At 40.8% G+C, this 57,064-nt stretch carries 61 protein-coding genes, 6 tRNA genes and 1 riboswitch (1 of these 68 cut by a window edge); of the genes, 48 read left to right on the top strand and 19 right to left on the bottom strand.

The features are described 5' to 3' along the window. The 11 genes from KJ593_00335 to pyrR all read right to left on the bottom strand — a co-directional run. On the bottom strand, positions 1-803 hold the 5' portion of the coding sequence (locus KJ593_00335) for a glycosyltransferase (protein ID MBU2540329.1). Its footprint begins 349 nt before the window's first position; the window shows 803 of its 1,152 coding nt (coding positions 1-803); the start codon lies at positions 801-803; the stop codon falls past the left edge of the window. A 39-nt stretch (positions 804-842) separates the two neighbouring features. Beyond that, entirely contained in the window at positions 843-1,109 is a 267-nt protein-coding gene (locus KJ593_00330; protein MBU2540328.1) for a hypothetical protein, read from the bottom strand. 184 nt (positions 1,110-1,293) lie between these two features. Next, complete coding sequence (locus KJ593_00325; GenBank protein MBU2540327.1) at positions 1,294-2,121, bottom strand: dihydroorotate dehydrogenase electron transfer subunit; 828 nt, start codon at positions 2,119-2,121, stop codon at positions 1,294-1,296. Further along, complete coding sequence (gene mutM, locus KJ593_00320; GenBank protein MBU2540326.1) at positions 2,118-2,930, bottom strand: bifunctional DNA-formamidopyrimidine glycosylase/DNA-(apurinic or apyrimidinic site) lyase; 813 nt, start codon at positions 2,928-2,930, stop codon at positions 2,118-2,120. The genes KJ593_00325 and mutM overlap by 4 nt, the downstream gene beginning before the upstream one ends. Positions 2,931-2,935: 5 nt before the next feature. Next, on the bottom strand, positions 2,936-3,397 hold the full coding sequence (locus tag KJ593_00315) for a TIGR00725 family protein (protein MBU2540325.1): 462 nt from the start codon (positions 3,395-3,397) through the stop codon (positions 2,936-2,938). Between the two features lie 32 nt (positions 3,398-3,429). Continuing rightward, positions 3,430-3,501: transfer RNA gene (locus KJ593_00310), tRNA-Arg, on the bottom strand. A 9-nt stretch (positions 3,502-3,510) separates the two neighbouring features. Beyond that, positions 3,511-5,985, bottom strand: coding sequence for a hypothetical protein (locus KJ593_00305; GenBank protein ID MBU2540324.1), 2,475 nt, complete (start codon positions 5,983-5,985; stop codon positions 3,511-3,513). After that, a complete protein-coding gene (locus tag KJ593_00300) occupies positions 5,969-6,463 on the bottom strand; it encodes a Mut7-C RNAse domain-containing protein (GenBank protein MBU2540323.1) in 495 nt (164 codons plus the stop codon). The genes KJ593_00305 and KJ593_00300 overlap by 17 nt, the downstream gene beginning before the upstream one ends. Continuing rightward, positions 6,435-7,712, bottom strand: coding sequence for a dihydroorotase (locus tag KJ593_00295; GenBank protein MBU2540322.1), 1,278 nt, complete (start codon positions 7,710-7,712; stop codon positions 6,435-6,437). The genes KJ593_00300 and KJ593_00295 overlap by 29 nt, the downstream gene beginning before the upstream one ends. Before the next feature lie 135 nt (positions 7,713-7,847). Next, on the bottom strand, positions 7,848-8,780 hold the full coding sequence (locus KJ593_00290; protein MBU2540321.1) for an aspartate carbamoyltransferase catalytic subunit: 933 nt from the start codon (positions 8,778-8,780) through the stop codon (positions 7,848-7,850). A gap of 3 nt (positions 8,781-8,783) precedes the next feature. Beyond that, entirely contained in the window at positions 8,784-9,341 is a 558-nt protein-coding gene (pyrR, locus tag KJ593_00285; GenBank protein MBU2540320.1) for a bifunctional pyr operon transcriptional regulator/uracil phosphoribosyltransferase PyrR, read from the bottom strand. A gap of 243 nt (positions 9,342-9,584) precedes the next feature. Here pyrR and KJ593_00280 point away from each other — a divergent pair, with 243 nt between their 5' ends. Both KJ593_00280 and KJ593_00275 read left to right on the top strand, forming a co-directional pair. Then, positions 9,585-11,027, top strand: a complete 1,443-nt coding sequence (locus tag KJ593_00280; protein ID MBU2540319.1) for an alginate export family protein — start codon at positions 9,585-9,587, stop codon at positions 11,025-11,027. A gap of 115 nt (positions 11,028-11,142) precedes the next feature. Further along, positions 11,143-11,224, top strand: a riboswitch (cyclic di-GMP riboswitch). 61 nt (positions 11,225-11,285) lie between these two features. Then, positions 11,286-11,873 carry a hypothetical protein gene (locus KJ593_00275; protein MBU2540318.1) on the top strand — a complete coding sequence of 196 codons (588 nt, stop codon included), beginning with the start codon at positions 11,286-11,288 and terminating at the stop codon, positions 11,871-11,873. A gap of 65 nt (positions 11,874-11,938) precedes the next feature. Here the strand turns inward: KJ593_00275 and rsmI are convergent, their stop codons facing one another. The 8 genes from rsmI to dnaA form a co-directional block, all read right to left on the bottom strand. After that, positions 11,939-12,604, bottom strand: a complete 666-nt coding sequence (gene rsmI / locus KJ593_00270; protein MBU2540317.1) for a 16S rRNA (cytidine(1402)-2'-O)-methyltransferase — start codon at positions 12,602-12,604, stop codon at positions 11,939-11,941. A 2-nt stretch (positions 12,605-12,606) separates the two neighbouring features. After that, positions 12,607-14,442 carry a glutamine--fructose-6-phosphate transaminase (isomerizing) gene (gene glmS / locus KJ593_00265; protein ID MBU2540316.1) on the bottom strand — a complete coding sequence of 612 codons (1,836 nt, stop codon included), beginning with the start codon at positions 14,440-14,442 and terminating at the stop codon, positions 12,607-12,609. A gap of 115 nt (positions 14,443-14,557) precedes the next feature. Next, a tRNA-Glu gene (locus tag KJ593_00260) sits at positions 14,558-14,631 on the bottom strand. Between the two features lie 32 nt (positions 14,632-14,663). Continuing rightward, on the bottom strand, positions 14,664-18,419 hold the full coding sequence (gyrA, locus tag KJ593_00255) for a DNA gyrase subunit A (GenBank protein MBU2540315.1): 3,756 nt from the start codon (positions 18,417-18,419) through the stop codon (positions 14,664-14,666). Between the two features lie 11 nt (positions 18,420-18,430). Continuing rightward, positions 18,431-21,256: a DNA topoisomerase (ATP-hydrolyzing) subunit B gene (gyrB, locus tag KJ593_00250; GenBank protein ID MBU2540314.1), complete on the bottom strand. Its 2,826-nt coding sequence runs from the start codon at positions 21,254-21,256 to the stop codon at positions 18,431-18,433. Positions 21,257-21,279: 23 nt separating this feature from the next. Continuing rightward, positions 21,280-21,567 carry a DUF721 domain-containing protein gene (locus KJ593_00245; GenBank protein ID MBU2540313.1) on the bottom strand — a complete coding sequence of 96 codons (288 nt, stop codon included), beginning with the start codon at positions 21,565-21,567 and terminating at the stop codon, positions 21,280-21,282. Between the two features lie 10 nt (positions 21,568-21,577). Then, positions 21,578-22,672, bottom strand: coding sequence for a DNA polymerase III subunit beta (gene dnaN, locus KJ593_00240; protein MBU2540312.1), 1,095 nt, complete (start codon positions 22,670-22,672; stop codon positions 21,578-21,580). A gap of 160 nt (positions 22,673-22,832) precedes the next feature. Next, positions 22,833-24,167, bottom strand: coding sequence for a chromosomal replication initiator protein DnaA (gene dnaA / locus KJ593_00235; GenBank protein MBU2540311.1), 1,335 nt, complete (start codon positions 24,165-24,167; stop codon positions 22,833-22,835). Between the two features lie 230 nt (positions 24,168-24,397). Between dnaA and rpmH the strand changes: the two genes are divergently transcribed. The 46 genes from rpmH (at position 24,398) to KJ593_00005 (ending at position 56,927) form a co-directional block, all read left to right on the top strand. Next, the gene (gene rpmH, locus KJ593_00230) at positions 24,398-24,535 is read left to right on the top strand and encodes a 50S ribosomal protein L34 (GenBank protein ID MBU2540310.1); all 138 of its coding nucleotides are present in this window, start codon (positions 24,398-24,400) and stop codon (positions 24,533-24,535) included. Positions 24,536-24,537: 2 nt separating this feature from the next. After that, the gene (gene yidD, locus KJ593_00225) at positions 24,538-24,750 is read left to right on the top strand and encodes a membrane protein insertion efficiency factor YidD (protein MBU2540309.1); all 213 of its coding nucleotides are present in this window, start codon (positions 24,538-24,540) and stop codon (positions 24,748-24,750) included. Positions 24,751-24,757: 7 nt separating this feature from the next. After that, positions 24,758-26,314: a membrane protein insertase YidC gene (yidC, locus tag KJ593_00220; protein ID MBU2540308.1), complete on the top strand. Its 1,557-nt coding sequence runs from the start codon at positions 24,758-24,760 to the stop codon at positions 26,312-26,314. After that, entirely contained in the window at positions 26,296-26,475 is a 180-nt protein-coding gene (locus tag KJ593_00215) for a Jag N-terminal domain-containing protein (protein MBU2540307.1), read from the top strand. The genes yidC and KJ593_00215 overlap by 19 nt, the downstream gene beginning before the upstream one ends. Before the next feature lie 130 nt (positions 26,476-26,605). Then, entirely contained in the window at positions 26,606-27,046 is a 441-nt protein-coding gene (locus KJ593_00210; protein ID MBU2540306.1) for an LAGLIDADG family homing endonuclease, read from the top strand. 4 nt (positions 27,047-27,050) lie between these two features. Beyond that, complete coding sequence (locus KJ593_00205) at positions 27,051-27,818, top strand: AAA family ATPase (GenBank protein MBU2540305.1); 768 nt, start codon at positions 27,051-27,053, stop codon at positions 27,816-27,818. 82 nt (positions 27,819-27,900) lie between these two features. After that, positions 27,901-28,752: a ParB/RepB/Spo0J family partition protein gene (locus KJ593_00200; GenBank protein ID MBU2540304.1), complete on the top strand. Its 852-nt coding sequence runs from the start codon at positions 27,901-27,903 to the stop codon at positions 28,750-28,752. Next, a complete protein-coding gene (locus tag KJ593_00195; GenBank protein ID MBU2540303.1) occupies positions 28,749-29,240 on the top strand; it encodes a nucleoside-diphosphate kinase in 492 nt (163 codons plus the stop codon). Before KJ593_00200 ends, KJ593_00195 begins: the two co-directional genes overlap by 4 nt. Before the next feature lie 25 nt (positions 29,241-29,265). After that, positions 29,266-30,096, top strand: a complete 831-nt coding sequence (locus tag KJ593_00190; protein ID MBU2540302.1) for a DUF1732 domain-containing protein — start codon at positions 29,266-29,268, stop codon at positions 30,094-30,096. 73 nt (positions 30,097-30,169) lie between these two features. Then, a complete protein-coding gene (gene gmk, locus KJ593_00185) occupies positions 30,170-30,793 on the top strand; it encodes a guanylate kinase (GenBank protein MBU2540301.1) in 624 nt (207 codons plus the stop codon). Continuing rightward, the gene (gene rpoZ / locus KJ593_00180; protein MBU2540300.1) at positions 30,759-30,971 is read left to right on the top strand and encodes a DNA-directed RNA polymerase subunit omega; all 213 of its coding nucleotides are present in this window, start codon (positions 30,759-30,761) and stop codon (positions 30,969-30,971) included. Before gmk ends, rpoZ begins: the two co-directional genes overlap by 35 nt. Position 30,972: 1 nt before the next feature. After that, on the top strand, positions 30,973-31,515 hold the full coding sequence (locus tag KJ593_00175; GenBank protein MBU2540299.1) for a hypothetical protein: 543 nt from the start codon (positions 30,973-30,975) through the stop codon (positions 31,513-31,515). A 10-nt stretch (positions 31,516-31,525) separates the two neighbouring features. After that, positions 31,526-31,600 (top strand) — tRNA-Cys (locus KJ593_00170). Positions 31,601-31,617: 17 nt separating this feature from the next. After that, positions 31,618-31,701 (top strand) — tRNA-Leu (locus KJ593_00165). Between the two features lie 41 nt (positions 31,702-31,742). After that, positions 31,743-31,817, top strand: a tRNA-Val gene (locus tag KJ593_00160). A gap of 99 nt (positions 31,818-31,916) precedes the next feature. Beyond that, the gene (locus KJ593_00155; GenBank protein ID MBU2540298.1) at positions 31,917-32,120 is read left to right on the top strand and encodes a hypothetical protein; all 204 of its coding nucleotides are present in this window, start codon (positions 31,917-31,919) and stop codon (positions 32,118-32,120) included. After that, positions 32,068-32,535 (top strand): nucleotidyltransferase, encoded by a 468-nt coding sequence (locus KJ593_00150; GenBank protein MBU2540297.1) that lies wholly within the window; start codon positions 32,068-32,070, stop codon positions 32,533-32,535. The genes KJ593_00155 and KJ593_00150 overlap by 53 nt, the downstream gene beginning before the upstream one ends. Before the next feature lies 1 nt (position 32,536). Next, positions 32,537-34,261 (top strand): threonine--tRNA ligase, encoded by a 1,725-nt coding sequence (gene thrS, locus KJ593_00145; protein ID MBU2540296.1) that lies wholly within the window; start codon positions 32,537-32,539, stop codon positions 34,259-34,261. A 14-nt stretch (positions 34,262-34,275) separates the two neighbouring features. Then, positions 34,276-34,773 (top strand): translation initiation factor IF-3, encoded by a 498-nt coding sequence (infC, locus tag KJ593_00140; GenBank protein MBU2540295.1) that lies wholly within the window; start codon positions 34,276-34,278, stop codon positions 34,771-34,773. 99 nt (positions 34,774-34,872) lie between these two features. After that, positions 34,873-35,070, top strand: a complete 198-nt coding sequence (gene rpmI, locus KJ593_00135) for a 50S ribosomal protein L35 (protein MBU2540294.1) — start codon at positions 34,873-34,875, stop codon at positions 35,068-35,070. A 113-nt stretch (positions 35,071-35,183) separates the two neighbouring features. Next, a complete protein-coding gene (gene rplT, locus KJ593_00130) occupies positions 35,184-35,531 on the top strand; it encodes a 50S ribosomal protein L20 (GenBank protein MBU2540293.1) in 348 nt (115 codons plus the stop codon). A gap of 74 nt (positions 35,532-35,605) precedes the next feature. Further along, positions 35,606-36,001 carry a TrkA family potassium uptake protein gene (locus tag KJ593_00125; protein MBU2540292.1) on the top strand — a complete coding sequence of 132 codons (396 nt, stop codon included), beginning with the start codon at positions 35,606-35,608 and terminating at the stop codon, positions 35,999-36,001. Between the two features lie 33 nt (positions 36,002-36,034). Next, entirely contained in the window at positions 36,035-36,697 is a 663-nt protein-coding gene (locus KJ593_00120) for an NAD-binding protein (protein ID MBU2540291.1), read from the top strand. A 171-nt stretch (positions 36,698-36,868) separates the two neighbouring features. Next, entirely contained in the window at positions 36,869-38,371 is a 1,503-nt protein-coding gene (locus KJ593_00115; GenBank protein MBU2540290.1) for a TrkH family potassium uptake protein, read from the top strand. Continuing rightward, entirely contained in the window at positions 38,372-38,866 is a 495-nt protein-coding gene (locus KJ593_00110) for a hypothetical protein (GenBank protein ID MBU2540289.1), read from the top strand. After that, positions 38,827-39,849 carry a phenylalanine--tRNA ligase subunit alpha gene (gene pheS / locus KJ593_00105; protein MBU2540288.1) on the top strand — a complete coding sequence of 341 codons (1,023 nt, stop codon included), beginning with the start codon at positions 38,827-38,829 and terminating at the stop codon, positions 39,847-39,849. The genes KJ593_00110 and pheS overlap by 40 nt, the downstream gene beginning before the upstream one ends. Before the next feature lie 6 nt (positions 39,850-39,855). Further along, positions 39,856-41,943 (top strand): phenylalanine--tRNA ligase subunit beta, encoded by a 2,088-nt coding sequence (pheT, locus tag KJ593_00100; GenBank protein ID MBU2540287.1) that lies wholly within the window; start codon positions 39,856-39,858, stop codon positions 41,941-41,943. A 274-nt stretch (positions 41,944-42,217) separates the two neighbouring features. After that, positions 42,218-43,555, top strand: coding sequence for a replication-associated recombination protein A (locus KJ593_00095; protein ID MBU2540286.1), 1,338 nt, complete (start codon positions 42,218-42,220; stop codon positions 43,553-43,555). Continuing rightward, positions 43,542-44,195 carry a methylenetetrahydrofolate reductase C-terminal domain-containing protein gene (locus tag KJ593_00090; GenBank protein MBU2540285.1) on the top strand — a complete coding sequence of 218 codons (654 nt, stop codon included), beginning with the start codon at positions 43,542-43,544 and terminating at the stop codon, positions 44,193-44,195. The genes KJ593_00095 and KJ593_00090 overlap by 14 nt, the downstream gene beginning before the upstream one ends. Further along, the gene (gene nifU / locus KJ593_00085) at positions 44,195-44,614 is read left to right on the top strand and encodes a Fe-S cluster assembly scaffold protein NifU (GenBank protein MBU2540284.1); all 420 of its coding nucleotides are present in this window, start codon (positions 44,195-44,197) and stop codon (positions 44,612-44,614) included. The genes KJ593_00090 and nifU overlap by 1 nt, the downstream gene beginning before the upstream one ends. Next, complete coding sequence (locus tag KJ593_00080; GenBank protein ID MBU2540283.1) at positions 44,571-45,122, top strand: 5-formyltetrahydrofolate cyclo-ligase; 552 nt, start codon at positions 44,571-44,573, stop codon at positions 45,120-45,122. The genes nifU and KJ593_00080 overlap by 44 nt, the downstream gene beginning before the upstream one ends. Before the next feature lie 124 nt (positions 45,123-45,246). Then, positions 45,247-46,818, top strand: coding sequence for a ribonuclease Y (gene rny, locus KJ593_00075; GenBank protein ID MBU2540282.1), 1,572 nt, complete (start codon positions 45,247-45,249; stop codon positions 46,816-46,818). A 59-nt stretch (positions 46,819-46,877) separates the two neighbouring features. Then, positions 46,878-47,657 carry a TIGR00282 family metallophosphoesterase gene (locus KJ593_00070; protein ID MBU2540281.1) on the top strand — a complete coding sequence of 260 codons (780 nt, stop codon included), beginning with the start codon at positions 46,878-46,880 and terminating at the stop codon, positions 47,655-47,657. A gap of 33 nt (positions 47,658-47,690) precedes the next feature. After that, positions 47,691-48,053 (top strand): PilZ domain-containing protein, encoded by a 363-nt coding sequence (locus KJ593_00065; GenBank protein ID MBU2540280.1) that lies wholly within the window; start codon positions 47,691-47,693, stop codon positions 48,051-48,053. Next, positions 48,035-49,189, top strand: a complete 1,155-nt coding sequence (xseA, locus tag KJ593_00060; protein ID MBU2540279.1) for an exodeoxyribonuclease VII large subunit — start codon at positions 48,035-48,037, stop codon at positions 49,187-49,189. Before KJ593_00065 ends, xseA begins: the two co-directional genes overlap by 19 nt. Before the next feature lie 7 nt (positions 49,190-49,196). After that, on the top strand, positions 49,197-49,421 hold the full coding sequence (xseB, locus tag KJ593_00055; GenBank protein ID MBU2540278.1) for an exodeoxyribonuclease VII small subunit: 225 nt from the start codon (positions 49,197-49,199) through the stop codon (positions 49,419-49,421). 6 nt (positions 49,422-49,427) lie between these two features. Further along, a complete protein-coding gene (gene dxs, locus KJ593_00050) occupies positions 49,428-51,293 on the top strand; it encodes a 1-deoxy-D-xylulose-5-phosphate synthase (protein MBU2540277.1) in 1,866 nt (621 codons plus the stop codon). A 180-nt stretch (positions 51,294-51,473) separates the two neighbouring features. Beyond that, positions 51,474-52,184 carry a nucleotidyl transferase AbiEii/AbiGii toxin family protein gene (locus KJ593_00045; protein MBU2540276.1) on the top strand — a complete coding sequence of 237 codons (711 nt, stop codon included), beginning with the start codon at positions 51,474-51,476 and terminating at the stop codon, positions 52,182-52,184. Next, on the top strand, positions 52,181-52,687 hold the full coding sequence (locus KJ593_00040; GenBank protein ID MBU2540275.1) for a helix-turn-helix domain-containing protein: 507 nt from the start codon (positions 52,181-52,183) through the stop codon (positions 52,685-52,687). The genes KJ593_00045 and KJ593_00040 overlap by 4 nt, the downstream gene beginning before the upstream one ends. Before the next feature lie 58 nt (positions 52,688-52,745). Further along, positions 52,746-52,955 carry a 4Fe-4S binding protein gene (locus KJ593_00035; GenBank protein MBU2540274.1) on the top strand — a complete coding sequence of 70 codons (210 nt, stop codon included), beginning with the start codon at positions 52,746-52,748 and terminating at the stop codon, positions 52,953-52,955. A 5-nt stretch (positions 52,956-52,960) separates the two neighbouring features. Next, entirely contained in the window at positions 52,961-54,034 is a 1,074-nt protein-coding gene (locus tag KJ593_00030) for a 3-methyl-2-oxobutanoate dehydrogenase subunit VorB (protein ID MBU2540273.1), read from the top strand. A gap of 7 nt (positions 54,035-54,041) precedes the next feature. Continuing rightward, positions 54,042-54,773: a 2-oxoglutarate oxidoreductase gene (locus tag KJ593_00025; GenBank protein MBU2540272.1), complete on the top strand. Its 732-nt coding sequence runs from the start codon at positions 54,042-54,044 to the stop codon at positions 54,771-54,773. 12 nt (positions 54,774-54,785) lie between these two features. Beyond that, complete coding sequence (locus KJ593_00020; protein MBU2540271.1) at positions 54,786-55,316, top strand: 2-oxoacid:acceptor oxidoreductase family protein; 531 nt, start codon at positions 54,786-54,788, stop codon at positions 55,314-55,316. Continuing rightward, positions 55,309-56,628 carry a glutamate--tRNA ligase gene (locus tag KJ593_00015; GenBank protein ID MBU2540270.1) on the top strand — a complete coding sequence of 440 codons (1,320 nt, stop codon included), beginning with the start codon at positions 55,309-55,311 and terminating at the stop codon, positions 56,626-56,628. Before KJ593_00020 ends, KJ593_00015 begins: the two co-directional genes overlap by 8 nt. A 12-nt stretch (positions 56,629-56,640) precedes the next feature. Further along, a complete protein-coding gene (locus KJ593_00010) occupies positions 56,641-56,838 on the top strand; it encodes a hypothetical protein (GenBank protein MBU2540269.1) in 198 nt (65 codons plus the stop codon). A gap of 17 nt (positions 56,839-56,855) precedes the next feature. Further along, a tRNA-Gln gene (locus KJ593_00005) sits at positions 56,856-56,927 on the top strand. Positions 56,928-57,064 lie beyond the last annotated feature (137 nt).

Raw genomic sequence — 57,064 nt, 5'->3', positions numbered from 1 at the left:
AAAATGATGTCTAATCTGTGTTTTCTAATATATTTCTCAATCAGGACAGGATGGGCCCTGCCATAAGATGCCCATACATTTAGTAGCTGCTTTAGGTTTGCCCTGTGCATATGTTTTACGTCTGCATCTGGTGCAAAATAAAATTTATACCCGTGTTTTCTTGTTCGCAAACTCAATTCCATATCTTCACCCGTAGGCCTTTCCCAGAAATACGCACCTGCTACATCGAGCGCTTCTTTTCGATAGGCAACGTTACAGGTGCCAAAAAAATATGCCCGATGTCCAGCCACATCTGCTGGGGTAGGGTCTTTGGGAAAATCAGGAAAATATCCTTCTTTAATAAAACCATAGCGAGGGCTCACCATATTAAAGCCAAAGTGCTCACACCATGCCTCAACAACATTATCCTTATCCACGCGCAATGTATGCACCTCTCCACCAACAGCAGCAATGTTCTCATCACGCGAAAAGACCTTCAATATCTTCCATATCCAGTCAGACGCAGGTGCGCAATCGCCATCAGTAAAAAAGATAAACTCTCCCTTAACTACCTTAAGCGCCTTATTCCTGGCAAAACCAGGGGAAGGACAATTGGGAATTTCAACAAGTTTTATAAAGGAGTAGTCCTTTTGCCAATGCCTGATTACGCTAACAGTATCGTCGCTGCTACCTCCATCGGCAATAATTATCTCCATCTTGTCTCTAGGATAATCAACGCGAAAGAGATAGTTAAAAGTGGTAGGTAGTGTCCGGGCAGCGTTGCGTACTGGGATGATTATTGAAATAAATGGGTTCTGGCTCAATTCAAGGGGGCTATATCGATCTATTTTATTATTTACCAACTAAACCTTTATGGCTATCGTCAATAAAATAAATGATAACAATAAAGTAATGACTCCGGCAAGGACTCTTGCCTGCATAATAATATTGGTAATATCGAATTCCTTTTCCAAAGCAAGCCTTAATTTATCTGTAGAAATCTGCCTGTTAAGTATATTGTTTAGTGTAAGCAGCTGCTTGGGAAAAAAGATTAACCCTACGGATAATAGAATGCCAACTATCCCCAGAACTGATCCTCCTATCCTCAATAGATCTGCTGTATAAAACATATTGACCTCCTTTAAATAAGACCACAGCTTATGGAGCACGAAGTGCGAACATAAGTTGTTTGGTCGAATTTATCCCGAAGCTTACGCAGAAAATTTCGTAGAAATTTTCAAGTGCATAAGCAAGGGATAATGGGTACAGACAATTTACGCGAGCCCGCCAATAAGTATGAAGAGCGAACTCATTCTACCACTTGATTGACTTTAAGTCAAATACTGGCCCTTCCTTGCATACGCGTTTATAACCGCCAGTTGTAGCAACCACGCAGCCGAAACAAGCACCCGTACCACAAGCCATGTATTCCTCTAAAAGACCAAAGCAGGAAAAAGCACGCCTAGCGCCGATCCTTGCTGTTTCTTTAAGCATAGGACGGGGACCACAAATATAGACCGTTGCTCTTTCTGATCCCAAGGTCTTCCTGAATAAATCTGTTACATTGCCCCTAAAGCCGCAGCTGCCATCATCTGTAGCCACCAAAACATTACAACCTAAATCTTTGAATTCTTTTTGGCAGAGAATATGGCTTTTGGTTTTAGCGCCGATCAATACGATTAATTTCTGGCAAGATGAGTTTTCCAATATTCTCTCAGCCAGAAACAAAAGAGGTGCAATACCAATGCCGCCAGCAACAAGAAATATCTCATCCTCTTTCAATCTATCAGCAGTAAAATCTAAGGAAAAGCCATTACCCAAAGGACCTAATATATCAATATATTCTCCGCTCTGCCTGTGAGAGAGGGCCTCTGTGCCCTCGCCTACTACCTTATATAAAATATCTAGTCCAGTCTTATTGCCTTTGTCTCTAATTCTATTGATTCCTAATGGCTTTCTTAAAAGCGGTTGATAGGTATCGTTAACTTTTATATTCAAAAACTGTCCTGGTAAAGCAGCCTTTGCAATCTTAGGTGCCCTGATACTAATTTTATAAAAATTATCGACAATCCTTTTGTTAAAGAGGATCTTGGCCTTGGTCTGAATGATATTCTGTTTGTGTTTGGTGTTTCTTTCTTTCATCTCTGGCACCTTGAACAAAAATAAGTCCCTCTGCCTGCAAGCGCTATTCTCTTTATAGGACTCCTGCAGACAAAGCAAGACTCTCCTTTTCTGTTGTATACCTTATGTTGACGCGCAAACATGCCTCTTTTTCCGTCTGAACGCACATACTGGTCTATGGATGAGCCTTTTCTTCTTATCGCCTCGGCTAATATAGAAGTAATGGATTTAAATAGCCTATTTTTTTCCTTTGAGGAAAGACTCTGCGCCTTTCTCTGGGGCGCTATCCTGGCCTTAAACAAGGCCTCGGCAGCATAGATATTGCCAATACCAGCAATGAAAGATTGGTCCATGAGCAATGGTTTAATCTTGGCCTTTCTGCCCTGGAGTGACCTTGAGAAATCACGCCATGATATATCAAATGGCTCGGGTCCCAGACGTTTAAAAAACGCTAGCTCTTGCCAGTCATCCAAAAGAAAAATCTCTCCTAAAAGCCGCTGGTCATTGAAATCAAGCATGCTGCCATCGGAGAATTTAAAACTTACTCGCGCCTTGTGCGCGTCTCCCGGATATATTAATTGGCCGCTCATACGTAGGTGAACTACTAAAAACCGTTGCCTCAAACCAGGGCCTGATAGTTCAAATATTAATGCCTTGCCGCGCCTTGAGATGGACTTAATACACGCATGCTTTATTTTATCGACAAACACTCTTTTTGATGGCATGCGGATAACTCGAGAACGCTTTATTAAGACCTTTGTAATTCTCTTGCCTAGGAGTTTTGGTTTTAACTCTCTTTTTATGGTTTCTATTTCAGGTAGTTCTGGCATTGATCTTATTTGATAACTCCCTCTATAATCTGTATTGCCTCTTCTGGTGAGCTAGCCTTAATCATGCCTGGAAGGCCCCAGTTCCCTAAGTCAATTACTGGTTTTTCTAATGTAAGGGCAAAGGCAATTTCAGATAAAGTGCCTTTTTCTCCTGCTAAGGCCACAACAGCATCTGCAGCAGAAACTACGATGGTATTCCTGACCATACCTAAACCAGTAGCAATCGCAACGTCAATATAAGGATTGGCAACGCATTTATCATTGCCTGGTAATATGCCAACTGTGGTAGCACCTGTCTGTTTGGCGCCCTTTGCTGCTGCTTCCATTACTCCACTTAGGCCTCCACATACTAAAATATAACCACTTTTACCTATATTTTTGCCTAAATTTATGGCTATTTCCTCCACTTCTTTAGAACATTTATGGCCACCAATTACGGAAACTATTGCCTTGCAATTAGTTAACATGTCCCATGCTCCTTTATTTAACTGCCTTGAAATGCGCCTGGCAGGAGTCGAACCTGCACACATGGCTCCGGAGGCCACTGCTCTATCCATTGAGCTACAGGCGCTAATCTAATTCAAAACAGGCTCAGCTGCTCCTCTCCTGTAGGTTTACCTTTTTCATTCTCATCAAAGATCTTAATCTTGCCGTATTCGCCGTCATGTCCAGGTAGAATGTCGACCCTGCCTTGTCTAACGCGCATAATCCCTTCTACAATTTTCTCAGGAAGACTTTTTGCCAGCTCTTCCCTGGTTGCCTTGACTAACACATCAAACTCTGTCTGGAATTTATGTATAATTGTATTGTACTCATTCGTGACTGTCTTGGAGGCCTTGCCTACACCTCGCACCTCAGAGATAATCTCATCCAGAGGGATAAGATTCTTAAATGGGATGTTGTTTTCCGGGACGAATCCCACAGGCCTATCTGCCAACTGTTCTACCCTGTTCATAACCCCTATAGTTAAAGCGCGACCGCATTTTGGACAACGGTTCTTATGTTTTCGGGATTCTTGCGGGCTAAAACAAATGCCACAATTTCTATGCCCATCAAAATGATATTTCCCTTCTTGTGGGAAAAATTCAATAGTATAGAGAAAACGCTTCTTATCCTTTGTCTTTAAAACCTCCATTATAGTCTTGTAATCTAAGCCGCAATCAAAGACATTGGCTTCGCGGCCAATACGGGAAGGAGAGTGACTGTCAGAGTTGCTGATTAAAGAAAACCTATCCAGTGCTGATAATCGCCAGTTCATAGCCGGATCGCTACTAAGGCCGGTTTCTAAGCAGAATATGTTTTTAGTCTGCTCTTCAAAGCAATACTCAATTTTATCAAATCCTGACATTGAACCAAAAAGACTGAACCAGGGGGTCCAACAATTATGGACAATTGCAAATTCACTAACATAAGAATTATCATCTTCAACTTCTAGATTGTAAACTTCTCCGTTATAATTACTCACTTCTATATCCTTAACCGGTATATAAATATATTTGTCGTCCATCCAACCATGTCTACGTTGTAATTTTGTCCTAAATTTTTCAAAACTAGGGTCATTTAATAAACTATGTTCATCTTCAAAGAAAGACAAATTAGAAAAGTAATAGTTGTCATATTTAGCTACTACATCTCTTTCTCCAATCTTGTGTTTACCACGTTTAAAATGATCTTGAATAGAATCAACCCGGATTGAAGGAATAATACCTAATCTTAACAATATAATCTTCATTTGATTCATAAGCGTTTGCGAAGATGTATAGCCTGTATCGCCACGCCACCAACCTTTTAGAATTTGCATCTGCTTAACAGCTGAAAGCTGCAACATCCAACCCGGTAGGCATTTATTATGAGTCTTTGCTGGATTACTAACGTAAAAAAACTTGCTAAATAGGTTGAGTAAAATCTTTGAACAAAAATTTAATTCTATGCTGTTGACGCCCTCCCTGATTCGATTGCTAGATAAGTTAATATCAAAAATTTTCTTCACCAAAAATTTAACATCATTAATATAGTCTAGCTCGCTATCTTTGAAACAAAAAGAAATCTGATCGCGATTATTAGTATAGCCTTCTGCTAAATAATAACCTACCAATCTACAAAAATCTTCATCTATTTTAATATTATTTGGCAACCAATGAACTCTACTTCCATTAGGAGCAATTTTATTATTCTTTAATGTAAAATCGGCTTCTATATAATCACTTAATTTTATCTCATTAATATCTCTCGAATTATTAATAAATCTGGGGAACAGAAGTACGTCACTATTTTCTATGTCTTTTGCTTGTACCCAGCCAGGCTTATAATCTTCATAAAATCTACGCTTACAACCTTTCTTGATATGACAACAATCCTTCTTGCAATATCCCTGAGTTGACGGACAATTTTTATATGTCTTAATGACATAAAATGGGTGTTCTGGCGTTGTCTTTAACCCTTCTCTGAAATAAAATGGTTTGATATGATAAATCTCCCCTTTATATTGTCTTTTAAAAGTCTTTGTAACTTTTTTAATATTTGACTTGTGCGTATAGACCAATTCTCCTTCTTGAATGTCTTTAATTTTTTTAATTCCAAGCTTGGTATGAATATGACTATCTGGTAGAAGACAATGGGCGGGAATAATCATACAATTTGGATCAATATCTAAGACTATTCTTACTAATTCCTTAGCATCCAAACCTAAAATCGGTCTTCCGTCAGAGGCGAGATTCCCTATCTCTGAAAGTCGGGCATTAATCTTATCCACTGTTTCAAAAGACGGCGCAAGTAAACAATTGTGTATACGATAGGTGCGTCCTTTTTTTGAATAGATACTGCTAATTTCAGCAGTCAAGATAAAGTTTATCCCGTTATAAACAAAGAGGCCGTTGTCTTTCGGCTCTAAATTTGCCTTTAGCTCCTCAAGCCAAAGATGGTGCGTAAAATCTCCTGTGCCTAAAAGAGAGATACCTTTTATCTTTGCCCATTTAGCAAGATGTTCTATATCCATCTCGCGGCTTGTGGCACGAGAATATTTAGAATGAATGTGAAAATCAGCTACGAATTGCATGCAGTGCTTCCTCTACTTTACCCCAATGTGTTCCTTGCCAATATACGCGTTTGCATTCAGGGCAGGCTACAAATGAGCTTTGCGTTTTATAAACATATTCAGGTACTTTTTTCTTAATTTTTTCTTTAGCAATGTGGCTTAATTCTTCGTTGCAAAGAATACAACGGCTAAACATCTTCTCTTTCTGCGGCTTGGATTTTAGCTCTCTAAAAACCTGATTAAGCTGCTCAGCCAAATTATTGCTTTTGATTGTAATAATCCGCACTCCAGAATGTACGCCGATTTTGGTGTTTCTGGTTAGGATAATCCTGTCTTCCTGAAATGCAATAATTAATACTGTACTAAAAGTGGCTTCCTTAAAGTAAATAGTGTCAAACCCAAAAATCCGCAACCACTTTGCCAGTTTTCCTAATTCCTTTGTCACTACAAACTTCATGATCTTTCGCAGATTAGCACCGATTATAAGCAATCTTACCATTTAAAATAGTAAGCTCAACAATGCCTTTTAGCCTGCGACCAATAAAAGGAGAATTCTTAGACCTGGAGAGGAAATCCTTGCTTTCTACAGTCCATTCTCTTTCAGTATCTACAATGATTATATCAGCGATAGCGCCTTTTCCTAATGTGCCTCTATCAATTCCTAAAATCTTTGCTGGATTAACTGTAAATTTCTGCACTAACTGCGTCCAATTCAAGATGCCTTGATCCACTAGCTCAGTAATGGAGGCAGCTAATTCTGTCTCTAGGCCAATTGCCCCAAATTCTGCACGTTCAAATTCTATTATCTTCTCATTGTCAGTATGAGGTGCGTGATCAGAGGCAATAACATCAATGACACCGCTTTTTAATCCTTGTTTTATCTCAACAACGTCTTCTTTGCTTCGTAGCGGCGGATTCACCTTCATGTTAGTATTATATCCTAGTAGGTCTTCTTCGCTAAAAGAAAAGTAATGCGGTGCAGTTTCTGCGCTTAGTCTGAGGCTCTTTTTTTTAGCCTTAGCAATAATCTCTACGGATTCTTTACAACTTACGTGTGCAATATGAATAGATGCCCCTAATTTTTCTGCCAATTGGATATCACGCCTGACCCTCCTATATTCTGACTCGCAAGATACCCCCCTCAAACCCAGACGTGTTGAAATAAACCCCAGATTAATTACGCCATCCTTAGATATTGATACATCTTCACAATGACAAATTACTAAAACTTTATGCTTCATAGCTTGTTTTAGCGCCTCTGACATTAACCTCTCATCATCTACTGATGCACCGTCATCTGTAATCGCGAGTATGCCTTCTTTTTTCAATTGGGAAATTTCAGTAAGCTCTTTACCTTGGCGTGCCTTGGTAATTGCTGCGGCAATTAATACATTTGCATGGCTGGTTTTTTTAATAATACTTTTTAGCAACTTCAGATTCTGGCTGCAATCAATAGGAATTTGAGTATTTGGCATAGCCAAGACAGAAGTGATTCCGCCTTTTAAGGCTGCCAGTGTGCCTGAAGCAATCGTCTCTTTATCTTCTCTGCCGGGTTCACGTAAATGTACATGCATATCTATAATTCCCGGCATAACTATTCTTTTAGTGGCATCTATTGTTTTATCAACACTTGCCTTGATATCTTTGCCAACCAGAGATATCTTATTAGCATCTATCAAGATATCTAGAATATCATCTATCTTATTTGCCGGATCAACTACATGGCCATTTTTGATTAATAGTTTCATCGTGATGCTTTTCTTTTCTCTTTGCCCTACAGAATTTGCACCCTGAAATTTCAAATAAATTTCGGGTACTTTAGTCCTTTGAAATTCTTTGAATTTCGAAGGAAAAAATTCTGCAGGACTAGTGCTATGAAATCGCTAGCGCGATTTCGTAGCGCCTTGTGATACCAAAAACAACACTGCCATCCTTACTGCAATACCATTGGTAACCTGCTCTAATATGACGGAATTAGGGCCATCTGCAACTTCACTAGATATCTCAGTGCCTCGATTTAATGGTCCTGGATGCATGAGGAGAATATTCTTTTTTGCCCGCTTTAGCCTTTCACTCGTTATGCCAAAATTCCTAAAATATTCTATTTGTTTAGGAAAGGCACCTTCTTCGTCACGTTCAAACTGCATACGCAAGACATTCACTGCATCTGCTTTTTTCAAGGCATCATCTATATCGTGGGTTACGCGCACTCCTATCTGTTCTATAGCAGGTGGAATAAGCATCCTGGGAGCGCAAACTGTTACCTTAGCGCCTAATTTGGTTAGACCCCAGATATTTGAACGTGCTACGCGCGAATGAGCAATATCTCCGACAATACTTACATTTAATCCTTCGATTCTGCCAAATTTTTCCTGCAAGGTATAAATGTCTAGCAGCGCCTGCGTCGGATGCTCATGCCGACCATCACCAGCATTAACCACGCTGATATCTACATGCTTCGCCAATAACATCGCTGCGCCTGAACAAGAATGTCTTATGATAATAATGTCTGCGTTTAAGGCCTGGATATTCTTTCCTGTGTCAATCAAGGTCTCGCCTTTTTTGATGCTAGAGGTCTCAATATCTATATTGATTACATCTGCAGATAACCTTTTGGCAGCTACTTCGAAAGACACCCTTGTCCTGGTAGAGGGCTCGTAAAACAAATTTACTACTGTCTTTCCCCGCAGTGCAGGCACCTTTTTAATAGCCCGGGTGGAAACCTCTTTAAACGACTCCACAGTAGTTAAAATAAATTTGATTTCTTCTGGGCTTAAATCTTCCAGGCCTAGTAAATCTTTTCTTGTCCAGGTCATTATCTAGCCTGCCTTTTTCTCTACAACCACTACTTCATCTTTAGCGTCAATCTCTTCCAGACGCACTTCCACTATTTCCTGCAAGGAGGTCGGGATATTCTTACCAACATAATCTGCCCGGATGGGCAATTCCCTGTGGCCACGGTCAATAAGCACAGCCAGTCCTATGACCTTGGGCCTGCCAAAGTCTATCAGCTCATCCATGGCTGCCCTTATGGTTCTGCCTGAAAACAAAACATCATCAACCAAAATGACCTTTTTATCTTCCAGGCCAAAATCGATTTGAGTCTTTCTGACAATCGGGCTAGGCCCAACTAGCGTCAAATCATCTCGATAAAGCGTAATATCCAATATCCCGAATGGCAATTTCACGCCAATAATCTTTTCAATTTCAGAGTTGATTCTTTCAGCCACATAAACACCCCGCGTACGTATGCCTATAAGACATAGATTATCCTTGCATTGGCTATTCTTCTCTATAATCTCGTGTGCCAGGCGCTTTAATATGCGCTGCATCGAATCCTTATCCAGTATCTTGGCCTTGACCTTAAGCTCACTCATCATAAAATCCTCTCCTTGGAAGGCATAAAAAATCCCTTGACCTTCCTGTGTCAGAACACGTTAGACACACAAAGACTGCCAAGGGTACATTTGTTCCTTTCTAGGTTCATTTTCCATCTTCCTTGCTGGCCTCTCTGGGCCAACTTAAAGGTTAAGTTTTCTTACTATATCACCCCCTTAGGCCATTGTCAAGCAAAAATGCATTGACGGATTGGCCAGACTATTATAAGATATTTTCTAGAAATGACTAAAAAATACATTTTTCTATCTACAATAATCTCCCTAATCCTATTACTTTGCAGTAGCCTGCATTGCTCGGCCCAGAGCGCTACCCCTGAAAGCACAGAAGAAGATAAACTTATAGAAGAAGAAACAACTCGCGAATTAAAAGAAGTAGTCATTAAGCCTCCGCCTATAGAAAAAATATGGTCAGCCAAACTAGGGGGCTGGTTTAACTCCATATTCAGAGATTACACTGATACTGATAATAATGCTGCTGACAAAGACCTTGTTTCCTGGAATTGGTATCAAGACCTGCGCCTCTGGTCAAGAATCAACTATCGTAAAGACTACTCTCTGTATCTGCGTCTAAAACACAGCTATACACGTCGGGATACAAGCGCGCGTTCAACCAGTTACTCCAGCGATTATGATGGGCCGCATCTGGATATGGCCTATATCAATATCTCGAAAAAAGACTGGAGCATTCCTTTAGACTTAACCCTTGGCCGGCAATATCTATTTGTTGGAAGGGGCATAGCATATAGCAACGTACATTATGGTATAAAATATAAAACCGACATCAAAAATATCTTGTATCTTAAAACATTCACATCTATCTCGGGTGAAAATGAATACAACATCGACCAAAGTGTGCCTAATTATAATAAGACCAACGATCGCATCTTCGCCGGCCTAGAGCTTGCCTATTCTGGTATTAAAAATAATATCGCCTATGGCTTCTTGCTCATCCAGAAAGACAAGAATGCACGCTTTCCGCCCGAAACACCCAGCCAAAGCTACAGGTACAACAGTGAATATTACGGCCTTGGCCTGCAGAGCAATAACCCCAAGAGTAAATTAGCTTACTGGCTAGAGGTAATCAAAGAAGAAGGTTCGAGCTACACAGATACTGCCTCTGTAGACCTAGAAGAAAAACGCATTGATGCCTGGCTGGCTAACTGCGGCCTTAATTACACATTAAAAATGCCTCTTAAGCCCCGCATTGAACTAGAATATGCTTATGCCTCAGGAGATAAAGATCGCTCAAGCGTAACCGATACACGCTCTGGCGGTAATCTTTATGGGAATGATACAAACTTCTCATATTTTGGCAGTTTCTTTTCTGGCTATGCCCTTGCGCCGCGCCTGTCAAATATGCATATATACAAACTAGACTGCACATTTGCGCCTTTCGAAAAGCTTAAGTTTGGCAAGGAGATTGTCTGCGGTCTAAAATACTTCAGATATCGCAAAGACAAAAAGGCAGGCGGCATATATGATACGGATGCTACAGTAAGCAATCTAGACATTGGGCAAGAAGCAGATTTCTACTTCTATTGGAAACTGAGAAAAAACATTTTCTGGTCAAACCGCTATGGGATCTTCTTTCCTGGCGATGCCTACCCTACCACAACAAATAACAACACTAAATACTTCTACAGCCGCTTCAGAATAACATTCTAATTATCCAATCTTTTTTATTTATATAACTTATTACAATATAACGCGTTACAATAGTAATAAAAATGGCACTCTGAGGCTTTCTATGGTATACTTTAATTGACAATTAAAGGTTAGCAGCACGAAACGGCAAACACTCCGTAAGGGGTAGGCGCAAAGCTGAGGGTCCTAAAAGACTTTAGGATAGTCTGGCTACCGAATGCATAATAGAAACCTATTCTCAAACGGAGAATAGGTTTTTTATTTAAAAGAGGTGCTAAGATGAAAAAATATATCCTTTATCTATTAATGGTCGGCGTTGGTTGTCTGTTTACAAGCGCAGCCTATGCAGATTGGTTTGATAGCGTTGAAAACTATGAGGCCAGCGGTGGTACCTCAGAATTTTCTAGAGAGATTCTACGCGAACAGATGAAGCAAGAACGCCAAGAAGCATGGCGTCAAGAAATATTGGAAGAGGTAAGTGACAGGGTATCATACTCTTCTTTCGAAAACACAGAAGGCATTGACGATATAGGAGAGTTCACCACTCTTGGTAACACTTCCACTACAACAAATGTTGCTCCTCCTGAAGACAGAACAGAGACAGAGGAGAGTACAACAGAAGAGACAGAAGAAGACAACGAGGATGCTGATGAGAAGAACATTGGCTCATTAGAATTCGTTGCAGCTGAAGAGGTACAAGAAGAAGAGCAAGAAGAAGAGGAAGAGCAAGAAGAAGACGTATCAGATCCAGATGCGATCTTCTCAGGTGTAATTAATGAAATAGGTGATGATGCAATTACTGGTCCAGCTACGAATCCAGATGATGACGAGGAATTGGACGATGCGACTGAACGCTTAGTCCGCTAATCTAGTTAGTTAAAAACCACAGGCAAAAACATACCTGTGGTTTTTTATTTATATGCCTGTATGTCTTAATTTGATGGCCTAAAGATTACAACAAACTCTCCCCTTGGCCTGACTTCACTAAAATGCCTCAAGCTTGTGCTTATCTTCTCGCGTCTTACTTCTTCGAATTTCTTGGTTAACTCTCTAGCCAAAACAATATCTGCATCACCCAGGCAATCGAGTAAATCTTTGAGTAACTTAATGATGCGGTGAGGCGCTTCATAGATTATAATCGTTGCCTCTACCTTAGCCAAATTCTCAATTTGACCTCTGCGGCGGCCGGACTTTGAAGATAGAAATCCGGCAAAAAAGAATTTATCTGTCGGCATTCCGGAAATGCTTAAGGCTGCAAGAAATGCACTCACACCAGGTATGGCCTCAAGTGGCAATCCTGCGTCTATCACCTTTTTTATGATCAACCAGCCAGGGTCATTTACACCCGGGGTGCCACTATCAGTTACTAAGGCAATACAGCTTCCTGCCTTTAACTTTTTTAGAATCTCCTCGCTACTTTTTTGCTTATTATAACTGTGGTAGCTTATAAGCGGCTTTTTAATATTGTAATGCGCAAGAAGTTTATTCGTATGACGCGTATCTTCGCAGGCTATAAAATCTGCTTTACTTAAAATATCTACTGCGCGCAAGGTTATATCTTTGAGATTTCCAATTGGGGTAGAAACAACGTATAGCATGTTTACTCAACAGTAACGCTTTTTGCCAGATTTCTCGGTTGGTCGACATCACAGCCGCGGCGGACTGCAATGTGGTAGGCTAATAACTGTAAAGGCAGTGCCACTAAAAGCGGAGACAAAAATTCATTTACTTTGGGGATATAAATAATCTCTTTTGCAAAATCTTTAATCTCACGATTTTGATCGCTGGCAATAATGATTATCCTGCCACGCCGCGAACGTATTTCCTGAATATTGGAAATCATCTTTTCATAGATGCGTGAATCAACTGCAATACAGACTACGGCGCGGTACTCATCGATTAAGGCAATGGGGCCGTGTTTCATCTCTCCTGCGGCATAGCCTTCAGCAGGGATATAAGAAATCTCTTTTAATTTCAGGGCCCCTTCTAGCGCTGAAGGATAATTTGTGTTTCTTCCCAAAAACAGAAATGAACCAAAATGAGAATGTCTGCGAGCGATACTTTTAATATGCCTATCTGCCCTTAAGACTTCTTCTTGTTGAGTTGGTATATTACGAAGGTCATTAATAAGCCCTTTTATCTTCGCAGCTGGCATAGACTCTTTAATTTTTGCTAAATAGATTCCCAGTAAATAGAGAGAGAAAACCTGAGCCGTGTAGGCCTTAGTTGAGGCCACGCCAATCTCAGGCCCTGCCAAGGTATAGATTGTAGAATCTGCGTCTCTGGTTAAGGAAGAACCTACAACATTGCATATTGCTAATACCTTAGCGCCTTTATCTTTTGCAAGTCTTACCGCAGCTAGCGTATCTGCAGTCTCGCCTGACTGACTTATAGCGATAATCAAGCTGTTTTTATCCAAGACTGTATCCCGATAACGAAATTCGCTTGATAGATCTACGCTTAGCGGTATCTTTGCTAGCTTCTCAAATATGTATTTACCAACCAGGCCAGCATGATAAGCAGTACCACAGGCAACTATTGTAATTGAGTTAATATTTTTGAGGTGTTCATCTTCTAATTTCATTTCCTGGAAATGAACTTCACCCTTTTCATTTATGCGGTTAGTTATAATCTGAGTTGAAACCTGAGGCTGTTCGTAAATCTCCTTAAGCATAAAATGGGCAAAGCCTGAACGCTGGGCATCCTTTATGTCCCACTTAATAATATTAACTGGCTTTACCTTTTCTTTGCCTTTTAAATCCGTAACCTTAATATCGTCTTTGGTAATAACGGCCATCTCATTATCATCCAGATACATTACCTCTCTTGTGTATTTAAGTAAAGGCTGGACATCAGAGGCAACAAAATTACAGGACCTTCCTTTACCGATCACCAGTGGTGAATTTAGGCGTGCTACAACAAGCATATCTGGATTGTCAGAATTAATTATTGCCAAGGCATAAGAGCCCCTTAGACGCGCAAGGGCTAATCTTACTGCCTGTACAAAATCCTTACACTCCTTCAGGTTCTCTTCAATAAGATGGGAGATGACCTCTGTGTCAGTTTCTGAAGTAAACTTATGCTTCTTCTTCAATAACTCACTTTTAATTTGAGCGTAGTTTTCTATAATGCCATTATGCACCAAGGAAATCCTTCTTGAGCCATCAGAATGGGGGTGGGCATTGACATTGCTGGGTGCGCCATGAGTTGCCCAGCGAGTATGGGCAATACCTAAGGTTGCGCGAGAGGCGCGCCTGCCTTTAAGTAAGTGCTCTAAATCTCTGATCTTACCGCGTCTTTTTTTGATAACAATCTTGGAATTGCTTAAGAGGGCAATACCAGCTGAATCATAGCCGCGATATTCAAGGCGCTTTAAGCTGGCCAATAGAATCGGCTGCGCTTCTTTGTCTCCGATATATCCAACTATCCCACACATGGAACACCTTAATTTTGCTCGCCTATGGCGAGCACTTTAGTGGCATCCACCAAAGGTGGCCTGAATACCTCTAGCGAAATCCGCCTTAAGTGGACTTAACGCTTTTAATAAAAAGCGACCCCAACCGGATTTGAACCGGTGTCGAGAGCTTGAAAAGCTCTTGTCCTGACCAGGCTAGACGATGGGGTCGAGTAAGTTAATTTTTAGCTTTGCGCTTTTGTTTATTCTTCCTGCTTAACTACGTGTGCCATGCAGGCGACTTTATCCTTAGCGCCTAACTTGATTAAACGCACGCCTTGAGCAGAGCGTCCGGTGCTGCGGATATCCTTTACTGCACAGCGCACAATCATGGCGTTCTGTGTAATTGCCATGATCTCATCTTTATCGCGCACTGATAACAAATTAACAGCAGGCCCGTTTTTACTTGTTACCCTTATATTAATAATTCCCTTGCCGCCCCTTGATTGTAAACGGTACTCTGAAGCCTGAGTCCTTTTTGCAAATCCGCGCTCGGTCACCGTAAGAAAAGTACACTCCTTAGCAGGAATCTCCATGGCAATAACCAAATCCTTTTTGGCAAGCGAAATCCCTTTTACTCCTTTGGCAGCCCTTCCCATTTCCCGCACCTGCTTTTCCACAAATCTTATAGCCTTACCTTGAGCCGTGGCCAAAAGAATCTCACTGTTACCATCAGTCATCTTTACGCTAATCAAGCTGTCGCCTTTTTCCAAACTCAAACCAATAATGCCGCCCTTGCGTGGGTTGCTAAAGGCGTCTAGTCTTGTCTTTTTAATCAGGCCATTCTTGGTAGCCATAACCAGAAAGGCATCCTCATGAAACTCTTTCACTGGTATGCAAGCGCTGATATTTTCTCCGCTGCCAAGCTGCAGAAGATTCACAATTGCCTTGCCCTTTGAGGCGCGGCCTGCCTGAGGGATCTCATGAACCCTTAACCACAATACCCTTCCTGTATCCGTGAAAAATAGAATATACTCATGCGTAGAGGCAATAAAAAGATGCTCTATGAGATCCTCATCCTTCATCTCGGCCCCTGTAACTCCTTTTCCTCCCCGGTGGTGTTTGCGATAGGCTGACACCGGCAATCTCTTGATGTAACCAGTATGACTTATAGTGATCACCACATCTTCTTCAGCTATCAGATCTTCTATCTCTAGTTCCTGAACTTCACCCACTATATCTGTACGGCGCTCATCCGCATATTTTTTCTTTAAAGCATCCAGCTCTTCTTTAATGATCATCTCTATCTTTTTTTCCGAAGCAAGGATTGAACGCAACAGTTCTATGCGCTTAATCAACTCTAAATATTCATTTTCCAGCTTGCTTCTTTCTAGGGCCGTGAGCCGCTGCAATTGCATTTCTAAAATCGCCTGTGCCTGCACATCTGATAGTTTAAAGTTCTTCATTAATGCTGCCTTGGCATCAGGCACGCTCTTTGATTGCTTTATGGTTTTGATAACCCTGTCTAAAAACTTCAGGGCAATCTTTAAACCTTCTAAAATATGCGCTCTCTTTAATGCCTTATCCAGCTCAAATTGTGTACGTCTTTTAATTATTTCTTTTCTGTGAACAATAAAATAATGCAGGATACTCTTAAGGTTTAATATACGCGGTCGGCTGTCTACCAAGGCAAGCAAGATAATGCCGAAAGTAGTCTCTAAATCTGTGTGCTTAAATAATTGATTGAGTATGACCTTAGATTCAGCATCACGTTTTAAATCTATAACAATGCGCATTCCATCTTTATCAGATTCATCGCGAATATCACTTATCCCCTCGACCTTTTTGTCTGTTACCAATGAAGCCACAGAAGCGATAAGGTTGGATTTATTCACCTGGTAAGGAAGCTCAGTCACAACAATCGCCTCTTTAGAGCCTTTGGATTTTTCAATCTGAGCTCGGGCGCGGACCGTAAGTTTACCCCTGCCTTTAGAATAGGCGTCCTTTATGCTGTTCCTACCGCAGATTATTCCGCCTGTTGGAAAATCTGGCCCTTTAATAATCTTCATCAATGCCTTGAGTTCACAGTCGGGTTTATCAATTAAATAACTTAAACCGTCAATAACTTCACCTAAGTTATGTGGCGGGATGTTAGTTGCCATGCCTACGGCTATGCCGCTTGAACCATTAATTAATAGGTTAGGAATAGCTGCAGGTAATAATATTGGCTCCTGCAAAGAAGCATCAAAATTAGGAGCAAAATTTACTGTATCCTTTTCGATGTCTGCTAGCATCTCGAAGGAAATGGAAGCCATACGTGCCTCAGTATTATGACTTATAAATCCATTTGATACGAATGAGTGGCAGGGACTATCTACTTTTATTGAATAGACCCTGTTTACCCCGCTTTCTTTAACCGAGGTAATTTTATCAAAAATGTATTTGTTCCCTCTCAATGTTGCGTACAGCTGCATATCTTCCTTATCAAGCACTTCTTTGAGCTTCTTCCAATGTCGCTCTATTTTCGTATACCTATCGATGTTGTGTTTAATCAAAAATTCCCCGTGGCCTCTATACTTGGCCTTGTATTTATTGCTTGTGCGGATGTAATTAGACAAATAGGGGATAAAGTCCATCTTAGACATAACCCAGCTATTGCTATTGCGGCCAGAGATCTCTTGTAGTTTCTTGCGCTTTCTGCGCGATATAAAACCTATATTATTTTTAAATAGATTGAGGTTGTCGTGGCTTCTAATAAAAAGCTTAAACACATTGCGTGACCTCTGCAACCTATATGAAGAATCGATCCCAAATCTCAATAATAAAATTTGGAGTTCTTGCATAAGTTTTTTGCTAGCGGAAATAAAAGTTACTTCTAGATTGCTCAAAGAAGATGATATGCAAACGCTACCATCTCCTTCTGCATAACCACGAACAAAAGAAGCGACTGAATCTTTCTTGGACTGAAAAATGATATCCGGAACTCTCCTATCTTTAGCTCTACCTGGTGTTAGGCCGAGATTTTTCAAAAATTCTATTACTTGCTTAGAGTGAATTTCTAAAGACATGTATTGTTTTTTGGTGTAACCTTGTGGTTTTCGCACAAATTCGTGAAGCTTACAATCAGGGAATACTCTTTTAAAGCTGCTTTTAAATTGCTCAATAAATAGCTCATCGTTATTACAAAATCCGATATGCTCCTTACCAATATTACCCTCAGCAACTATCGCCCCCAAAATCAAAGCAAAATCCCTATTCATAAATCGTGGAAGCTTATGAATCTTGCATCTTTTGTTGACCTTTGGGTAAAAAGGCTTTAAAGATGTCTCTTTTTTAGGAAAGAGCGCATCACTCCTACTTATTACTGCATAGTCACCTTCTTGCAACTCTTTCAGCAATCTCCACTTAAAACACGCTCTTCTTTCTTTGCTTTGCCAGACAAGAATAGGATGATTATAGCTGCCGCATAGGCTAAAACCTCTGTGGGTTTGTATTCTTATTGTTGGATGCTCACCAGAATCAAACCATTTTGAAACATGATTTATCTTATTATTTGCTGAAAGTGCATAAAAAGAAACTTCTGAATGATGGGGAATCTTCTCTATCCTCTGCAACCCTTTATCTGTGACAATTAATGTGTCACCACTAATGCAATATCGCATCGCCGCTGGAGCATCGCCGTCAACCGAACCAAAATTCCCCTGGCCATCTATCAAAGGATAGCGCAGAGAAAAATCCTGCACCATTCTTACTAGGGCGTCATATACTGCCGTATCTCCGTGAGGATGATATTTTCCCAAGCAATCCCCAACGATTCTGGCTGATTTTTTAAAGGGTTGGTTGTGCCTAAGATTCAGCTCATGCATCGTATATAGAATGCGTCGATGTACGGGCTTTAGGCCATCGCGCACATCAGGCAGGGCCCTGCCAACAATCACGCTCATTGCGTAGGAAATGTAGGAATCCTTCATTTCCTCTTCAATATAAACCGGAACTACCTTTTCACCCTTTGTATACATTTACTCCTCGCTTAAATATCCAGGTTTTTCACTGCATGCGCGTTCTGTTCAATAAATTCCCTGCGCGGCTGTACAGCATCTCCCATGAGTATGGTAAATATCTTATCTGCCTCAACAGCATCCTCAAGCTTAACCTGAAGTAGGGTGCGCTTTTCCGGATCCATAGTTGTCTCCCACAATTGATGCGGGTTCATCTCTCCTAATCCTTTATAGCGCTGGATATGCATGCCCTTTTTGGCCTGCTGCTTAACGAAATTTAAGACCTCTTTTAAGTTAAAAAATTCAAACCTTTCTTTCTTATTGTCTATACTATATACGGGCTTGATTTTTTGTTTCGCCTCTTTCTGAGGCTGGTAACTATAAGTGTCAATTTCAATACCTAGTTTTTCAATTTTTATAATAATTTCGTTAATTTCTTGTGTTTCATATAGTTCCAACAAATCCTCGTCAAGATTCTCAAAACTTTTATTAAGTTTTTCTAATTCTTCTTCCGAATAGACAAAATGATGTTTACCATCCACTTTTATCCTATAAATAGGTAGTTTTTTGGTCTTCTTATGCCTAATTTGTAGCAAATCTTCTAAACTCACTCCCCTTTTCCTCAAAAAAGACCCTAATTGCTCCATTTCAGACAACAGGTCCAAAAGCTCTTTGAACTGTTTGTCAGTATAGGTTTTCTTTTGCTTTGTGTTGACCAGAGTATAATCTTCCCTGCCTAAGTCCAACAATAAGTCTTTAATTTCTTGCTCTGTCTGAATGTATTCCTCCCGTTGCCCGCGCTTAATCTTATAAAGTGGAGGCTGGGCAATATAAATATGACCGCTTTCGACCAGCTTAGGTATTTGCCGGAAGAGCAAGGTTAACAACAAGGTGCGTATGTGGGAGCCGTCAACATCGCTGTCAGCCATAAGCACAATCTTATCATATCTGAGTTTTTCAATATTAAACTCTTCGCCCACACCAGTGCCTAAAGCTGTAATAATTGTCCTTACCTCTTCGTTGCCCAAAATCTTATCCATCCTGGCTTTTTCAGCGTTTAGAATCTTTCCTTTTATCGGCAGAATTGCCTGAAATCGTCTATCTCTGCCTTGCTTGGCACTATTATGGACAAATATACCGCAAGATAAAGCAAAGTTATGCGTATGAGGAACCTCTAAATCGTAAACATCAATTTTTTCTCTTAAGGCTTCGACTCTCTTTATTCTATGATTGGAAGTGCTCACGGTCACGGCTTCACGCGTTCCCCTAAAAGGCATTAGGCTCATGTCTGCCTGCAAATTTCTAGCCTCAACATATGATCCATCCCTTAACATAAACTTGTGGTCAGGGGTACATATCACTTCTTCCTTGGTATCCAGGGTTACCTTTATAGCTTTTACATTTCTTTGCGTTACTCGCGGAAACAATATCTGCTCAATGCCTATTATTCCGTTTTCCTTGATTGTATAGCAATAATTTTTCTTTCCTCGGGCCCATTCTTTGACTAACTCTCTAAAGCTTAAATGCCTGCCATCAACAAGGGCAACTCTTGTATCCCCTGAAAAGCAGCCACCGGCGCTATCTCCCTCCACAATATAAAGTTCGCATAGTTTTGGATCACGCTCAGAGCAATCAGCAAGTTTTCCTGGCAACGAGCCACTCTCTAGGGCGCCTTTTCTTCTAGTCAGCTCCCTTGCCTTTCTGGCAGCCTCACGCGCCCTGGAAGCTGTTATGACCTTGTCCACGATCTTATTGGCTATAGGCGGATGTTCCTCAAAATATGTGCTCAGGCTGTCAAAGACATTGGAAGCAACCAAGCCATCCATTTCAGAATTACCTAATTTTGTCTTTGTCTGGCCTTCAAATTGGGGATTGGGCAACTTTACACTGATAACACCCGTTAGTCCTTCTCGGGTATCGTCGCCGCTCATTGAGGCTGAATCATTCTTAAGCAGTTTTTTGTTTTTTGCGTATTGATTTATTGCCCGCGTAAGCGCTGATTTAAACCCACTTAAATGTGTGCCGCCCTCTATGGTATTAATGTTGTTGGCAAAAGAAAATATATTCTCAGTATAGCCATCATTATATTGCAGGGCGACCTCGAGGCTCACTCCATCTTTTTCTTTCTCAAAATAAATTATTTTTTTATGCAAAACGTTTTTATTCTTACACAGATACTCGACAAAGGAAACAATGCCGCCACTAAATTTAAACACCGCCTCTTTATCAGAGCGCTCATCCTTTAGGATGATTTCTAGGCCTTTATTCAAAAAGGCCAATTCTCTCAAGCGCTGGGATAAAATGTCATAGGAAAAATTAATGGATTTAAATATTGATCTATCTGGTTTGAATGTGACCTTTGTGCCTGTGGTCTTGATCTTTCCTGCCTTTGTCAATTTAGAGGCGGTTTTGCCACGCAGATATCTCTGGTGATAAATTTGTCCGTCCCTTTTTATTTCAACTTCAAGCCGCTCTGCAAGGGCATTAACAACGCTTACGCCAACCCCATGTAAACCACCTGCTACCTTATAAACACGATGGTCGAACTTACCACCAGCATGTAAAGTGGTCAATACTACCTCTACGGCTGGCTTTTTCTCCGTCTTATGTATATCAACGGGTATGCCTCTGCCGTTATCTGTAACGCTAACGCTGTTATCTCCATGTACAACAACAGTAATCTTGGTGCAAAAACCCGCCAAGGCCTCATCGATAGAATTATCTACTACCTCATATACCAAATGGTGCAAGCCCCGAGTCGATGTATCACCGATATACATTGCCGGCCTGAGCCTGACCGCCTCTACGCCTTCCAGCACCTGAATTGTTGTCGCATCATATACTCTTTCTTTTGCCATGTTTTTTCCGGTTTTGTGGCAGCCTAAAATATTTTACCAATACGTAGCTTGACTGCCTGTATTTTTTGCACGCTTATCTTATTAAGCTTCTGTAAAATCTGCCCTTTTTTTAAACGTAACATATACATCCATGCTGAACTCTCAACATTTATTATTAAGGTGCCCTCTTTTAAATCTACAGGAGAACAATGTCTCGAAAACAAGACCCCCACTATTTTAGGCCACTGGGCATAAATCTCGCCGCCTTTTTTCTCTCGCTTTTCTTCTAATTTACCAATTACCTTCTCTATAGAATCGGATAACGTCTTCATATTTATGTCTTTAGATTCTCATCGGCAACACAACGTATAGATAGTCCCCTTCTTTTAAAAGCGCTGGTTTTTCTGGATCGCTAAATTCTAAGCAAACCTCTGGTACCCTTAAATTCTTTAATACCTCAACAAGATAATAGGGGTTAAATCCTATTACCATCTCTTTACCCTGGTATTGCATCGGGATTTCTTCCCGAGACTCTCCTACATCAGGGGTGGATTTAGAGATTACCATCTTATCTTTGAACAATTCCAGCCTAACTGTCTGATAATCGGTTGTGGTCAAGAGACTAGCCCGCCTCAGGGCAGATAAGAACACTAGACGCTCTAGGCGAGCATTATAGGGATTATCAACTGGTATAACCTGTTTATAATTAGGAAATCCTCCCTCAATTAAACGCGAAACAATCGAGGTGTTTCCAATTTCAAAAAGGGCCTGGTTTTCGGTTAGTACAAAATTTACATCTTCTTCGCTCTGGCGTAGCGCGCGCATTAACTCCTGGATTGCTTTTGTTGGAACAATGAAATGTTCGTTTTTGCCGGGCCCTTTAGAAATTATATCTTTAGAAATAAGGGCTAATCTTCTTCCGTCCGTAGCTACCAATGTTAAATTCTGCCCGTTTGTTTCAAATAGAATTCCATTTAAAACATAACGGGTTTCATCATGAGAAACAGCAAATGAAGTCAATTCCAACATTGAAAGTAGTGTTGCTTGATTGAATTTTAAAACATCTTTATTTTTAAAATCCGGCAGTTTGGGAAACTCTTCTTTGGGCAAGCCCATAAGTTTAAAGAAGCAATCATTGCTTTCGATGTGGATTGAGTTGTTTTTCTTGACAACAATGCGGATATCGCCCTCTGGTAGTTCTTTAATAATCTCAAAAAACCTTTTAGCAGGTATGGTTATTGCTCCGGGTTCATTTACTGTTGTTTGAATTTGCGTTGTTATCCCTATGTCTAAATCTGTAGCAGTTAACTTCATCTTAGAACCTACAGCTTCTACAAGAACATTGGATAGAATAGGCAGATTGCTTCTTGGATTTATGACATTAGTTACTTTTGATATCGTTTCTAAAAAGATTTCTTTGTTTACACAGATTTTCATTAACAACCTCTTGTAGTTATTATATAAGTATTAAAAATAGTAGTAGTAGTAAGTAAGGCTGATTCAACGGGTCTTTTTACCATAACATCAATTATATCAAACCCTTGTTGTTTATAAAACATCTAGATATGTTATTCTTAACGTGTTCATAACTTGGTGGTTATTGTTTAATATTTTTTAAGATACTACTTACAAAATTACTTACCTGTTTATTGTTGTTAATTTCTTTTTTTATCTTCTTGCAGGCATAGAGTACTGTAGTGTGGTTTTTTCCTCCAAAGGCCTCGCCGATTTCCGGCAAAGATTGAGTCGTTAACTCTCTTGCAAGATACATGGCAATCTGTCGAGGTAAAATAATATTTTTAGTGCGGCGTTTCGAGCGCACCTCATTAACCGTTACATTAAACATGCCGGCTACCTCTTTCTGTATGCGCTCGATTGTAATGATTTTGGCAGACTCGGTTAACATGTCTCGTAATACGTCTTGAGCTAGATTCAAGGATATTGTTTTTTCCTCAAGCAGCGAATAGGCAATGACACGGATCAGGGCCCCTTCTAATTCCCGAATATTGGTCTTTATTAAATCAGCGATAAAATAGACGACATCTTCCGGAACCTGCACTGGTTCATGTTCGATTTTTTTCTTTAGAATAGCAATGCGCGTTTCAAAATTTGGCGGTTGAATATCCGTAATCAATCCCCATTGGAATCGGGAGATAAGTCTTTCTTCCAGGTTGGCTATTTCTCGTGGCGGCCTATCCGAGGAGAGAACGATCTGTTTATGGTGATCATATAATTCATTAAAGGTATGAAAAAACTCTTCTTGTGTAGATTCTTTACCAGCGATGAATTGGATATCATCTATTAACAACACATCAACATTGCGGTATTTAGTACGAAATTGTGACGTGGAACGATGCTGAATAGCGCCGATGAGTTCATTGGTGAATTTTTCGCTAGGGATATAGGTGATCTTTGCGTCATTGCGCTTTTTTAGAATGAAATGGGCAATGGCCTGCATAAGATGGGTCTTGCCTAGGCCCACCCCTCCATATATAAAAAACGGATTATAGGCCTTGGCAGGAGATTCAGCCACCGCAAGGCTGGCTGCATGGGCAAACCTATTGGATGAGCCAATAACAAACTGATCAAAGGTAAAACGACTGTTCAGATTTAGGGTAGTTATTTGACGTGGTTGGACCCTCTGGGTAAAATCAGCAAGACGCGATTGCTCCCGGCTCTTGTAGATAAGCGCATTGACACGCACCTGTATATCGTGAGGAAAATCAGGGACTACTTCTTCCAAAGCGCTTTTAATCAATTTAAGATAATGCTGTATTACCCAATCCTTAAAGAACTCATCAGGCACTTCTAGGATGAATTTGTTCTCGAGCAACTTAGCTTGTATCGGCGCAAACCAGGTTTCTATGGCGGTTTGACCAACAACGTTTTCAATGTTTTTTAAGGCAGATGCCCAGACTTTATTACTGTCCATAGACAAGAGAAGTTTGATGCAAAACGTATATTATTAACAGAGATACGAAGAGTTTTACACAGTATCCACAGCTTATCAACAGGAAAGGCAATCTCAGGTTGTTATATTTTATCCTTCAAGATATGATAACAGGGAGTTATTATAACAGAGGAAACTATTTTTGCAAGAAAAATTTTTAATCAGGCAATTTTACTTGACTAAAAGAAGCGTTATGATATAATTACAAACCTATGAAAAAGCATCTTAAGACCCCAACGCTTATAAAAGGGAAAAGAAGGCACGGTTTTCGTCGGAGAATGAAATCTGTTGGAGGGAAAAAAATCTTAAAAAGACGGCGTGCCAAAGGCAGGCACCGTCTTAGTAAATAAAAATGAGCAAAATCTTAGTCTGGATTATAAAGCTTTACCAAAAAATCTCCCGCGTGCTCTCTCCTTTCCCTACCTGCCGTTTTTCGCCAAGCTGTTCAGAGTTTGCCACACATGCTTTAATAAAACATGGCGTGTTTCGTGGTCTGATCATGAGCTTTTGGCGCCTATTACGTTGCCAAGGGTTCTCCCGAGGCGGATTTGACCCTGTGAAGTGAGGCTATAATGGACTTGCAAAAAAGAACAGTTATTGCTGTAGTGTTATCTATTTTAATTATAATTGTCTATTCTTCTCTGTCATCAAAGTACTATCCTATTGAAAATAAAGAAGTTACAGATGATTTGGCCGGAGGTGTAGATTCAGTACCAGTAACCTCTGTTCCCAAATTTAAAGCATATCCTAAGCCAGAGTCGCCAGCACCACAGCAGATTCCTGCTCTTGAATATACCCCAATTTCCTTAGAAACAGAAGCTGTGATTTTCGGATTTTCTCCTTTTGGCGGCAATCTTGTTTCTATTAAATTTAAACAGTATGATTTTGATGTTCCTTCCAATGCGTTAGTTGCCACACAGGAATGGTCGGATTTGGAATTTTCCCATCGCAAGAGGCAAGACGCTATTATCTTTACTTATCAGGATGAACAAAAAGAAATCACTAAGGAGTATAAATTTTCAGAAGGTGGTTATTACCTTGAGTTTTATTTAACGATTCGTAACCTAACTCCTTATAACACAGATAGTTACTACACAATATTTTCTGAATTCTCGCCGTCAAAGTCTTCAATAGATGAGCGGTATAAAGATACCACAATCATGATTGATGAAGATAACATTTTGCGGCACAATAACTTACGTATTAGAAAAGGCACTAATAAAGAGTTCAAACAAGCGTTCAGGTGGGTAGGCTTGCGTGATAAGTATTTCGCATATATCCTCCATCCTACTTCTTCAGCATTTGAATCAATTGACATAGCCAAGACAACAGATGGCAATGACATAATTAAGGTGTATCGTAAGAATCAAGCTATTCAGCCTGGTGAAGAAGTTAAAGACGGGTTTTTGTACTACGCTGGGCCTCAGATTGACAAATTATTAGTTGCAAGTGGTGCAGATTTCGAAAAGATACGCAATTTTGGCAAGTTGGATGCAATAGTTAAGTTCTTATTAAGAGCATTATTATCTATACACAATGTAGTTAAGAGCTGGGGTCTTTCCATCATAATTTTGACAATATTAATTTATATTTGCCTTTACCCATTGACAATAAAGCAGATGCGCTCAATGAAGACAATGCAGGCCTTACAACCTGAAATGGAGGCATTGAAAAGCCAATATAAGGACAACCCGCAAAGACTTAATAAGGAAATAATGGAATTATACAAGGCACACAAGGCCAATCCACTAGGAGGATGCTTTCCTGTAATATTCCAGATTCCTGTGTTTTTCTCATTATTCCAGGCCTTATCTCGAGCCATTGAACTTAAAGGTGCGGGTTTTTTATGGATAAAAGACCTTTCAGCGCCTGATCGGTTTATCCCCGGAGGTTTAGGCGGAATGGATATTAATCTGCTGCCGATTTTGATGATGGTAGGAATGTTCTTCCAGCAGAAAATGTCCATGCGTAATGTCTCTGGCACGCAAAGTGAACAGCAAAAGATGATGCTCTGGGTCATGCCTATTGTATTTGGTTTTATATTTTATAATATGCCCTCTGGCTTGGTGTTGTATTGGTTCACTAACAGCTTATTAATGATGGCGAGTCAATGGAAAGCATTGAAATAGAAGACAAAACTCCCGAAGCAGCCATTAAGAAGGCCTTAAAAATACTCAAGGTCTCCCGCAAGGATGCTAAGATTCAGATCCTTTCTGAGGAGAAAAAGGGCCTTTTTGGCATGAAAGGCGGAAAGCCTGCGCGGGTACGGGTGACCATAGTTAAGAAATAAGAGTAATTTTACTTGACCCGATTTGATAACTTTGTTAATATAGATGTACAATGAGATAGACGTTTCATGTGAAAATGTTCCAGTGGAAACATTTTCATGTGAAACATATTTTGAATAGATTTTTTGATAAATGCTAACCCCTTGGTTTATAACGGGATTTTGTGAAGGAGAAGCTGCTTTTACATACAGTCGCCACGGAGATAGATTAAATCTGTATTTTGCAATTAAGTTAAATGAGGAAGACAAAGATTTAATCCTTCAGATCCAAGAATTCTTTGGCGTCGGTACAATTTACGATGTAAAAGCAACGCCCCCTAGAAAATACAGTGGGTTGACTAATCCAGCTGTTTATTATAGGGTTACAAGAGTTTCGGAACTAGAGAAGGTCGTCGAGCATTTTGATAATTTTCCTTTATTTGGTAAAAAGCTTAAGTCCTATAAGATTTGGAGACAAATGTTCGAGGTTAAGCAAAAATTCCGCCAGCCAGATAAAATGAAGTTGGCAGAGTTAGCTTTGTCTCTTTCTAAGCTGAGCAATAAGAATACCAAGTTAAGAAATAGGCAGCAGTGAACATATGGCAAAAGCCATTACAATTTGTAATCAAAAAGGCGGTACAGGCAAGACCACAACCGCAATCAATTTAGCCACTTACATGGCAACCGCTGGTAAAAAGGTGCTGTTAGTGGACATTGATCCTCAGGGTAATTCTACTAGCGGCATTGGTCTTGACAAGAGATCTCTGGACATTTCCATTTACCACTGCCTTATTGGAGACAAACATCTGCAAGAAGCCTCAAAAAAGACCGCTATATCTGGCTTAGATATAGTACCTGCCAATGTTGATTTAGTCGCCTTTGAAATCGAGCTAGCTAATGCTGAGAATAGAGAGCTTCGACTACGCGAGATAATTGCTCCCATAAGAGAAAGTTACGATTACATTATTATTGATGCCCCGCCGTCATTAGGTCTGCTTGCTCTTAATAGCCTCGTAGCCGCAGATACTGTTTTAATACCACTTCAGTGCGAGTATTATGCTCTTGAAGGTCTAACCCAGTTATTGCAAAGCATCCAATTGGTCAAAGAGAGAATAAACCCCAACCTGGGTATTGAAGGCATATTGTTAACTATGGCTGATTACCGCACTAATTTAACTCAAGAAGTGATACAAGAGGCGAGGGAGTATTTTAAGGATAAGGTGTTCCAGACAGTTATACCTAGGAATGTAAGACTTAGCGAGGCTCCTAGTTATGGCAAACCAATATTATTCCATGACAAGAATTCTCTTGGGGCCAAGATGTATGAATCATTGACAAAAGAGATTTTGGGTAATAATTTGATGTAACACTATGAAAATAAAGGAGTTATAGTAAATTAATGTATAATATTGGACATTTACGCATATATAGAGCGTAAGGAGAAATATCATGTCAACTAAAGCCTTGGGCAGAGGCCTTGCTGCCTTAATCCCAGAAAGACCCAAAAGCGCTGCCAAGCAATCATTGTCCATTGAGTATGTTGAAGTATACAAGATAAAATCTAATACATATCAGCCACGTGAGAATTTTGCTCAGGATAGATTAAACGATCTGTCTGCTTCCATAAAAGAGAAGGGGATTTTGCAACCACTTATTGTGCGCCTTACAAGCACAGGATATGAGTTGGTTGCAGGAGAAAGGCGTTTACGCGCAGCCAAAATACTAAAAATGACGCAAGTTCCTGTAATAATTAAAGATGTAGAAAATAAAGATTCATTGGTTTTGTCGATTATTGAAAATATTCAAAGGGAGAAATTAAATCCCATAGAAGAGGCGCATGCGTTTAAGCGCTTGATTAATGACTTTGGTTTTTCACAAGAAGTTGTGGCAAGCTCTGTAGGAAAAGATAGGGTTACTATTTCTAATACTTTAAGGTTGCTCAAATTGCCAAAAGAGATTCAAGATGAGGTTAGTAAAAACACAATATCAATGGGGCATGCCCGTGCTTTATTAGGATTAGCAGCTACAAAAGACCAGTTAAATTTTTTCGACAAAATAATTGCAAATTCTTTAAGCGTGCGGGAATTAGAAAGATTAATTCAGGAAAGTCCTAAACGCAAAAAGACATCTGCAAGGCGCAGCATGAAAGATGCGCATGTTCTTGCTGCGGAAGAAAACTTGCAGCAGAAAATAGGCACAAAAGTGCGAATTAATATATCAAAGAAAAATAAGGGCACGATTGTTATTGAGTTTTATAATCTGGATGATTTGGAGCGATTAACGGAGCTATTAAAGAGATGAACAAAGACAAAGAAACAAGAAACCAGGCAACCTTAGTTTTAATCAAGCCCGACGGGTTAAAAAAATCTTTAACCGGCAATATTCTTACTCGGCTTTCAGAGACAAAACTGGAAATCGTGGCCGCAAAGGTAGTCAGGGTTAGCAAAAAATTAGCACAGGAGCATTACAGCCACCTAAAAGATAAACCATTTTTCCCAGAGCTGATGAAGTATATTATGGGAGAGCTGCATGACAGAAGGAAGGTAATGGCGCTTGTATACTGGGGGACGGATGCGATTAAAAAAGTAAGACAGCTCGCCGGAACCACAAATCCAGAGGAGGCAGAGGCGACAACTATTCGTGGCTCTTATGGACGCATTACCACCGGCGGCGTATATGAAAACGTTGTTCATGTCTCAGCAAATGAGGCAGATGCCGAGAGGGAGATAAATTTGTGGTTTTCTGATGAAGAGATCATTGTTGATGTAGACAAAGGACGCTATAAATAAATTAGGGAGGGGGCGATAGAGATCCATGATTAGGGGAATGTCTGGTTTCGGACAATCAGAGGCAGAAAATAGTAAGCTTAAGGTAACTGTGCAGGTGCGCACACTCAATCATCGTTATCTTGATTATGCAATATATTTACCGGAATCATTACGCTGGCTAGAGGCCTACTTAAAGACAAAAATTAAAGGCAGGATAAAAAGAGGCAAGGTTACAGTTTCTTTTAATATTACCAATAAAGCTGCGATTAGCCCTAATATAAACCCGGATGTGATTTCTGCCTATACACGCCTTGCCCGGGAGCTTAAGAGGAGATTCGGCATCTCTGGCGATATTTCTTTTTCGCAAGCAATCAATCTGCCTAAGGTTCTCAAGGAGCCGCAGGGTATAGCTGCCAATGCAGGCACAGTGAAGAACCTTATTGCCTCAAGCTTAGGCATGGCAATAGAGGCTGTGGTGCAGATGCGCAGGAAGGAAGGAGTAGCAATATATAGAGACCTAAAAGAAAGGGCCGCATTTATCAAGAGCAAAATAAGCTTTATAGAAAGGGAGTTTCCTAAGATATTTCTGCGTGCCAAGAAGAGGTTGTCAAAGGAGGAGCTAGTTTCTTTTAAGAGAAGCGCTGATGTGAGCGAGGAGCTTGTGAGGTTGAAGTTTCATCTTGCTAATTTTTCTCGCACAGCTTGCCGTACGAATAATGAATCTATTGGTAAGGAGTTAGATTTTATCTCTCAGGAACTCCAGAGAGAGGTAAATACATTAGGGGCAAAGGTACCAGATAAGCTCGTCTCATATGCAGTAGTAAAGATTAAAAGCCAGTTAGAAAAGATTCGCGAGCAGCTACAGAATGTGGAATAAACCACGCACGGACGCAGATTCTACTTTAAGAGGCTGACATCTTAGGATCATCTGTGTAAATTAGGAGCAAGAGATGAAAAAAAGCAAAGGAAGGCTATTTATAGTATCCGGCCCTTCCGGATCAGGCAAGACCACGTTGTGTAAGATGCTAATGGCGCTTGATGACATGCGGCCACGATTGGCGCAATCTGTTTCTTTTACAACCAGGCCAATAAGATTAGGCGAGGTTGATGGCCGGGATTATTTTTTTGTTAGTGAGGATATTTTCGCTAGATATAAGAACAAGAAATGGATGCTTGAATGGAAAAATGTCTTAGGTTATAACTACGGGACCCAATTAAAATATGTTAAAGACACCATCAAGAAAGGAAAAGATATGCTTCTTTGCGTTGACGTAGGCGGTGCGCGTCAGTTAAAGAAAAGCAGATTTAAAAAAGGAGCAGTTACTATTTTTATCATGCCTCCTAATCTGAAGACATTGGAGGAGAGACTCAGGTTGCGTTCTACGGATAGCGAGCGCGCAATCTGCGCCCGCCTGAAACTGGCAAAACAGGAGATTAAATCAGTAAAGGAGTATAACTACATTATAATAAACAACGATATTGATTGGGCCATAGAAGAGTTAAAGTCAATAATTTTAGCAGAACATTGCAGGAGAGAGCATGCCCTACATTCCATTAGAAAAATTAATAGATAAGACAGACAATAGTTTATATAAGTTGGTGGTACTTGCCTCTAAGCGTGCCTTTGAAATTGCTGAAGGCGCTCCACCCCTTGTGGAAAAGACCAGTAGTTCAAAACCAGGTAGCATTGCCTTGGAAGAAATAGCTCAAGGCAAGGTCAGAATAAAACAGGCAAAGACAAAGAAGACTTAAAATGGCAAAGCAGAAAAAAAACGTAATCTTAGGCGTGACCGGAAGTATCGCAATCTATAAGGCCTGTGAATTAGTGCGAATACTTAAACAGTCTAATATAAATGTGATAGTCCTGATGACCAAGGAGGCTCAGGAATTAGTTCGGCCTTTAACCTTCAGGACTCTATCTGGCAAGCGTGTTTATACAGATTTATTTTCCAAAGAAAGTGAATGGGATGAGTATCACGTATCCTTGGCAGGAAAAGCCAATTTGATCGTGATTGCTCCGGCGACTGCAAATATTATTGCAAAACTGGCAGCAGGTATTTGCGATGATTTGTTGAGCTCAACTGTTATTGCGACTAAGGCAAAGATATTAATCGCTCCGGCAATGCACGAGGTGATGTTTAAACATCCAGTTACACAGGAGAACATCGCAAAGTTAAAAAAGATTGGTTATCAGTTTATCGGCCCCCTAAAAGGAAAACTGGCATCAGGGGATGTTGGCTGGGGTCGGCTTGTCGACGTAGCAGATATTGCCAAACGAATTAAGCAGCTTCTGTAATGATATTTTTGGCGACGTACCCAAGTGGCAAGGGGGAGGTCTGCAAAACCTTTATCCAGCGGTTCGAATCCGCTCGTCGCCTCCAAAATTACAATTAACATTGCCGAGATGTTGGAACTGGTAGACAATAGGGATTTAAAATCCCTTGTCCGTAAGGGCGTGAGGGTTCGACTCCCTCTCTCGGCATTACTTGTATGACGAGAAGTTGAAAAAAAGTATTAATATTAGGGCGGTTGGCGCAGCCTGGTTAGCGCGTCACGTTGACATCGTGAAGGTCACTGGTTCGAGTCCAGTACCGCCCATGGAATGTGACGACGTAAAATCTATCCCAAGCCGCAAGCTATATTATGAGTATTTGTGGTTGCATGATAAAACCAGACGTTAAAGGAGCAGGCGCTAAAATGAAAAAGATATGGGAGAGAATGGTTCCGCTTTCTAAGGCAGGCCGAAGTTTTGACATCAAATTTTGGCAGACACAAAGCGCAAGTGCACGTTTTACGGTTAGCTTTGATATGCTAAGGGATTTTTACAGATTAAAAGGAAAAAAAATAAATGCTCAAACCTTACGATTACAAAGAACTATTGAAGCTCTTAAACAGGCATAGGGTTAAGTATTTAATAGTAGGCGCCTACGCCGTTATACACTATACCGAACCACGCTACACTAAAGATTTAGACATTTGGATAAAACCTGAAATAAAGAATGCTAAAAAGACTTATGAGTCATTAGAAGAATTTGGAGCCCCTTTAAAGGATGTGGCGGTTGAGGATTTTACTAATAAAGATCTTGTTTATCAGATAGGCGTTGAACCCGTAAGGGTTGATATAATAATGGGCATTCCAGCAGTAAAGTTTGAGCATGCTTGGCGCAATAGAAAGATTGCTAACTTTGATGGCATTAAGGTCAATATTATCGGGATAGATGAGTTGCTAAAATCAAAGAAGAGATTAAAGCGGCACTCGGATATTGCCGATTTAGATAGTTTAAAGAGCAGCTTAAGACTGAAAAAAAAGAAATAAGATGAATTTAGAAACATTAAGACATTCTTGTTCGCATGTTTTAGCTCAGGCAGTAAAAGAGCTCTGGCCAGAGGTCAAGCTTGGCATCGGCCCTGCCATTGAAGATGGCTTTTATTATGATTTCGATAGAGAGGAGCCTTTTTGTGATGCAGATTTAGCTAAGATCGAAGCCAGGATGCAGCAGATTATCAAGCGCAATGAAAAATTCAAGCGTGAGGTTCTGTCCAAGGATGAGGCAATAAGATTATTCAAGAAAAGAAACGAACAATACAAATTATCACTGCTTTCAGAAATCCCAGATGAAGAGGTTACGATTTATAAAACCGGCGATGATTTTATTGATTTGTGCCGCGGCCCACATATAAAATCAACAGGAGAGATTAAGGCGTTTAAATTGCTTTCTTTAGCAGGTGCATACTGGCACGGCATAGAGACAAACCCAATGCTGCAGAGGGTATATGGCACGGTATTCTCCGATAAGAAGTTACTCAATGATTATTTAAAGCGCCAAGAAGAGGCTAAAAAAAGAGACCACAGAAAACTCGGGCCAGAATTAGGTTACTTTGATATCTATCATGAAAAGGCAGGCGCCGGTCTTGTCTTTTATCATCCAAAGGGCGCGATGTTAAGGAATATCATCGAGGATTACGAAAAGAACGAACATCTAAGCCGCGGCTATGATATGGTAATAACACCGCATATATTAAAGCAGGACCTCTGGGTACAATCCGGTCATTATGAATATTATCGGGATAATATGTTTGTTTTTAATATTGATGAGAAAGAGTATGCCCTGAAGCCGATGAATTGTCCTGGCCATATTTTGATTTACAAATCTAAATTGCGCAGCTACCGCGATCTGCCTTTGAGATTATTTGAACTAGGTACAGTATATCGTTATGAAAAGAGCGGCGTGCTTCACGGCCTGTTAAGAGTGAGAGGTTTTACCCAGGATGATGCGCACATATTTTGCTGCCAGGAAGATTTAAAGGATGAAATTAAAAATGTTATAGATTTTGTTCTAGATACGATGAAGGTATTTGGTTTTAATGATATACACATTGAGTTAAGTACGCAGCCGGAGAAATATATAGGTCAGCCACAGCAGTGGCAGGAGGCAACCAAGGCACTCCAGGATTCGCTGAAGGAGAAATCCCTCGATTTTTCGATTAATGTCGGCGAAGGCGCATTCTATGGCCCTAAGATTGACATTAAATTAAAGGATGCATTAAAAAGGACATGGCAATGCGCTACAATCCAGTGTGACTTTGCTCTCCCCGGCCGTTTTGATTTAACCTATATAGGTAAAGATGGCAAAGAAAAACAACCTATTATGCTTCATCGCGTTATATTAGGAAGTCTGGAGAGATTTATCGGCGCGCTTCTAGAACACTATTCAGGGGCATTGCCGCTTTGGCTTTCACCAACCCAGGTGATTATTTTGCCTTTAAAAGATGCGCTCAATGAATACTGCCAAAAACTAAAACAGCGCTTAATCAAAGAAAAATTGCGCGTAGAGATTGATTTAAGTAACCAGACTCTAGGTAAAAAAATCCGCCAAGCAGAAAAGGCCAGGATTCCCTACATCTTGGTTATCGGCGAAAAGGAATGCAATAAGAATGTTGTCTCCGTAAGAAAACGCTCCATAGGCGATCAAGGTACGATGAAGATAGAAGATTTTATTGAAAAGGCAAAGATGGACATAGAAGAAAAAAGGAGGTGGTAGAGATTCGTAAGAACATACGGGTTAACAGAGGTATCCGCGCAAGTCAGATAAGACTGATTGGCGCTGAAGGGGAACAGCTGGGCATTGTTGAATTATCTCGAGGCATTGAGCTTGCTGAGGAACGCGAGCTTGATTTAGTAGAGGTTGCCGGTAATGTCAAGCCCCCAGTATGTAGGGTTATGGACTTTGCTAAGTTTAAATATGACCAGGAAAAGAAGGAGCGAGAGGCCAAGCATCATCAGAAGCGAGTCCTTATTAAAGAGATTCGGGTTAAGCCTAATATCGAAGACCATGATTATCAGGTGAAATTGCGACACGCCTTGGAATTCTTGGAGAAAGGCAATAAGGTAAAGGTCAATCTTTTCTTCCGAGGCAGAGAGATGGCTCATAAGGAAATTGGCAAGCGAGTTCTGGATAAATTTATCAGCGATATGTCAAAGGAAGGCCAGATGGAGAAGTCTCCATCCTTTGAAGGTAGAGTTATGAGCATGGTCTTTGCACCAAATAAATAAAAAATAAGAGATAGGAAAGGCACGAATTAGATTGGAGATCGATATAAAGTCTGTCTAATCTAGGCAGGTGTCTTTAGTCTATTCTGAAACGAGGTTTGTATGCCTAAATTAAAGACGAATAAATCTTTCGCAAAGAGAGCAAGACTTACTAAGAGTGGTAAAATCAAAAGACACAAAGCCGGTAAGGGCCATATCTTGACCAAGAAGAACGCTAATCGCAAAAGACGTTTAAGAAAAACGTCATTAATCAGCGGCCCGGATACAAAGCTGGCAAGGCGTCTTCTGCCTTATGGATAAATGTATATGATCCCGTCGGATGTATGAATATCTAACGGGACAAAACATACAGATGATCTTAAGATGAATTTATTTGAGATCGCCTGTGTTAATTACAATGAGAGGGGTAGAGCATGGCACGATCAACAAGGAGTCCCGGAAGTAGAAAAAGAAGAAAAAAGATATTAAAGGCAGCAAAGGGTTTCTGGGGAGACCGTAGTAAGCGATATAAACTTGCAAAGGGTACGGTAGAACGCGGGCTTGCTTTTGCCTATCGTGACAGAAGAGTGCGCAAGCGTGATTTTCGCAGGCTTTGGATTGTGCGAATCAATGCTGCCTGCAGACTGAACAAGATAAGTTATAGCCGCTTTATCAATGGCCTCCTCAAGGCAAAGATAGCCCTAGATAGGAAGATGCTTGCGGATGTGGCAGTAAATGATCCTAAGACGTTTAAGAAGTTGGTTGAAATCAGCAAGCACTAATCTGAGAGTTATTAGTTATCAGAAAGATAAATCTTCAAAACTGGAAGCTGAGGACTAAACTTTAGAGGTTTACTATGTACATAATTATTGTTGGTTGTGGAAGAGTCGGGGCACAGTTAGCTAAGCTTTTAAGCGAGGAAGGCCATAACGTAGTGGTTGTGGACAAAAACATCGCCGCCTTTGATCGCGTTGGCCAGACCTTTAACGGCATCACACAGACGGGCAACGGATGTAATAGCGATGTGCTGAAGAAGGCGGGCATTGAAAAGGCAGATGTCTTTTGCGCCCTGACTGATTATGACAATACGAATATTATGGCCTCGCAGATTGCTAAGAAGATTTTTAAAGTGCCTAAGGTCTTTGCACGTGTATATGATCCTCAGAGGGCAGCCATTTATAAGACATTAGGGCTTGATACAGTAAGCGGCACGGTTATTTTTGCTGAAGTTATCAAAGATAAAATTAAATAGGTTTATGCTGCCTGTTCATCCAAGGAGGGCGCGGTGTATATAATAATTGTTGGAGCAGGAAGGGTCGGATATTCTCTGGCTACGCGTTTAATCGCGGATAAACATGCTGTGGTACTTATTGATAGCGATAAGGAAGTCTGCGAAGAGTTGGCCAAGATATTAAACGCCTTAGTAATCTGCGGAGACGGCTGCGATCCTCATGTCTTGGAGGATGCGCGCATTGATCGTTGCGATGTTGTTGCTGTGGTAACAGGAAGCGATGAGGATAATTTAGTGATTTGTCAGCTGGCTAAGGAGAAATTTCATGTGGCGCGTACTGTCTCGCGAGTAAATGACCCAGCCAATGAAAAGATATTCAGTCAGTTAGGGGTTGATGTCCCCATAGACGCTACTGAGATCATCGCCAAGATTGTTGAAGAAGAGGTCTCGTTTGCCGACTTTGTCAATCTCCTAAGTTTTAAACGCGGAAAACTTGCTATTGTGAGAGTTGATTTACCGGCGGATTCACCCGTGATAAAGAAAGATGTCCAGTCCATTAAGCTGCCGGCTGATTCGGTTTTTGTTTCCATTATTCGAGGCGATGAGGTGATTGTGCCTAAAGGCGATACAGTTTTAGAGGCAGGAGATGATATCATTGCCCTTACATTAATCGAAAATGAACAGCAGCTCCTCAATGCCCTTATTGGCAAGATATGAAATTACTCATTCCATTTAAGAAGGCCGTCTTAGGAATAATTGCGGAGTTAAGCTTTGCTGCTTATATTTTTATTTTCGCATTTCTGTTAAGTTTGATTATTGTTCATTTGCCTCGTTAGCCCGCTGTATGCTATGTAAGTAAGAGGTTTAAAATATATATAAAGCCAATCTATGATTCTTAAACCACAAAGAGAAGATTTACAAATAATCGCATTTTTTATCGGCAAAATCGCTATCGGTTTAGGTCTGGTGATGTTCATCCCGCTTATTGTTGCTTTATGCTTAGGGGAGAATCCTGCTGGATTCGATTTTTTAATAGCTGCATCCTTGGCCTTGATCGTCGGTCTTAGCATGACTATTTTATGCCGGACTGGAAAAGATCTTAATTGGACGCAGGGTATGATTGTGGTTGCCTTATCTTGGTTGCTGGCTATGGTCTTTGGCGCAATTCCTTTTTATTTAAGCGGCCACTGGCGCTCCTTTCTAGATGCATGTTTTGATGCCATGAGCGGATTTGCGACTACAGGATTAGTTTTGGTTACGGATTTAGACCATCTGCCGCTTTCTGTAAACCTATGGCGGCATTTGATTATGTTTATTGGCGGGCAGGGGATCGTGGTTGTTGTTTTAGCCTTTCTCTTAAAAGGCTTCTCCGGCGCCTTAAAGATGTATGTGGGGGAGGCAAGAGAGGAGAAGATCCTGCCAAATATAATCCAGACAGCGCGTTTCATCTGGCTGGTAAGCATTGTCTATTTTATTATCGGTACAATAGTATTGTCTTTGGTGGGAAAGTTTGAGGGCCTGTCTTGGGGCAGGGCATTTTTTCATGGCTCTTGCATTTTCATGGCAGCCTTTGACACAGGAGGATTTAGCCCTCAATCGCAGAACATGCTTTATTATCACAGCCCGCTTTTTGAGCTTGTCAGTATTTTCTTGATGTTTCTGGGAGCATTAAATTTCAAACTACATCATACTATCTGGACCGGGGATCGCAAGGAATTACGCAGGAATATAGAGATAATTACGTTTATTGTAACCTTAAGCATTGCTTTCTTTATAACTGCCCTTGCCCTTCATCGGCTTAATATCTATCCTAACGCTGTTATGCTCATGCGCAGGGGTTTCTTTCAGGTATTTTCCGCCCACACAGGCACAGGTCATACTAATCTTTATCCGCAGCAGATGGTAGCTAGTTGGAACTCTTTAGCCTTGGTAGGTCTTATCGTTGCTATGGCCATAGGAGGCTGTGTTTGTTCTACTACCGGAGGAATAAAACTTTTGAGAATCGGAGTGCTTTTTAAGGCGCTTGTCCAGGATATAAAGAGCATACTCTTGAGCGAACGTGCTATTGTAGTTGGCAAAATACACCACATAAAAGACATGATCCTGGAGGAGAAACACGTTAGATCAGCCTTAACTATTTTCTTGGCATTTCTTTTTCTATATTCTTTCGGATCCTTGATGGGGATGTTTATGGGTTATTCTTTATTGTCTTCTCTTTTTGAGTCTACCTCAGCTGCAGCAAATGTCGGTCTTTCATGCGGCATTACCTCGCCGACAATGCCGCAGGCGTTAAAGATTGTATACATTTTTCAGATGTGGATAGGGCGGCTTGAATTTATGTCAGTTTTTGTTTTGATCGGCTTTATTGTTTCAGCCATAAAAGGAAAGTAGATGAATAAGTTATGTATCATTTTGATTGCCTTAAGTTTTTTGTGCCTGCAACCTAAGAATATCCTTGCCCAGGATGTGGTAAGCGCAAAGGACTTGATTGAAAATAGTCAAGATTATGACGGTAAGGCAATCGTCTATCAGGGCGAGGCAGTTGGCGATATAATGGTAAGAGGCAATTTCTTCTGGATAAATATATTAGACCATACTTGCGACACTGCTATTGGCATCTGGGCACCAGTAAGGCTTAAACCGCTCATTCGCTTTGTCGGGACCCACGGAGTGCGGGGCGATTATATTGAGATTCAAGGTATATTCAATGTCAGATGCAAGGCGCACGGTGGCGATCTTGATATACATGCTCAAAATTTAGCAACAATAGAAAAGGGCAAATTTTTACCAGAGAAGATAAATCCCGAGAGAAAAAGACTGGCTCTATATCTGAGCCTGGGGGTATTATGTTTGCTGATCTTAAGCATATTCAGGAACAGGCGCTGAAAGAGATTGAAAATGCAGCCACGGTTGAGGAGCTTGATAAGCTCAAGGTAAAGTATCTTAGCCGCAAGGGGTTGTTGCCTGAGTATTTTAAGAATATAAAATCTGTTTCTACTCAAGAAAGACCGCAATTTGGTAAGGCCCTAAACAAGTTAAAGGCAGATATCACGCGAGAGGCTGATAATAAATCAAGACAACTTAAGAAAAAGCCAATTCTTGCCTGTGGCGATATTGATTTCACTGCTGATGGCATTAAGACGCGGCTGGGCAAAGAACACATAATAAATCAAACCATAGATAATACCTGTGCTATTTTTGAAAAAATGGGGTTTGAGGTTGTAGAGGGTCCTGAGGTTGAGACAGAATTTAATAATTTTACTGGTTTGAACATCCCCTTAAATCATCCTTCCCGAGATGCATTCGACACGTTCTATTTAAAGACACAAGAGAGATTACTGCTGCGCAGTCACACTTCACCTGTGCAGATAAGGGTAATGAAAAACTGCGCACCACCTTTGGCTGTGGTGGTCCCAGGAAAGGTATACCGCCCAGATGCAACAGACGCCTCTCATTCTTTTATGTTTCATCAGATCGAGGGCTTTGTCGTTTCCACTGATATAAGATTTTCTGATCTAAAGGGTGTATTAGATTTATTTGCCAAGGAACTATTCGGCCCGGATATAAAGATGCGCTTTCGGCCGCATTTTTTCCCATTTACCGAACCATCGGCAGAGGTAGATATATCCTGCATAATATGTAGTAGTAAAAAAGGTCACTGTAGTGTCTGTGGCGGAAAAGGTTGGCTTGAAGTTTTAGGGGCAGGGATGATTCATCCTAATGTATTTAAACACGTCGGCTACCCAGCAGGACGCTATAGAGGATTTGCCTTTGGCATGGGGATTGAGCGTATTGCGATGCTAAAGTGTGGCATAGGCGATATCCGTCTATTCTTTGAAAACGATTTACGATTTTTGGAGCAATTCTGATTTAATATGAAGATATCCTATAATTGGTTAAAAGATTACATCGTAATAAAACAACCCGTTGATAAACTGGCCCATAAATTAACTATGGCTGGACTTGAGGTAACTGATTACAGAAAAACTGGCGATGATTGGGTCTTAGATATCGAGGTTACCTCAAATCGCCCTGATTGCTTAAGCCATATCGGCATAGCCCGAGAAGTTGCTGCTATTTATGACAAGAAGCTAAGACTGCCAAGCATTAAAGACATAAGGCGAGAGAAGTCAGATCAGGTATCTGTTAAAATCGAAAACAAAAAAGACTGCCCCCTGTATACAGCCAGGGTTATTGATAATGCCTTGGTTAAGACCTCATCCTGCCACATGCTGAATCGCCTGGGCGTTATTGGCCTAAGAGGCGTTAATAGCATTGTAGATATTACAAATTATGTATTACTCGAGATGGGTCAGCCTTTGCATGCCTTTGATTTGGATAAGATCCTTAATAGATGCAAGATGCCGATAGAGATAATTGTGCGCCGCGCCAAGAAGGATGAGAAGATAGTAACGATTGATGGAGAAACGCGCCAGCTATCTTGTGAGATCCTTGTTATTGCTGATAGATTAGGCCCTATTGCTATTGCCGGTGTTATGGGCGGAAAAGACTCAGAGGTAGATAGTTCTACAAAGAGACTGCTTCTTGAAAGCGCATATTTTGATCCCATAACCATAAGAACTAGCCGCCAGAAATTAGGCCTAAACACTGAATCTTCCTATAGGTTCGAGCGTGATGTAAATCTTTGCGGCGTTTCTAAGGCACAGGAGCGCGTTGCCGATTTAATCCTAAAGACATCACCCAAGGCTAGGTGCTCACGTATCTTTGCAGCGGCTGCTGCAAAACCAAAAAACAAAGAGGTAACTTTAAAATTAGATTGTCTTTATGTCAATAAACTTCTCGGCACGGATTTGGCAAAAGAGACGATTGTAAAGATTTTAAAAAGATTGGAGTTTAGCGTAAAGACACAATCTAAGTCAAGACTCACGATAAAGGCGCCGGATTTTCGAAAGGACATAGAAGGTCAAGAAGATGTAATTGAAGAGATCGTACGTATCTCAGGATACGATAATATAGGCTTGACATTACCTGCAATTATAGCCAAGCCGCAGCAGAGGGAGAGTGTATTTCTGGATGAGTGCAAAAGAGTTATCAAGCGTACTCTTTGTGCCTCTGGATTTTTTGAAGTCATTTCTTATAGTCTGGAGAGTGAGGCCAAGGCCAGTATCTTATCCGTAGATGGCAAAGAAATAGTAAGAATCGAAAATCCTTTAAGCAAAGAGCAGGAGGTTTTACGGCTCAGTCTTTTAGCCGGACTCCTAGATGTAGCAGCGTATAATTTTAATCGCTCGATAGATGATGTAAATATTTTTGAGATGGGAGCTGTTTTTAAAGACACAAGCAGTAAGATAGAGGAGTCTCAAGAGATGGGGATTCTGGCAGCAGGAAAGAAAATAGATGATTGGTATCGCCAGGCCTGTCTAAAGGAGAAAGCAGACTTCTCGCTTTTTGATATAAAAGGTATCCTGGAGACTTGTTTCCTGCGTTTAGGAATTGATATAGCCAGGCTGGATTTTTCCCCGCAAGCATTAACGCCCTATGAGAATGGCATAGGTATAGGGGTTAGCTGTCAAGGCAGCAGCATAGGTCATTTTGGCAAAGTAGAGGATCTTACATTAAAGAAGTGGGGAATCCGCAAGAAGAACGTATTCCTAGCCCTGATAGGGTTGGATAAGCTACTGGCCATCTCCAATCTAGGCAAGAGTTTTACTAAATTCTCTGTTTTTCCTACTGCTGCCAGAGACATAAGCATTATTATAGAGAAGGGAGTTCGCATAAAAACAATAAAGGATGAAATCCTAAAAAAAGATATACCGATTTTGAAGGAGATTTTGCTCTTTGATGAATACAGGGGAGCCAATATTCCGAAAGGTTCTCGCAGCCTATCCTTTTCTCTTAAATTTGCAGCCTTTGATCGCACCTTGAAAGAGGAGGAGATAAATGCCGCGCTGGAGAAAGTAAAGGATTTGCTTACGGATAGATTTTCTGCTCAAATAAGATAGAAGCTAAAAAGCAGTTTCCCTTGCAATTTAGTTGGCCGCATGTTATACTAAAGATGATTGAAAGATTCCCTGCAGTGTTCGCCGGATAGACTTGATATTTGTAGAACCAACACAACTTTCCAGGGAGCTTTACTTCATCTTGCTTGTGGGCAGATGAGATGGCACCCACGTTTAGGAAGACCGGTTCACATCATCCTATCCGACGACACAAGCGGGGTTTTTTGTCGTGTACATAAGTTGATGTGCTTCTTTACCCGCAAGGGTAAATTGACATATGAGAAAGAAAGAGACTTTTGATTTTTTTATAGATAGAAATACCAAGGATGCCGATTACGATAGGCCTCTAGCTGCAAGAATGCGGCCGCGTAAATTAACGGAGTTTGTAGGTCAGAAGCATATCCTGGCTTCTGGTAGACTCCTGCGGCGTTGTATTGAGGCAGATCGTTTAAGTTCGATTATTTTATATGGCCCACCTGGTACAGGCAAGACCTCTCTCGCCTTCTGCATAAGCTCTCAGACACAAGCCCACTTCGAACAGATCAATGCCGTTACCTCTAACATTAATCAACTGCGCAAGATTACTGAAAGCGCAAAACTCAGAAAGAGGAATAGCGGCAGAAGGACAATCCTTTTTATCGACGAGCTTCATCATTTCAATAAGCAACAGCAGGACGTCTTAAATCCTTTTGTGGAGGATGAGACGGTCATCTTAATCGGGGTCACAGTAGAGAATCCTTTCTTTTCTCTCAACAGTCCGCTTTTATCTCGTTCGCATATTTTTAGTCTTAATCCTTTGACCGAGGAGGAATTAAGGGAGATTATAAATAAGGCATTGAAGGATAAACAACGTGGCCTGGGAAAATTAGACATAGTATTGGATGAACCAGCCTGTAGTTTTCTTTGCAAGGTCGCAGATGGCGATGCGCGGCGTTGTCTTAATGCCATTGAGATAGCAGCCTTGACAACCGAGCAGGATAAATCAGGCTGTATTAGATTAACACTTTCAGTTATCGAGGAGTCAATTCAGAAAAAGGCTGTTGTCTATGACCGCGACGGTGATAATCATTATGATACTATCTCGGCATTTATCAAATCAATGCGTGGTTCTGACCCAGATGCAACGCTTTATTGGTTAGCAAAGATGATTTATGCCGGAGAGGATGCGCGTTTTATTGCCAGAAGAATCTGTATTTGTGCTGCTGAGGATGTTGGTAATGCTCAACCTCAGGCATTAGTCCTGGCAAATGCAGCAAGAGATATTCTAGAATACATTGGTATGCCTGAGGCAAGGATTGCCCTGGCTCAGGCTGCAGTTTTCATAGCCTGCTCGCCAAAATCAAACGCTTCCTATATGGGTATTGAGAATGCACTCCAGGACGTTAAATCCGGACGCACTCTGGAAGTACCTGCGCATTTGCGCGATTCTAGCTATCCTGGGGCAGAGAAATTAGGACATGGTAAGGATTATAAATATGCCCATGATTACGATAAACATTACGTAAAGCAAAAATATATACCCAAAAAGAAAAGATATTATATTCCGACAAGCATGGGTTATGAGGCCAAGATAAAGAAGTGGCTGGAGGAATTAAGGGCGCATGATAATCAGTAAACAAAAACCATTTGAAGAAATCCTAAAGATATTAAGCCCTTATAGCAAGATATTTATTGTTGGTTGCGGTACATGTTCTACGACCTGTAAAAGCGGCGGAGAAGAGGAGGTTGCCAAGATTAAGCCTGCTTTGGAAAAAGCCGGCAAGCTAATAACCGGGACAGTTGTTTCTGAATCTCCTTGTGTTGCCGCGCAGGTAAAGGTCCCCTTTGCTAAAAACAGGAAGGCGATAGAAGAGGCTGATGCAATGTTGGTTCTCTCTTGCGGCTCAGGAGTGCAGTCAGTAAAGGAAAATGACCGCTGGGATAAGCCAGTTTTACCTGGCTGTGACACCCTCTTTGCTGCTACTGTAAATGCCAAAGGTGAATTTAATGAATATTGTTCGCATTGCGGCGAGTGTGTCCTGGATATAACAGGAGGGATTTGTCCGGTTACGCGTTGTGCAAAGGGCCTGCTTAACGGTCCTTGCGGCGGTATGGATAAAGGTAAGTGCGAAGTAGATAAAGATCAGGATTGCGCCTGGGTCCTAATTTATAAAGAGGCAGAGAAACACAAAAATCTGGGTAAGTTTAGGCAGATACAAGACCCTAAAGATCATTCACAAAGCATTAAACCCCACAAACTAAAGTTGGAGCAGTAATGGAAGCATACAGCGAAAAAGTAATGGAGCATTTTCTTCACCCGCGCAATGTGGGTGAGATACCTGATGCCAGTGGCATAGGTAATGTCGGTAATCCCGTCTGCGGGGACATCTTAAGATTATATATTAAAGTAGAAGACGGCGTAATTAGCGATGCAAAGTTTAAAACGTATGGCTGTGGTGCCGCGATTGCTACAAGTTCAATGGTTACTGAATTAATTAAAGGAAAGACAATAGAGGAGGCGCTAAAGATTTCCAACAAGGCTGTAGCCGAGGCCTTAGGAGGTCTGCCACAGATTAAGATGCACTGCTCTGTATTAGCCGAGGAGGCATTAAAGTCAGCAATTACTGATTATCGTAAAAGAGAAGCGAATAATGACCAAGAAAACAGTAAGAAAAATAATGCTAAAAAAGCTTAAAAACCAGAAGGAGGTTTTAAGACTTAAAAAAAGTAGAATGATTATGCATAAGTTATTTGCGCTCAAAAGATTTAGGAGTGCAAAGACGGTTATGTTTTATGCATCTTTTGCTGGTGAGGTAGATACATATAAGATGATTAAAGAGGCAATTAAGAAAGGTAAGGTCGTTGGCCTGCCATTCATAGCAGAAAATAAGAAGAGATTGATTCCGCGAGCAATCAAAGGTCTATGCAATTCATTGCAAGAAAGCAGATTTGGTAGTCCACAGCCAAGACTTGATTGTTCTCGGTCTATTCCAAAAAAAGATTTAGACTTCGTTGTTGTTCCCGGTCTTGCTTTTGACCGTTCAGGTCTTAGATTAGGCAGAGGTCAAGGTTATTATGACCGTTTTTTGAAAAATCTATCTAAGAATACTTATACAGCTGGAGTCTGCTTTGATTTTCAAATCGTCTCTTCTCTGCCTCATACCTCTTGTGACCTCCCAGTAGAAAGAGTAATCAGCGCATAATCAAAAGATAGTAAGATTAAAGATTGCAGCTAGCAGTCTTGATTTATGTTGTCTTAAGTAATATAATGAATTTTTGGCAAAGTTTATGTAGCAATTTTGCTAATAAGTGGAGGAAAAATAAATCATGGAAGGTTCAAATAATATCATGCTATTGATTATGGCCTTGGCCATAATCGTTGTAAGCACCTATGGAGGTTATCTGATTTCTAGTTTTTTTCTCAAGCGCAGATTAAACATCACTCGCGAAAAGACTAATCAGTTAATGGAGGAAGCAAAGCAGAAGGCTTCTAATATTCATAAAGAAGCCCAGCTCGAATCCAAAGATTTACTTTACCGCTTACGAATGGATTTTGAAAACGAGAACAAAGAACGCCGTCAGGAATTAAGCAACATGGAAAAAAGAATGCTGCAGAAAGAAGAGAACCTTGATAGGCGTGTAGAGTTACTGGAGAGAAAAGAAAAGGATATTGCAAATAAGCAGAACAGCATTAATACCTTAGAGGACAATCTAAGCAAGAAAGCCCAGCATCTAGAATCTTTGATTGCCGAAGAAAAAGGTATGCTGCAGAGAATCTCTTCTCTGTCTCCTCAGCAGGCGAAAGAACTGCTACTTTCACGTATGGAGCAAGAACTGAATGTAGAAAAGGCCGTACTGATAAAGAATATGGAAGATCAGATTAGGGAGACTGCGGTTAAAAAGGCGCAGGAGATAATAGCCTTATCTATCCAGCGTACGTCTGTAGATCACACAAGCGAATCTACCGTAAGCGTTGTCCCTCTGCCCAACGATGAGATGAAGGGTAGGATTATCGGCCGCGAAGGACGAAATATCCGCGCCCTAGAAATGGCCACTGGAATAGACGTTATTATTGATGATACTCCAGAGGCAGTGATACTATCTGGTTTTGACGTTGTACGCAGGGAGATTGCTCGTATTTCTTTAGAAAAACTTATAGTTGATGGTCGCATTCATCCTGGTAGGATTGAAGAGGTGGTGGATAAGGTTAAGAAGGAAATGGAGGTTAACATCAGGGAAGAAGGCGAACGTGCTGCTTTTGATATTGGCGTACACGGCCTACACCCTGAAATTATCAAACTACTCGGAAGATTGAAATATCGTACTAGCTTTGGCCAGAACGCCTTGCAACATTCTAAAGAGGTCGCCTATCTTATGGGGGTTATGGCCTCGGAATTAAGGGCAGATTTTAAACTGGCACGTAAGATTGGCCTGCTTCATGATATCGGCAAGGCAATTGATCAGGATGTAGAGGGTACCCATGCTGGTATTGGCGCAGATCTTGCGAGGAAATACGGCGAATCTCCGGATGTGGTTAGTGCAATTGCCGCACATCATGAAGAGGTAGAGCTAAATTCTTTCTATTCAGTCTTGGCTGCGGCTGCAGACGCAATCAGCGCTGCAAGACCTGGTGCGCGCCGAGAAACCCTTGAGACTTATATTAAACGCCTTGAGAAATTGGAGGCGATTGCTAATTTGTTTAGTGGCGTAGAAAAGGCATTTGCTATTCAGGCTGGACGAGAAGTTAGGATTATTGTTCAGCCAGAAAAGATTAAGGATTCTGATGTCGTGATTTTAGCTCGCGATATCCGCAAGAAAATAGAAGAGGGCATGGAATATCCAGGTCAAGTCAAGGTTACGGTCATCAGAGAGACAAGGGCCATAGAATACGCTAAATAGACACTAGCCAATATTTATTGCTTGTATCTGTGTTAATCTGTGTATAATTAAGTTATATTATGAAGATTCTGTTTATCGGTGATATAGTCGGAAAACCCGGAAGAGAAACCATAGCTGGTCTCCTGCCAGGTCTAAAGACAGAGTTTAAAATTGACGTAGTTATTGCAAATGCTGAAAATGCTGCTGGTGGCTCAGGTATTACTGTAGCTGTTGCCGATGAGCTATTTTCGCAAGGCATAGATGTATTGACAAGTGGCGATCATATCTTTAAGAGACGTGAGTCTTTTAGCGTTATTGACCATCCTAGAATTTTGCGTCCTGCGAATCTACCTGAAAATGTTCCTGGAAAAGGTCTCATCGTGATCACAGTGAAAAATGAAAAAATAGCTGTTATAAATTTAGAAGGCCGGGTATTTATGAACCCTATAGATTGTCCATTCAGGGTAGTCAGATCTCTTTTGACTGGTATTGATCCAAAAGTAAAGATTATAATTGTTGATATGCACGCTGAGGCAACGAGTGAAAAGATAGCCTTGGGTTGGTTCTTAGACGGTAAGGTGAGCGCAGTCTTAGGAACGCACACCCACGTTCAGACTGCCGATGAAAATATCTTACCAGCTAAAACAGCCTATATAAGCGATGTAGGCATGACCGGTTCTTGCGCTTCTGTTATTGGCAGAAATAAAGAGCAGATTATTGAACGTTTCTTAAGTAGTATACCTACGCGTTTTGAGTTAGCCAGAGGCGATGAACAATTGCAGGGAGTCTTAGTTGATATTGACGAGAAATCAGGTCAGGCGCGAAAGATTAAGAGAATAAAGAGAAAAGCGTCCGCCTAAGGTGGGCTCATTAACATTAAGAGGAGGTGTGTTATGTGGGATGGAATAAATCGTCGCAGATTCCCGCGGGCTGATTACCCTTGCCAGATTAAAATCAGCAAGAAAAAAGGTAAGGAGACCCTTGTATCAAATACGGAGAACGTCGGCTGCGGAGGCATATGCACTGTATTAGAAAAAGGCCTTGGTTTATTTTCTGACGTATCCTTGGAACTTGATATCAAGGATAGCCAACCCCCGATTAAAACCGTAGGAACGGTTGTCTGGGTGGTAAGACGTCATGAGATTAAAAAAGAGAGACCGGGATTTTTTGATACAGGTATTGAATTTAAAAAGCTAGATGCAAAAGATGTTGCCAGAATTGAAGCGATAGTAAATAAATGCCTTCAGAAACAATAGGGAAAAGACGGGTTCTAACCGTAGAAGAGTTAACCCAGGACATAAAGACAGTACTGGAAAATTCCTTGCCAGATGTTTGGGTTGTAGGTGAGGTTTCGAATTTAAGCCGGCCTGCATCAGGACATATCTATTTTACCCTCAAAGATTCTCATTCCCAGATTCGCACTGTATTTTTTAGAGACTATAACAGGTCACCTAAATTCCAACTTAAAGATGGTATGCAGATTCTCTGTTTCGGGAGCGTGAGGGTATATGAGAGGGGCGGAAACTATCAGTTATGTGCAAGATGCGTTGAGCCAAAAGGCTTAGGCAGTCTAGAACTTGCCTTTCAGCAGTTAAAACAGAAGCTTGCCAGGGAAGGTTTTTTTGATCAAGCACGCAAAAGGTCTATACCACCTCTTCCCAAAAGAATAGCAATTATTACTTCTTCTTCTGGAGCAGTTATACACGATATGCTTACTGTTCTAAAACGAAGGGCAATGTTGATTCAGGCAACGCTTTTTCCTGTGCGGGTGCAAGGAGAAGGGGCGGCAGGGGAGATAGCGCAAGCAGTTAAGCTCGCAAACAAACACGCCAACTTTGATTGCCTGCTGCTTGCCCGTGGCGGTGGTAGTCTTGAAGATCTCTGGGCGTTTAATGAAGAGGTCCTAGCGCGTGCTGTTTTTTCCTCGCGGATTCCTGTTGTTAGCGCTGTAGGGCACGAGGTAGATTGGACAATAGCAGACTTTGTTGCTGATTTGCGCGCACCAACCCCTTCGGCAGCAATAGAATTGATTATTCCATCTCGCGATAATCTGCAGGATAGATTAAAGGAGTTGATAATACGCCTAGAGCAATACATGCACAGGCTTATACCGGATTATCAACAGCGTCTTGATGATTTGCTTGTTTCTCTAGGGAGGAGTTTGAATCAGATGGTAGAACTAAAAACTGCCAAGGCAAGAGGGTTCCTAGACAGGTTCAAGGCCTTAAGCCCCCTAGATGTTCTAAGGCGAGGATACAGTATTACTTTTAATAAAAGGAATCATAAGGTGATTAGGGATATCAAGGATGTAATGGTTGGGACAGAATTGGTGACGATTCTTTCGCGAGGAAAACTGGAGAGTGTCCTAAAAAATAAATCAAACAGAGGTTAAACGCGTTATGACAAAGCAATTTGACTTTGAGCAGGCATTTGAAAAATTAGAAGATATTGTCCAGGAGTTGGAGGCTGGCTCCTTGGGCCTGGAAGAGGCGATTAAGAAATTTAAGGTTGGTTCTCGTCTTGCACAAGAATGCCTGCAGCAATTACAATCAGTAAAAATCAAGGTGGAACAGGTAGTTGGAGAAGAGAAGGGCAAGCTAAAGGTAAGGCCTTTTCTGCGCTAGGATAATATGTTAATCGAGACCGTTAATAGCCCAGAGGATTTGAAGAAAATCCCACGTGTGAAACTGCCAATTTTAGCCAGCGAGATACGCCGCATTATTATTGATGCTGTTTCTTCTTCTGGTGGGCATCTTGCAAGCAGTCTAGGGGTGGTGGAGTTGACCATTGCCTTGCATTATTGCTTTCAGGCGCCAGAAGATGTCATTGTTTGGGATGTCGGCCACCAGTGTTACGCCCATAAAATTATCACTGGAAGAAGAGATAAATTTTCTAGCCTGCGGCAGTATGAAGGGATTAGCGGTTTTCCTTTACGGGGAGAATCTGTTTATGATGTATTTAGCGTTGGGCATAGTTCAACAGCAGTTTCTCTTGCATTAGGCTATGCTGCTGCCAGGGACTTAAAAAAAGGCAAAGAAAAAACAATCGCCATAATTGGCGATGGTTCTCTAAGCGGCGGTATGTGCTTTGAGGCCTTAAATAATGCGGGTCATTTAAAGAAAGATTTACTAGTAATATTAAATACGAATGAGATGAGTATTTCTCCGGCGGTGGGAGCATTAAGTGGTTATCTAAACAAAATAATTTCCCGTCCTATTTATAATCGTTTTAAATCTGCGCTTGAAAAATTTATAAGTTTACGCATCCCTCATATTGGCCCGCGCCTGGTAAAGTTGTCTTTACATTTTGAAGAGATATTAAAAGGCCTTATTGTTCCGGGAATATTTTTTGAAGAACTTGGCTTTCGTTATTTTGGTCCTTTGGACGGCCATAATCTAGAACAATTAATCCAAACCCTGAATAATTTAAAAGAGGTTGAAGGCCCCCTGCTTTTGCATGTAATGACTAAAAAAGGCAAGGGCTTTGCTCCTGCAGAGGCCCAACCAGAAAAATTTCATAGCGCCCATAAATTTAATAAACAGAATGGCAGACCGCTCCCTAATTCTGTTTCAAAAAAACATACATTTACAGAGGTCTTTAGTAATAAGCTCATTCAACTTGCCTCTAAGGATAAATCAATCGTAGCCATTACTGCAGCAATGCCTGAGGGGACAGGATTGGATAAATTCAGCAAAGAATTTCCGAGTCGTTTTTTTGACGTTGGCATAGCTGAACAGCATGCTGTTTCATTTGCCGCAGGGCTTTCTGCTAAAGGCATAAAGCCGGTTGTAGCTGTTTACTCTACCTTTTTACAGCGCTCTTATGACCAGATTATCATTGATCTGGCATTGCAAAATTTAAACGTGGTACTTGCCGTTGACCGCGCTGGTATTGTGGGTTCAGATGGCGTAACGCATCAAGGCATCTTTGACATTGCTTTTCTCAGGACCATACCCAATATTATTGTTTTAGCACCAAAGGATGGGCTAGAATTAGAGGCAATGTTGGAGTTTGCCTTTAGTCAGTCTTGTCCTGTTGCTATTCGCTATCCAAAATCAGATGTTTTTAATTTTCCTGAAGAGTTTCAGGATACCTCTAATATAGCAGGGCCTCAAGTTTTAAAAAGGCCAGGAGATGTTTCTATCCTGGCCCTGGGAAGCATGGTACAGCCGGCATTTGAGGCCATAAAGATTTTAGGTCCCAAGGCCAAAGATATCGGCCTTATCAATGCACGTTGCGCAAAGCCCTTGCAGGAAGATTTTTATAAAGATTTAGCCAAAAAGAGCAAGCATATTATTACAGTTGAAGAGGGCATTCTTGATGGCGGTTTTGGCTTGGGAGTCAAAAATATAATAGGAGAAGAGGCCAAGGTAACATGTTTGGGTCTGCCGCTTGATTTCATACAGCATGGCCCACGCTCTGTTTTGCTGGATAAATTTGGATTGAGTCCGGAGAAAATAGCCAAGACGATAAGTGAAATAAGACATAAAATATAAAAGTGGCACAACAGATCTTTCTTCTTGATGCTAGGCTGGTTAATCCCCGCTATTCAATACCTTGATTGTACAAAAACAGCTATTTCACAACTTATAAGTTGTGAAAATAGTTGACACATATTTAATATAGGTTATAATCTATATATATATAGATTATAACCTATATTTATTGAGAACCAAATGAATCCTAAAATCAGAAAAGCACAGAATCAAATTTTAAAGGTCTTTTCAAAGAAAGCTAATGACTTTGGGCTTGCCGGTGGCACTGCCCTTGAATTGTATTATTTACACCATCGTTTTTCCGCAGATTTGGATTTCTTTTCACACAAATATGAGGTTTCAGAAATAAATAACTTGGTCTCTGCATTTGGAAAAGATATAGATAAAAGGATACACTTGGAATCTGAGTTTGTGGCAGGCGGAAAGGCCAAGGTTCGTTTTTATACTATACCTGTTAAGGGCTCTAGCAGACCATTAAAGATTGATTTTGTTGAAGATGTTATTTTTCAAGATCCTGCGATACGAAAAATTGAAGGAGTCCGTGTTTATAGCGTAGAAAATATCTATTTACAGAAAATTATTGCCATTTCTGGGATTCGGCCTGAAATAGATGAGATAGGCAGGCAAATCATAGAAGGTCGCAAGGAGGGGCGTGATGTGTTTGATGTTTATATGCTTTCAAAGAACATACAGCCATTGCATATATTCCTGCGGAACGTCTCTTCGCAATTACAAAGAGGAATGATTCATTGGTATCGAACATTTTCTCGGCAAGATCTTAAGCTCGCACTTATCGATATGGATATTTATGATAAGAAATTTAACTCTAGGGAAATGATTATTTATTTGGAGAATGAGATAAAAGAATTTATGAGAGAGGTTATCGAATGATTATTGCAAAATACTTTTGGGATTTGAAAGAAGGGGCTCTAAGAGAAACTAAAAAAATCCTAAAAAATTCTCAGCACCCTAAATTTACCATGCGAATGGCTACTTTTTTATCGCGTTGTGATAAGCCGAAAGAGCTTTTTTCGGTTATTAGCAAGAAAGAGTTTGTGAAAATATGGCCGAAGATTAGAGTCTACTGGGTAAAACGTATACGGCAATCGGAATTTAGAGACTGGTGGGAGACAATATATGAACAACTTTTAGATGAGTATCAACACAAACAAAAAAGAGCTGAGGGAAAAACTCCGGCTTTTTTTCGGGAATTCGGCAAACTGATTAAAGAGGCAAGAGTCGAGAAAGGGTTAAGTCAAAAACAACTGGCTTTTAGAATAGGTATGAAACAACCAGATATCTCCAGAGTTGAAGAAGGAAAGAAAAATATCACAATGTTCACTTTAATTCGCCTCTCTAGAATTCTGGGAATTAAAAGAGTGGACATAAGTTAAATAAAAATAAAAAATAGGTACATATGTTCTAGCTCAATAATTCTCTAACTTTTTGCATATGGCAAAGATAAAGATTGATAGCAAACGTTGTAAGGCATGTAATCTGTGTATAGTATTTTGTCCTTTTGGACATATAAAGAAAGGCCATTCGCTAAATAAAGTAGGCTATAAGCCTGTGGTATTCCTAGAGAAAAAAGGCAAGGCCTGTACAGGATGTTGCGCCTGTGCGATTATCTGTCCGGAGGCGGCAATAGAGGTATATAAATAAATCCGATGAGTCCAAAAAAGCCAAAAAAAATATTGATGAGCGGGAATGAGGCATTTGCTGAAGGCGCTATTCTAGCTGGCTGTCGTTTCTATGCTGGTTATCCGATTACGCCTCAGAATGAGATACCTGCTTATTTTTCCAGGAGGATGCCCCAAGTTAAGGGTATATTTATACAGGCAGAAAGCGAAATCGCAGCGATTAATATGGTATTTGGGGCAAGCTGTGCCGGAAAACGGGCGATGACGAGTTCTTCAAGCCCGGGTATTAGCCTTAAACAAGAAGGCATATCCTATCTGGCTGGATGCATGCTACCAGCAGTAATCGTAAATGTTATGCGCGGCGGACCGGGTTTAGGCAATATTGCTCCCAGCCAGTCAGATTATTTTCAGGCGGTCAAAGGCGGTGGTCACGGCGATTATCATTCGATTGTCTTAGCACCTTCTAATGTGCAAGAGGCGTATGAGTTGGCACAGCTCTCTTTTGATTTGGCTGATAAATACAGGATGCCGGTAATTATTTTAGCCGACGGGATGTTAGGTCAAATGATGGAACAAGTAGATCTAAATGCTGAGCACTACGCACTAAAGACTATCAAAATTAAAAAATCCTGGGCCTTGAGGGGGGCTAAAAATAGAAGGCCTAATATAATTCGTTCCCTATTTTTAAAAGAAGGCGCATTAGAAGAGATTAACAAAAAATTACAGAGAAAATATAAAGAGATTCAGAAAAAAGAAGTGCGCTATCAAGCCGCTTTTCTGAATGATAGTAAACTTTTAATAGTAAGTTATGGTATTATGGCCAGGATCCTAGAGGACGTGGTCAGGAGTTTAAGAAAACAAGGTTTAAGGTTAGGCCTATTGCGTCCAATAAGTCTCTGGCCGTTTCCTACAAAGGAGATAAAAGACGCCTCTAATAATAAAAAGGTGCTGGTTATTGAGATGAGCGCCGGGCAGATGCTAGAAGATGTTAGACTTGCAGTTGATGCTAGATGTAGCGTGGATTTCCTGGGTCGTACAGGCGGAGGCATCCCAACGCAAGAAGAGATAGCACATAAGATAAAAACTATTTATAACAAATAGAAAATTCATGAAAAAGATATATTCTCATCCGGAATCGCTACGCAAAGTAAAAACCCATTACTGTCCTGGTTGCGGACATGGCTTAATACATAAATTAATATGCCAGGTGATTGATGAACTTGGTATAAGAGACAAAACCATTGCTGTTGCTCCTGTTGGTTGCGCGGTTATTGCTTATGATTATTGGAAACTGGATACTGCCGAGGCAGCTCATGGAAGGGCGACGGCAGTTGCTACAGGGTTAAAACGGACACAGCCTGAAAAAGTAGTCTTCACCTATCAGGGAGACGGTGATTTAGCAGCTATTGGCACTGCCGAAACTATACATACTGCCAATAGAGGAGAAAATATAACCGTTATTTTTGTTAATAATGCTGTGTATGGAATGACGGGCGGTCAGATGGCACCAACTACTTTACTGGGACAGAGGACTGCTACTACGCCCCTTGGCAGGAATTTAAGTTCCGGGGAAGGTCCGCCTTTAAAGTTATTGGAGATGCTTGCTCAATTAAGTCAGGTATCATATTTAGAACGCACTGCAATTACCACAGTTCGTTCTATACATAATGTAAAACGGGCAATCAAGAACGCCTTCTCTAATCAACTTGAAAATAAAGGCTTTGGCCTTGTTGAAATTTTGAGCCCCTGTCCAACCTATTGGGGAAAGACACCTCTGGAGAGCCTGCGTTGGATAGAGGAAGAGATAGTGAAGGTGTATCCTTTGGGCAGGATAAAGTGAGAAGGTAAAGCAATGACTGAACACATAATCTTCGCAGGAGCAGGCGGTCAGGGTATAATGCTTATGGCTAAAGTCCTGGCCCAGGCAGCAATGATCAACGGCAGATATATAACCTGGCTTCCATCTTACGGAGCAGAGGTGCGAGGAGGCACAGCAAGGTGCATGCTAACCATAAGTGAGACAAAAATAGGCTCTCCTTACTTTGCTTGTGCCGATGCGCTTATTGTGATGAATCAACCCTCGCTTATGAAGTTTTTGCCAGCCTTAACAGAGGGTGGACTTTTAGTTGTGAATACCTCTTTAGCAAAGGTACCAAAGCCAGCAAAGAAGATTAAGATGGTTAAAATAGCAGCAACACAAATAGCACTTGATTTGGGAAACATCAAGGTTGCAAATATAGTTGCCTTGGGTGCGTATTTATCTCAGCGCAAACTCATAGCCAAACACACCCTAATAGATACATTATCTGAGATGGCCAAGGCTGTTAATCCTAAACTTTTCCAGATCAATAAGAAGGCATTTGAGCTAGGATACAATGGTTAGAGTACGTTTTGCTCCCAGTCCAACAGGAAATCTGCATATTGGTGGTGCGCGCACTGCTATATTTAATTGGCTTTTTGCTAAAGCCAATAATGGAATATTCATCTTGCGTATCGAAGATACGGATATTAACAGAAGTAAAAAAGAGTACCTGGATGAAATCTTAACATCCCTTAAGTGGCTGGGTATGGATTGGCAGGAGGAATATTATCAAAGTAAGCGCTCAAAGTTATATAAAGAACATGCACAGAAGTTGTTAGATAAAGGCCTAGCCTATGAACAGGAAAGCACTAAGGAAAACGTGAAAGGCAAGGCGATAATCTATAGGGTAGTCCAGAATCGAAAAATTAAAATAAAAGATTTGATATATAAAGATATTGAATTTGACACAGCAGAGATTAAAGACCAGGTATTGATTAAATCTGACGGAACACCAGCCTATAATTTTGCCTGCGTGGTCGATGATTATCTTATGAAAATCAGCCATATTATTCGCGGCGATGACCATATTTCCAATACGCCAAAACAGATTATGCTTTATGAGGCCTTGGGTGCAGAGATCCCGCAGTTTGCGCACTTGCCGTTGATACTAGGCAAAGGCGGCGGCAGACTTTCAAAGCGAACCGGGGCCACAGCAATATCAGAATATCGCAAGATGGGCATTTTACCAGAAGCGCTTTTTAACTATCTCCTGCTTCTGGGATGGTCGCCGGGAAAAGACCAGGAGATAATTGATAATAAATGCGCTATAAGTAAATTTAAGTTAGAAGGCGTGAATAAAACTGCAGCTACATTTGACTCGGATAAGTTGCTATGGATGAACAATCAATATTTAAAAAGCGCAGATACAGATAAGATATTAGATTTGCTTATTTTGCCTCTTTCAGAGATTGGCTTTATTGATAAGAACACCGATAGGAATTGGTTAAAGGATGTAGTAAGGTTATTTCAGTCCCGGCTTAATAGATTAGGCGATTTTTTAGAATGGGCTGATTTTTTCTTTAAAGATGAAATCATATTTGATGAGCAGGCAGCCAACAAACTAAAGGCCAGAGACAGCTCGCAAGATTTCAAGAATTTGATTCTTAGATTTTCCGAGATTTCCGAATTCAGCCCGCAGGCAATCGAGGAAGCATTTAGAGATTATATTACCCAGGCAGACATTAAATCTCGCGATTTGATACATCCTCTGCGTGCAGCTCTTACCGGAAAGACAGTTGGTCCGGGATTATTTGAGGTCTTATCGGTTTTAGGAAAGGATAAAGTAATTAAAAGGCTAGAGAGGGTAATCAAGCAGAAGGACATCGCAAGTTGAGGGAAATCGCCAATGATTAAACGAATAAGTTTGCTTATAATGGTATTGAGCTTGGGATTTAGTTTATGTTCCTGCGAGACCATCAAGGGAACGGGAGAAGGATTTTTTACTGGGATTGCTAAAGACGTAGGTAATACCTGTGATAATATCGCAGATTTGGGTAGGGCACTTAAGCGGGCAGATGAAGAGTTTGAGGAAAAGTTCTGGTAGTCAAGTTTTTAATATCTTGCGGGATCGTATAACTGGCAGTACGCCAGATTCTGGATCTGGTTGTCAAGGTTCGAGTCCTTGTCCCGCAGTTATTTCCAGACTGGACTCGAACCAGGAGAAGGAGAGGACTTCGACATACGAGTGATTGCGTGATGACGGATGACTGCGCTAAGCGCAGGTTTCTGAATAACTTGAAAATCGTAACAGATTGAGGAGAGACAGACAT

The sequence above is a fragment of the Candidatus Omnitrophota bacterium genome (genome assembly GCA_018830005.1).
In the GTDB taxonomy this organism is placed as follows: domain Bacteria; phylum Omnitrophota; class Gorgyraeia; order JAHJTE01; family JAHJTE01; genus JAHJTE01.
Note: the sequence above shows the minus strand (reverse complement) of the source record. Positions and strands in the feature narration are given on the sequence as shown.

What these genes read in the sequence shown, in the direction of transcription:
- KJ593_00330 (MBU2540328.1), bottom strand. Translation starts at nt 1,109, where the DNA reads ATGTTTTATACAGCAGATCTATTGAGGATAGGAGGATCAGTTCTGGGG.
- KJ593_00325 (MBU2540327.1), bottom strand. Translation starts at nt 2,121, where the DNA reads ATGAAAGAAAGAAACACCAAACACAAACAGAATATCATTCAGACCAAG.
- mutM (MBU2540326.1), bottom strand. Translation starts at nt 2,930, where the DNA reads ATGCCAGAACTACCTGAAATAGAAACCATAAAAAGAGAGTTAAAACCA.
- KJ593_00315 (MBU2540325.1), bottom strand. Translation starts at nt 3,397, where the DNA reads ATGTTAACTAATTGCAAGGCAATAGTTTCCGTAATTGGTGGCCATAAA.
- KJ593_00305 (MBU2540324.1), bottom strand. Translation starts at nt 5,985, where the DNA reads ATGCAATTCGTAGCTGATTTTCACATTCATTCTAAATATTCTCGTGCC.
- KJ593_00300 (MBU2540323.1), bottom strand. Translation starts at nt 6,463, where the DNA reads ATGGTAAGATTGCTTATAATCGGTGCTAATCTGCGAAAGATCATGAAG.
- KJ593_00295 (MBU2540322.1), bottom strand. Translation starts at nt 7,712, where the DNA reads ATGAAACTATTAATCAAAAATGGCCATGTAGTTGATCCGGCAAATAAG.
- KJ593_00290 (MBU2540321.1), bottom strand. Translation starts at nt 8,780, where the DNA reads ATGACCTGGACAAGAAAAGATTTACTAGGCCTGGAAGATTTAAGCCCA.
- pyrR (MBU2540320.1), bottom strand. Translation starts at nt 9,341, where the DNA reads ATGAGTGAGCTTAAGGTCAAGGCCAAGATACTGGATAAGGATTCGATG.
- KJ593_00280 (MBU2540319.1), top strand. Translation starts at nt 9,585, where the DNA reads ATGACTAAAAAATACATTTTTCTATCTACAATAATCTCCCTAATCCTA.
- KJ593_00275 (MBU2540318.1), top strand. Translation starts at nt 11,286, where the DNA reads ATGAAAAAATATATCCTTTATCTATTAATGGTCGGCGTTGGTTGTCTG.
- rsmI (MBU2540317.1), bottom strand. Translation starts at nt 12,604, where the DNA reads ATGCTATACGTTGTTTCTACCCCAATTGGAAATCTCAAAGATATAACC.
- glmS (MBU2540316.1), bottom strand. Translation starts at nt 14,442, where the DNA reads ATGTGTGGGATAGTTGGATATATCGGAGACAAAGAAGCGCAGCCGATT.
- gyrA (MBU2540315.1), bottom strand. Translation starts at nt 18,419, where the DNA reads ATGTATACAAAGGGTGAAAAGGTAGTTCCGGTTTATATTGAAGAGGAA.
- gyrB (MBU2540314.1), bottom strand. Translation starts at nt 21,256, where the DNA reads ATGGCAAAAGAAAGAGTATATGATGCGACAACAATTCAGGTGCTGGAA.
- KJ593_00245 (MBU2540313.1), bottom strand. Translation starts at nt 21,567, where the DNA reads ATGAAGACGTTATCCGATTCTATAGAGAAGGTAATTGGTAAATTAGAA.
- dnaN (MBU2540312.1), bottom strand. Translation starts at nt 22,672, where the DNA reads ATGAAAATCTGTGTAAACAAAGAAATCTTTTTAGAAACGATATCAAAA.
- dnaA (MBU2540311.1), bottom strand. Translation starts at nt 24,167, where the DNA reads ATGGACAGTAATAAAGTCTGGGCATCTGCCTTAAAAAACATTGAAAAC.
- rpmH (MBU2540310.1), top strand. Translation starts at nt 24,398, where the DNA reads ATGAAAAAGCATCTTAAGACCCCAACGCTTATAAAAGGGAAAAGAAGG.
- yidD (MBU2540309.1), top strand. Translation starts at nt 24,538, where the DNA reads ATGAGCAAAATCTTAGTCTGGATTATAAAGCTTTACCAAAAAATCTCC.
- yidC (MBU2540308.1), top strand. Translation starts at nt 24,758, where the DNA reads ATGGACTTGCAAAAAAGAACAGTTATTGCTGTAGTGTTATCTATTTTA.
- KJ593_00215 (MBU2540307.1), top strand. Translation starts at nt 26,296, where the DNA reads ATGGAAAGCATTGAAATAGAAGACAAAACTCCCGAAGCAGCCATTAAG.
- KJ593_00210 (MBU2540306.1), top strand. Translation starts at nt 26,606, where the DNA reads ATGCTAACCCCTTGGTTTATAACGGGATTTTGTGAAGGAGAAGCTGCT.
- KJ593_00205 (MBU2540305.1), top strand. Translation starts at nt 27,051, where the DNA reads ATGGCAAAAGCCATTACAATTTGTAATCAAAAAGGCGGTACAGGCAAG.
- KJ593_00200 (MBU2540304.1), top strand. Translation starts at nt 27,901, where the DNA reads ATGTCAACTAAAGCCTTGGGCAGAGGCCTTGCTGCCTTAATCCCAGAA.
- KJ593_00195 (MBU2540303.1), top strand. Translation starts at nt 28,749, where the DNA reads ATGAACAAAGACAAAGAAACAAGAAACCAGGCAACCTTAGTTTTAATC.
- KJ593_00190 (MBU2540302.1), top strand. Translation starts at nt 29,266, where the DNA reads ATGATTAGGGGAATGTCTGGTTTCGGACAATCAGAGGCAGAAAATAGT.
- gmk (MBU2540301.1), top strand. Translation starts at nt 30,170, where the DNA reads ATGAAAAAAAGCAAAGGAAGGCTATTTATAGTATCCGGCCCTTCCGGA.
- rpoZ (MBU2540300.1), top strand. Translation starts at nt 30,759, where the DNA reads ATGCCCTACATTCCATTAGAAAAATTAATAGATAAGACAGACAATAGT.
- KJ593_00175 (MBU2540299.1), top strand. Translation starts at nt 30,973, where the DNA reads ATGGCAAAGCAGAAAAAAAACGTAATCTTAGGCGTGACCGGAAGTATC.
- KJ593_00155 (MBU2540298.1), top strand. Translation starts at nt 31,917, where the DNA reads ATGAAAAAGATATGGGAGAGAATGGTTCCGCTTTCTAAGGCAGGCCGA.
- KJ593_00150 (MBU2540297.1), top strand. Translation starts at nt 32,068, where the DNA reads ATGCTCAAACCTTACGATTACAAAGAACTATTGAAGCTCTTAAACAGG.
- thrS (MBU2540296.1), top strand. Translation starts at nt 32,537, where the DNA reads ATGAATTTAGAAACATTAAGACATTCTTGTTCGCATGTTTTAGCTCAG.
- rpmI (MBU2540294.1), top strand. Translation starts at nt 34,873, where the DNA reads ATGCCTAAATTAAAGACGAATAAATCTTTCGCAAAGAGAGCAAGACTT.
- rplT (MBU2540293.1), top strand. Translation starts at nt 35,184, where the DNA reads ATGGCACGATCAACAAGGAGTCCCGGAAGTAGAAAAAGAAGAAAAAAG.
- KJ593_00125 (MBU2540292.1), top strand. Translation starts at nt 35,606, where the DNA reads ATGTACATAATTATTGTTGGTTGTGGAAGAGTCGGGGCACAGTTAGCT.
- KJ593_00115 (MBU2540290.1), top strand. Translation starts at nt 36,869, where the DNA reads ATGATTCTTAAACCACAAAGAGAAGATTTACAAATAATCGCATTTTTT.
- KJ593_00110 (MBU2540289.1), top strand. Translation starts at nt 38,372, where the DNA reads ATGAATAAGTTATGTATCATTTTGATTGCCTTAAGTTTTTTGTGCCTG.
- pheS (MBU2540288.1), top strand. Translation starts at nt 38,827, where the DNA reads ATGTTTGCTGATCTTAAGCATATTCAGGAACAGGCGCTGAAAGAGATT.
- pheT (MBU2540287.1), top strand. Translation starts at nt 39,856, where the DNA reads ATGAAGATATCCTATAATTGGTTAAAAGATTACATCGTAATAAAACAA.
- KJ593_00095 (MBU2540286.1), top strand. Translation starts at nt 42,218, where the DNA reads ATGAGAAAGAAAGAGACTTTTGATTTTTTTATAGATAGAAATACCAAG.
- KJ593_00090 (MBU2540285.1), top strand. Translation starts at nt 43,542, where the DNA reads ATGATAATCAGTAAACAAAAACCATTTGAAGAAATCCTAAAGATATTA.
- nifU (MBU2540284.1), top strand. Translation starts at nt 44,195, where the DNA reads ATGGAAGCATACAGCGAAAAAGTAATGGAGCATTTTCTTCACCCGCGC.
- KJ593_00080 (MBU2540283.1), top strand. Translation starts at nt 44,571, where the DNA reads ATGACCAAGAAAACAGTAAGAAAAATAATGCTAAAAAAGCTTAAAAAC.
- rny (MBU2540282.1), top strand. Translation starts at nt 45,247, where the DNA reads ATGGAAGGTTCAAATAATATCATGCTATTGATTATGGCCTTGGCCATA.
- KJ593_00070 (MBU2540281.1), top strand. Translation starts at nt 46,878, where the DNA reads ATGAAGATTCTGTTTATCGGTGATATAGTCGGAAAACCCGGAAGAGAA.
- KJ593_00065 (MBU2540280.1), top strand. Translation starts at nt 47,691, where the DNA reads ATGTGGGATGGAATAAATCGTCGCAGATTCCCGCGGGCTGATTACCCT.
- xseA (MBU2540279.1), top strand. Translation starts at nt 48,035, where the DNA reads ATGCCTTCAGAAACAATAGGGAAAAGACGGGTTCTAACCGTAGAAGAG.
- xseB (MBU2540278.1), top strand. Translation starts at nt 49,197, where the DNA reads ATGACAAAGCAATTTGACTTTGAGCAGGCATTTGAAAAATTAGAAGAT.
- dxs (MBU2540277.1), top strand. Translation starts at nt 49,428, where the DNA reads ATGTTAATCGAGACCGTTAATAGCCCAGAGGATTTGAAGAAAATCCCA.
- KJ593_00045 (MBU2540276.1), top strand. Translation starts at nt 51,474, where the DNA reads ATGAATCCTAAAATCAGAAAAGCACAGAATCAAATTTTAAAGGTCTTT.
- KJ593_00040 (MBU2540275.1), top strand. Translation starts at nt 52,181, where the DNA reads ATGATTATTGCAAAATACTTTTGGGATTTGAAAGAAGGGGCTCTAAGA.
- KJ593_00035 (MBU2540274.1), top strand. Translation starts at nt 52,746, where the DNA reads ATGGCAAAGATAAAGATTGATAGCAAACGTTGTAAGGCATGTAATCTG.
- KJ593_00030 (MBU2540273.1), top strand. Translation starts at nt 52,961, where the DNA reads ATGAGTCCAAAAAAGCCAAAAAAAATATTGATGAGCGGGAATGAGGCA.
- KJ593_00025 (MBU2540272.1), top strand. Translation starts at nt 54,042, where the DNA reads ATGAAAAAGATATATTCTCATCCGGAATCGCTACGCAAAGTAAAAACC.
- KJ593_00020 (MBU2540271.1), top strand. Translation starts at nt 54,786, where the DNA reads ATGACTGAACACATAATCTTCGCAGGAGCAGGCGGTCAGGGTATAATG.
- KJ593_00015 (MBU2540270.1), top strand. Translation starts at nt 55,309, where the DNA reads ATGGTTAGAGTACGTTTTGCTCCCAGTCCAACAGGAAATCTGCATATT.
- KJ593_00010 (MBU2540269.1), top strand. Translation starts at nt 56,641, where the DNA reads ATGATTAAACGAATAAGTTTGCTTATAATGGTATTGAGCTTGGGATTT.